The sequence below is a fragment of the Oceanobacillus locisalsi genome (genome assembly GCF_042675985.1).
Taxonomy (GTDB): Bacteria; Bacillota; Bacilli; order Bacillales; family Amphibacillaceae; genus Oceanobacillus; species Oceanobacillus locisalsi.
This window is the reverse complement of sequence record NZ_JBHTKK010000003.1, coordinates 57,672-115,342: the sequence shown is the minus strand read 5'-3', so window position 1 is coordinate 115,342 and position 57,671 is coordinate 57,672. Positions and strand designations below refer to the sequence as shown.

Below are 57,671 nucleotides of genomic sequence, written 5' to 3'. Positions count from 1 at the left end.
CATGGCGCCGCATGTTGTAGGGGAGGCTTTGAAAGGCGCACTTTTTACAGCCAGATATCTGGAACTTGCTGGTTTTCACACTGCTCCTTCGTATTTGGAAAAAAGAACCGACCTGATTCAAACAGTCACCTTTGAGAAAGCGGACGAAATGATAGCTTTTTGCCAGTCTATTCAAGAAAGTTCTCCAATCAATTCTTATGTAAAAGCCTATCCAAGTGATATGCCGGGCTATGAAGACGAGGTTATTATGGCTGCCGGCACATTTATCCAGGGCGCAAGTATCGAACTTTCTGCCGATGGGCCAATACGGGCGCCTTACACCGCATATGTGCAGGGCGGTTTAACTTATACGCACGTTAAAATTGCTGTTACGGAAGCTGTAAAAACGTTAAAACATCAAGGTTTTATTTTCTGAAATCAGGGAATGTATTATAATAAGATAATAATATGTTAAAAAACCTAACATGTGATTGACATTAAACGTAACATCAATTATACTTAGTATATCATCATAGGAAGGGGGTCATTTTTTGAATGATCAAGATCGTCGTTCAATGCCCTTATTCTCTATAGGTATAGTAATGAAATTGACCGAACTTACTGCAAGACAAATTCGTTATTATGAAGCAAATGATTTAATTGCTCCAGAACGGACAAAAGGAAATCAGCGTCTATTTTCATTTAATGATGTAGACAGACTGCTTCAGATTAAAGACCTCCTGGACAGAGGATTAAACATGGCTGGAATTAAGCTTTTGCTGGATGAGGAAAATGGAAAAGAAATTCCGAAAGAAGAAGCACAGAAGCAAGAGAAAAAAGCTCCGGCCGATCTGACTGACAAGGAGCTGAGAGAGATACTCAGAAACGAATTGACCGAAGTTGGAAGATACGGTAAAGCAAGCATGAGACAAGGGGAGCTGGCGCGTTTTTTTACAGGGCGTTAATATAGCGTGAAATGAAGGCGCGCGCTCCAAAACCATGCAAGGAAGACTTTCTTTTACATTTAGACAACCATCGAGGAGGAGAACGTATGGCCGAAAAGTTAACAAAGGAAGAAATTTTACAACAAATTGAAGAGGAAAATGTCCGTTTTATCCGGCTGCAATTTACAGATTTGCTGGGAACGGTTAAAAACGTTGAAATTCCACTAAGTCAATTAGACAAAGCATTGGATAACAAAATGGCTTTTGACGGATCCAGTATTGAAGGTTTTGTGCGTATTGAAGAATCGGATATGCTCTTGTATCCGGATCTGGATACATTCATTGTATTTCCTTGGACTTCCGAAAAAGGGAAAGTGGCGCGCTTTATCTGTGACATCTATAACCCGGATGGCACTCCGTTTGCAGGTTGTCCGCGTTATAATTTAAAACGTAACCTGGAAAATATGAAAGAGGCAGGTTTTGATGCATTTAATATTGGTGCAGAGCCGGAATTCTTCTTGTTCAAACTGGATGAAAACTGGCAACCGACATTGGAATTAAATGACCACGGCGGTTACTTTGATTTAGCACCGACTGATTTAGGCGAAAATTGCCGCCGCGATATTGTACTGGAATTGGAAGAAATGGGATTTGAAATAGAGGCATCCCACCACGAAGTTGCTCCAGGACAGCATGAAATTGACTTTAAATATTCCGATGCACTGAAACACGCAGATGATATCCAAACATTCAAACTGGTTGTAAAGACCATTGCCAGAAAACACAATTTGCACGCAACATTCATGCCAAAACCGCTATTTGGCGTAAATGGTTCCGGAATGCATGTTAACATGTCTTTATTTAAAGGCAAAGAAAACCAATTCTATGATACAAGCAAGGAATTGGAGTTAAGCAAAACAGCTTACCAATTTACTGCCGGTATTCTAGAGCACGCAACCAACTTCACAGCGGTGACAAACCCGACAGTAAATTCGTATAAACGTTTAGTGCCTGGTTATGAAGCTCCCAGCTATGTTGCCTGGTCTGCATCTAACCGCAGTCCGCTGGTCCGTGTTCCGAGCTCCCGCGGTTTAAGCACACGTATTGAAGTCCGCAGTGTGGATCCGGCTGCTAATCCGTACATGGCATTATCCGTTCTGCTTGCTTCCGGTTTAGATGGAGTAAAGAGAGATTTAGATGTTCCTGAGTCTGTCGACCGCAATATTTATGTGATGAACAAAAAAGAGCGTGAAGAAAATGACGTAAGAGATTTACCTTCTACGCTTAAAGAAGCAATGAACTATCTTGAGCAGGATGAAGTAATTAAAGAATCACTGGGCGAGCATCTATTCGAACACTTTATTGAAGCGAAAGATATTGAATGGGATATGTTCCGTACGACCGTGCACCCATGGGAGCGCGAGCAATATCTGACCAATTATTAATATTGCAAAACATGCCTATACAAAGGCTTTTCGAACTTGTACCTCCTCAGTAAAAAGAAGAAAATTCATTTTTGAAAGTCTATAAAAACAACCTCTTAAGCAGCTTTTAAAAGTTAGAGTTGCTTAAAAGGTTGTTTTTTTATCTTATTTTACGTTGCACCAGGATACACTTCGAATTTCAGTTGTTTTATTACGGTAATACGCGGGAGAGAAAGCTTCATTAGTGTCGATGCTGCTTATCGCCAATCCCTCTGAAAAGCAGTTTTTAATGAAATAACGCATATCCCTACTGGACCAACAATAATAAAAAATATGCAAGATATTGCAAATAAGGACGTATTTTGTATTTTTCATGCGCAAACCTTTCAGTTCGTGGTTAGGTATAATACCGTTATAAACAGGATTTATTTCTAAAATATATAACTTGAAATTAATATTTTCCTTCCTGACACTCGCTACGGAAAAACACTACGCTTTCCCATAGGAGTCTCTGTGTTTTTCCTTCGCTAGTTATGGTGCTTAATTCTAAAATAAATGGCTTCATTTTTTAGCACAAAAGACAGGTTTATAAATTCAATTTATATAGTTAATTTGCAGCAGAAAAAAGGGACTTGATACGAAAAAAGCATCGAATGCGCTATTCGATGCTTGTCTATATTATTGCTGTTCTTTTGCTGATACAGCAGAAAACTCTAAATTAGATTCGTCTGTGAAAAATTCTTTATACAGTGACTGAATGGCTTGTTCCAAATCAACAGCATGTATACCGAACATCATGGATACTTCCGAAGATCCCTGGTTAATCATATCGATATTCACACCAGCTTGGGCGAAAGATGCAGTCGCTTTTGCAGCAACGCCAATGGTATTTTCTAAACCTTCACCTACGACCATTACGACTGCCAAATCACGATGAACGCTCACCGTATCCACATTTAATTCATGGCGAATCCGGTCAATAACCACTTTTTCTTTCTCTGGTGTGAATTGGTTATCTCTAAAAATGACAGACATATCATCGATTCCGGAAGGTGTATGCTCAAACGAAATTCCTTCATCTTCGAATATATTTAACAGCTTTCTTCCAAAACCAACTTCTCGGTTCATTAAGAATTTACTTACATATAAACTGCAGAAACCGACATCACTTGCGATGCCGACGACACATTGATCTGTTGCTTTTTTCTCCGAAACAACCATGGTTCCAGGTGCGTCCGGATTGTTTGTATTTTTTATACAGACAGGAATTTGCTCTTTAAATGCCGGGATAAGCGCTTCGTCGTGAAAAACAGAAAAACCGGCATAAGACAGCTCCCGCATTTCTTTATACGTTAAGACTGTAATATCTTTTGGATTTTTTACAAAGTTTGGATTTACCGTAAAAACAGAATCTACATCTGTGAAATTTTCATAAAGGTCTGCTTTGGTTCCGGAAGCCAGAATAGCTCCTGTGATATCCGAACCGCCTCGCGAAAATGTTACTAAATCATCATCTGCTGAATAACCAAAGAAGCCGGGGACAACAGATACACCCTCACGTTCCCGCAGTTTATAGATAAGAGAAAAACTCTCTGGAAGCAATTGTGCATTGCCCGGTTCATTGCTTACAAAAATGCCTGCATCTTTTGGATTGACATAACTTGCATCTAAGCCGATATGTTCTAAATAAGCACTCACAATTTTAGCGGAACTGTCTTCTCCAACAGATTTTAAAGCATCGAGCTGTGCCATTGGAGATATATCAAATTGAAGATATTTTTCAATGGTTTGCTGAATATCTTCTAAAATATAATGGCTTATTCCTAAGTCATCTATAATTTCCTGAAATCTGGTCATGATTTTTTGTAAGCAAGTATCATAATCCTGATCATTTTGTTTGGCATAACAAAGTTCGATTAATAAATCGGTCATCTTCACATCATCTGAGAAACGTTTTCCCGGTGCGGATACAACTACCACTTTTCGCGAAGAATCAGACTTGATAATATCCGCTACCTTTTTGATTTGTGTTGCATTTGCTACAGAACTTCCTCCGAATTTTGCTACTTTCATTTACAAGATACCCCATTTCAAAATTCTCACAATAAACCAGCGATTTAATCTAAAGATTGCAATCACATAGTATATTTTATTTTTACTAATATAACATATTTTCTGTTAAATTAAAGGGGAAAACAGAAAAAAAGAAAGAAAATAACCAAAGTAATGCTTTCATTTCCCGCGCTCGGTAAAGGTTTATCAGCTTGCTGATTCCTTTTCTTGATTGCGCTTTTTTCTGTCCCGGTAAACAATGAAGCCTGCAAGAAATATCAGGCCGCCGAGAAACAGAATCAAACCGGCAATAAATTGAATGCTCCCATAGATAAAAATAGGGTAAAACGTATCAAACAGTGTATCACGCATTAATTTAATACCAAAAGCTGCAATCACACCTGGAATAAAAAGAATGAGTAAAGCAAGGTTTCGTTGCATAAAATGTCTCCTTTATGTAGGTACTTTTATTATATCAAAATCTGTCGAGAAATAGAAATAGAATTCATTTGCTAAATTATGCATGGTAACGTATGATGAAACTGTGCAAATAAATTCAAGGTGGATGAAAAGCATGAAGCAAATTCTGATAGTTGGCGCTGGTAAAGGTGGTACTGCATTATTTCACCTGTTTAAAGAGATAAAAAGCATGCAGATTCATGCAATTGTTGATAGAGATCCGGACGCTCCTGCTATGAAATTGGCAGAAGAAATGAATATTCAGACCAGTACAGATTGGAAAGATTGGGTTCACCATGATATTGATATTATTGTAAACGTAACAGGCGAAGAAGACCTATTTGAAAAAATGATTGCATTATATCCAAGAGAGACAATCATCATTCCTGGGTCTGTAGCGAATATTATTTATCAATTAATTCATGAGAAAACTGCTTTAACGGATGAAGTAAAGGTGCAGGCGAACCGGCTTGAATTAATTTTGAATCATATGAATGACGGAATGATTGTTGTTAACAAAAAAGAACAGGTGCAGCTGTTAAATCGGCGTGCTGAACAAATTCTTGGTAAAAAAGAAAGAGACTACAAAGAAAAGCCGATTAAGGAATTAGTTAAAACAAGCCGCTTATCACATGTTTTAAGAAGCCAGAGAAAAGAATTGAATCAGAAGACGATTTTAGACAATGGAAAAAAAGTAATTGCTTCCCGTATCCCTATCATTAATAAAATCGGCGATTTAGTCGGAGCCTTTGCTGTTTTTAAGGATATAACGGAAGTGGTGCAATTAGCGGAAGAAAACACCGATTTGAATGAAATTAAAACCATGCTGGAAGCCATTATTAATTCTTCTGATGAGGCTATCAGCGTTGTGGATGAACATGGAAATGGTCTGATTATTAATCCCGCTTATACAAGGATAACCGGGTTGACAGAGGAGGAAGTCATCGGCAAACCGGCAACAGTGGATATCTCAGAGGGTGATAGTGTTCATATGCAGGTTTTAAAGACCCGGCGTGCTGTTCGCGGCGTACATATGAAGGTAGGACCATCGAAGAAAGACGTTATTGTGAACGGGGCTCCGGTTATTGTTCAGGGCAAAATGAAAGGCAGTGTCGGTGTGCTCCATGATGTGAGTGAATTGCAATCTGTGACAAAGGAATTAAAACGTGCCAGACAGATTATCCGTAATTTGGAAGCAAAGTATACATTCGATGATATTATCGGTAACTCACCAGAAATGAAACTTGCTTTAGAACAGGCAAAAGTGGGGGCGAAAACACCTGCAACGGTTCTTTTGAGAGGAGAGACAGGATCTGGGAAAGAATTATTTGCTCAGGCTATTCACCATGAAAGCGACCGGAAATTTAATAAATTTATTCGTGTGAACTGCGCTAAATTATCTGAATCTGACCTGGAAAAAGAGCTGTTTGGTACTGTCGAAGAGGGAACAGGACAGGGAACCAAAACAGCAGGAATGTTTGAGCAGGCAGATAAAGGAAGTATCTTTCTTGACGAAATTGGCGAATTATCCTTGCCTATCCAAGAAAAATTACTTGATATTTTAAAGGAAAACAAAGTTACTCCTGTAGGAGCATCAGAACCTGTTTCTGTTGATGTTCGTGTGATTGCTGGCGCAAATATCAATCTAGAAAAAGCTGTCATGCATCATCAGTTCGATGAGAATCTCTACTATCAAATAAATAAATTACCAATATCCATTCCTTCATTAAAAGAAAGGGAAGCGGATATTCCCATGTTAATTGAGCATATTATCTACCAGTTGAATGAAGAATATGGGAAAAATGTTCAAAGAATATCCGATGACGCTTTAAAAAAATTGATGGAATACCATTGGCCCGGTAATGTCAGAGAAATGGCCAATGTCATCAGCCATTCCATGATATTTATCGGTAATATAGAGGAGCAGATTGAAGCGCATCATTTGCCAAAGCTGCAAACAAAAGAAATACCAGAAAAGCAGGATATCATACAGACAGACAAACCGTTAAAATTGCAGGATGCATTAGATCGGTATGAAGAGAAATATATACAGGAAGTCTATTTGCAATGTAATAAAAATAAGACAAAAACAGCTAAAGCTTTACAAATATCTGTCCGCAATCTATATTATAAGCTTGAAAAATATCAAATTGAATAAAATACGATGCTGTTTTTGCGCAACAGTATAAATGCATACAGCTACTGATGACAGATGTATCATGTATAATGATCCAGATGCATTTGTCATTTTTAATAAAAATAGCAGAAGAAGAAATCTTTATTTATTACAGGAGGGGTTAAAATGGAAATCTTTCATTACTTAGAAAAATACGATTATGAACAAGTGCTTTTCTGTCAGGATAAACAATCAGGGTTGAAAGCGATTATTGCAATCCATGATACAACTTTGGGCCCGGCACTGGGTGGAACCAGAATGTGGGAATATCAATCTGAAGAAGATGCTGTCGAGGATGCGCTGCGTCTGGCACGCGGTATGACCTATAAAAACGCAGCTGCCGGCCTCGATTTGGGGGGCGGAAAGACAGTGATTATCGGTAATCCCGAAAAGGATAAGAATCCGGACATGTTTCGTGCTTTCGGCCGTTATGTTCAAAGCTTAAACGGAAGATATATCACGGCTGAAGACGTTGGAACCAATGAAACAGATATGGATAATATTGCACTTGAAACAGAATATGTAACAGGATTATCTGCATATAGCGGTACAGCAGGGAACCCGTCGCCAATTACGGCACTCGGTATATTTCAGGGAATGAAGGCCACCGCAAAGGAAGCTTTTGGTTCGGAATCTTTAGAAGGAAAGACTGTTGCTGTTCAAGGAATTGGAAGTGTTGCCTACAGCTTATGTGAAATGTTACATGAAGATGGTGCAAGTTTAATTGTTACAGATATTAATAAAGAAGCAGTGAAACGCGCACAAGATAATTTTAATGCCAAAGCCGTCGACCCGGATGATGTTTATGAGGTGGATTGTGATATTTATGCTCCCTGTGCATTGGGAGCCACCATTAATGATAACACCATCCCTAAACTGAAGGCGAAAGTAGTAGCAGGGTCTGCGAATAATCAGTTACACCGCCGGGAACACGGTGACATTTTGCATGAAAAAGGCATTTTATATGCTCCTGACTATGTGATCAATGCCGGGGGAGTAATCAATGTTGCAGATGAATTAGTCGGCTACAATCGCGATCGCGCATTACAAAATGTACAGCGCATTTATAAAAATTTGGAGCAGGTCTTTGCGATCTCTAACCGGGATAATATTCCAACACATATTGCGGCTGATCGGCTTGCAGAAGAACGAATTCAGGCAAAATTAAAATCACGTAATCAATTTATTACAAATGAACGCAGTATATTAGATCGCAGACAATAATTTAAAGCAAGAGACAGGAATAGTGACATCATGGAGGTTATTTTGTGAATCAAAGAGCTCGTATATTAGTTATCTATCCTGACTTGTATTTCACCATAATCGGCGTATTTGAAGGAAATCATCTTTTATATCAGCAAAAAGTGACACATAATGAAGAAGAATTGCGTCGTTTTGAACAGCTGATAGATCAAGTGCCGTACAGGAAACAGGCGGTATTTGAACGGCTGGATGTAGATGGGATGAATACCTCCCATTTCGTCAGTGTGTGCGGAAGGGGCGGATTGTTGCGCCCGATTAGTGGTGGAACATATCGCGTGAATGATGCGATGCTGTATGACTTAAAGACGAATGCTTACGGCGAACATGTCTCGAATCTGGGTGCGATACTAGCTTATGAAATAGCGGGTAATTTAAATATCCGTGCTTACATTGTAGATCCGCCGGTAGTAGACGAGATGCAACGTATAGCAAAATATACCGGCGTTCCGGAAATACAGAGAACGAGCATCTTTCACTCTTTGAATCATCGGCATGCCGGCAGAATAGCAGCCAAAAAATTGGATGTAACCTATCATGCTTTAAATCTGATCTCCATCCACATTGCCAGAGGAATCACCATTGCATCCCATTATCGAGGTAAAATAATCGATGTGACAAATGGTGTGGAAGGAGAAGGCCCATTTACTGTGGACCGGTCGGGAAGTGTTCCATTAAAGGGCTTCCTGACCTACCTGTCTCATCACTATGCTCTGGATGAGGGTTTCTTATGGAGTCATGTACAGCAGGACGGCGGAATAAAAGCTTACTTGCATACGGAAGATCCAACCATTATCCGCTCCAGGTTACAGCAGGATGATCAGCAGACACAAGAGGTTATTGAAGCACAAGCATACCAGATTGCTAAAGAAATCGGGGCGATGAGCTCTGTGTTACACGGCGAAGTAGACGGAATTGTTTTTACCGGAAGGATTGATGAAAATGATTTTGTCATAGACGCGATTATTCCAAGAATAAATTGGATTGCCGATGTCATGGTTTTCCCTGGTAAAAATGATTTGGAAGCATTGAATGAAGGGGTTCTGGAAGTGTTAGACCATCCCGAAAAAGCGAAGATATATGTTGCAGAGGAGGCTGAGTAGATGGCAACAGAATATGATTTAGTCATTTTAGGCGGCGGAACAGGCGGATATGTTGCTGCTATCCGTGCAAGTCAATTAGATATGAAAGTAGCAATCGTAGAGAAAGCGGAATTAGGAGGAACCTGCTTACATAGAGGTTGTATTCCTTCCAAAGCATTACTGCGCAGTGCGGAAGTTTACCAGCAAACGATGAAAGCTGATAGTTTCGGAGTTGAAGTGAATCCGCCGACGCTAAATTTTGCAAAGGTGCAGCAGAGAAAAAATGGCATTATTGACCAATTACACAAAGGTGTCCAAGGTTTAATGAAAAAAGGAAAGATCGATGTCTATCAAGGTTTTGGCCGCATTTTAGGACCTAGTATCTTTTCTCCCATGCCCGGAACAGTTTCTGTTGAATATGAAAATGGAAATGAAAATGATATGTTACTTCCAAAAAACGTATTAATTGCAACCGGGTCGCAGCCGAATACGTTATCCGGCTTGGATTTTGACGGGGAATACGTTATCAGTTCAAATGAAGCTTTAGAAATGGAAGAACTTCCAAAATCTATTATCATTGTTGGCGGCGGAGTTATTGGAATCGAATGGGCATCTATGCTCAATGATTTTGGAGTAGACGTAACGGTATTAGAGTACCAGCAGCAAATCTTGCCGACAGAGGATAAAGAGATTGCGAAAGAAATGGAAAAACAGCTGAAAAAAAGAGGCGTAAACATTCTTACCGGAGCTAATGTTCAACCGGATACATTAGCAAAAGATAACGGTGTATCGATTGAAGCGATTGCCGGTGACAAGAAAGAACATTTTCAAGCGGACAGACTGCTTGTATCTGTTGGCCGAAAAGCGAACACCCAAAATATTGGGCTGGAAAATACAGATATTCAACGCTCCAATCATACCATTGATACGAATGATTTTTACCAAACCAAGGAATCACATATTTATGCTATCGGTGATGTTATTGGCGGGATGCAGCTCGCTCATGTGGCTTCGCATGAAGGAATTACTGCTGTAGAACATATGGCAGGTGAATATACACAGAAACTAGACTACCGGTCTATATCAAGCTGTATCTATGCAAGCCCGGAAGCAGCAAGTGTTGGTTTAACAGAAGAACAGGCAAAAGAAGAAGGGTTTGAACTCGTTATTGGGAAGTTTCCTTTTCAAGCGGTTGGGAAAGCGTTAGTGTACGGTGAAACGGATGGGTTTGTCAAAATCGTTACTGATAAAAATACACAGGATGTATTAGGAGTTCACATGATTGGCCCGCAGGTGACAGATATGATATCCGAAGCAGGTTTAGCCAAAGTGCTCGATGCAACTGCGTGGGAAATCAGTCAGACGATTCATCCGCATCCATCTTTATCAGAAGTCATCGGTGAAGCCGCGCTGGCAGTTGACGGCGTGCAAATCCATGGATAAATGAGCATCAAGTCATTATGTGAAATGGCTGAAGGAGGGAAAAATAATGGCACAAACATCTTGGGAAAATGTAAGTAACGAAATGGCTTTAGAAATGTTTGAAATGATGCTGTTAGCAAGAAAAATTGACGAAAGAATGTGGTTGTTAAACCGTTCTGGGAAGATACCTTTTGTCGTTTCCTGTCAAGGACAAGAAGCAGCGCAGGTTGGGGCGGCTTTTGCATTAAATCGTTCAACTGATTATGTAGCGCCTTATTACCGCGATCTGGGTCTCGTTTTAGGTTTTGGAATGACAGCAAAAGATTTAATGCTGTCTGCTTTTGCCAAAGCAGAGGATCCGAATTCAGGCGGACGTCAAATGCCGGGACATTTCGGACAAAAGAAAAATCGAATTTTAACCGGTTCTTCTCCCGTGACCACGCAGCTTCCTCATGCAGTTGGCGTAGCATTAGCGGCTAAAATGGATAAAAAAGATATTGCCTCCTTTGTAACATTAGGCGAAGGATCCTCCAACCAAGGTGATTTCCATGAAGGATTGAACTTTGCTGGTATTCATAACCTACCTGTTATTACCATGGTGGAAAATAATAAATATGCGATTTCTGTACCTTATGACCGTCAAGTTGCCAGCGAAACAGTTTCAGAAAGAGCATCCTCCTATGGCATGCCGGGTGTTACAGTAGATGGAAATGATCCGATTGCTGTTTACCTTGCCGTCCAAGAAGCAAGAGAAAGAGCGGTGCAAGGAGAGGGACCAACGCTGATTGAAGCTGTAACCTATCGTTTCACTGCTCATTCCAGTGATGATGATGATCGTGCTTATCGGGAGCAGGAAGAAGTGAAAGAAGCGAAAAAGAAAGATTCTATTATTACCTTTGCTGAAAAACTGAAAGAAAAGAACATCATGGATGATACAAAAGAAAAAGAAATTCATGATAACATTAATAAACTGGTTAATGAAGCAACAGAATATGCAGAAGAAGCCCCATATGCTGCTCCAGAAGATTCATTGAAGTATGTTTATGAGGAATTGGATAAAGGAGGGGAATAATATGCCAGTAATGTCTTATATACAAGCAATTACAACAGCTTTAAGAGAAGAAATGCAGATAGATGAAAATGTCTTTATTCTTGGGGAAGATGTAGGGAAAAAAGGCGGTGTGTTTAAAGCGACAGATGGATTATATGATATGTTCGGTGAAGAACGCGTATTAGATACTCCTCTGGCGGAATCTGCAATTGCGGGAGTTGCCATAGGAGCTGCCATGTATGGAAAGCGTCCCATTGCCGAAATGCAGTTTGCTGATTTTATTATGCCTGCGGTCAATCAAATTGTTTCGGAAGCGGCCAAAATACGCTATCGCTCTAATAACGATTGGGACTGCCCGATAACAATCCGCGCGCCTTATGGCGGAGGAATACATGGCGCTTTATATCATTCCCAGTCTGTTGAAGCATTATTTGCTAATCAGCCGGGATTAAAAATTGTTATGCCCTCTAATCCGTATGACGCGAAAGGATTATTAAAGGCATCTATCCGAGATAATGACCCTGTTTTATTTTTTGAACATAAACGTGCTTACCGCCTTTTAAAAGAAGAAGTTCCCGAAGACGATTATGTTTTGCCGATTGGTAAAGCAGACGTTAAAAGGGAGGGAGACGATATTACCGTTATTACGTATGGACTCTGTGTTCACTTTGCATTGCAAGCTGCGGAAAAACTGGCGGCGGACGGTATAGAAGCTCATGTTCTTGATTTGCGTACGGTGTATCCATTAGATCAAGAAGCGATTATCGAAGCGGCCAGTAAAACAGGCAAGGTTCTCCTGGTTACAGAGGATAATAAAGAAGGTAGCGTCATGAGTGAAGCAGCAGCAATTATTTCGGAAAACTGCTTATTTGATCTGGATGCACCGATTGAACGTCTTGCTGGACCAGACGTTCCGGCCATGCCTTATGCCCAATCCATGGAAAAATACTTTATGCTAAATCCGGATAAAGTGGAAAAAGCAATGCGTGACCTTGCAGAATATTAATTGGAGGTAGAAATATGACTGTGGAAAAAATGACAATGCCTCAGCTTGGTGAGAGTGTAACAGAAGGAACCATCAGTACTTGGCTCGTGTCTGTCGGTGATCAGGTCAATAAATACGATCCGATTGCAGAAGTAATGACGGATAAAGTAAATGCGGAAGTTCCTTCTTCTTATACAGGAAAGATAACAGAACTGGCAGCAGCTGAAGGGGAGACAATAGAAGTTGGCACCTTGATTTGTTATATTGAAACAGAAGAAAAGGTTGCGGAAGAGACAGAAACTAATTCAGATACAGAAACAAATACAACAGAACATACTGGCGATAAACAAGTGGAGAATACAGACAACGCAATGAAAAAAAGATACTCGCCAGCAGTATTGCGTCTGTCCCAGGAGCATGATATTGACTTAAATAAAATAGAAGGATCAGGCAGGGGCGGAAGAATTACCAGGAAAGATGTGGAGAAATACATTGAGAAGAACGATACACCTCAAGAGCAATCCGCACCGCTGCAAGAAAAGGAAACGGACACTGCTGCTGAGAAAGAAGAAACACCTTCTGCAGCAAAAAAAAGCGTTCAGCGTGAAACGGGAGATATCGAAATTCCTGTTAAAGGCGTTCGAAAAGCAATTGCTGATAATATGGCTCGTTCCACACAAGAAATCCCTCATGCTTGGATGCAGGTAGAGGTTGATGTGACGGACTTAATGAAATACCGTAACAGCGTCAAAGATTCCTTTAAAAATCAGGAAGGCTTTTCCTTAACGCCCTTTGCTTTCTTTGTAAAGGCTGTTGCCCAAGCGTTAAAGGAATTTCCTGAATTAAATAGCATGTGGGCTGGAGATAAAATTATCCAGAAAAAAGATATTCATTTATCTATTGCCGTGGCAAAGGATAATGAATTATTCGTTCCTGTTATCAAACATGCGGATGAAAAAACGGTTAAAGCAATTGCCCGCGATATTACAACGCTAGCGGCAAAAGCGCGTCAGGGGAAACTGTCTCAGGAAGATATGCAGGGCGGTACATTTACAGTCAACAATACGGGGTCGTTTGGTTCAGTCTCTTCGATGGGGGTTATTAATTCTCCTCAGGCTGCGATTTTACAAGTCGAATCCATTGTGAAACGGCCTGTTATTATCAATGATATGTTTGCAGCACGTGATATGGTGAATTTATCCCTTTCCTTAGACCACCGCATTTTAGACGGTCTGATATGCGGAAGATTTTTATCCCGTGTCAAAGAAATCTTGGAAGGGATGAACGCATCGTCCATTACCCTTTATTAAGTACATGCCAATAGATTGAATTTTTAACCATTAGCTGATAAGCTATATATATATTTTAAGTAAAAGGGTGAGATATAATGGATTTTGATTTATTTATGCAGGATGTCGTGAAAGTAGCACGTACAGATATAACAGAATCAGGTTATGAAGAAGCACGTACAGCAGAAGAAGTAGATGAAGCATTAGCACGTGAGGGTACAACACTAGTGATGGTTAATTCAACTTGCGGTTGTGCCGGCGGAGTGGCTCGTCCAGCAGCAGGAAATGCGATTCATTACGATAAGCGTCCAGATCATTTAGTAACAGTCTTTGCCGGACAGGATAAGGAAGCAACGGATCAGGCAAGAACTTATTTTGAAGGTTATGCGCCATCTTCTCCAAGTTTTGCGCTGCTGAAGGATGGAAAAATCCTCGGCATGTTAGAAAGAAATCAAATTGAAGGACACAGCGCGATGGACGTGTCTGTGAAGCTTCAAAACCTGTTTGATCAATATTGTGAAGAAGTTTAATAAATCATAGAGAAAGGCTGTCATCTGACAGCCTTCTTTGTCTTTATAAATATATATCAGGAGGTTCATGGTGAAAATAGGATATCGTACCCTGAAAACTGCTGTAGGTACACCAGTTGCTATCAGTTTGGCACAATGGGCTGGCCTTTCCAATTTTATTTCAGCAGGAATATTAACAATTCTTTGTATACAGCCATCAAGAAAGTCTTCTTTTTTGAGTGCTTGGCAACGGTTTATCGCATGTACAGCAGCCGTTGTTTTTTCGTGTATCATTTTTGAATTGCTTGGCTATCACAGCCTGTCTATATTTTTATTGCTCCTTTTATTTATTCCCGCAATGGTAAGGTTGAAAGCAACTCCGGGGATTGCATCCAGTTCGGTTGTCATGCTGAATTTATATGGATCCGGGAATATAACGCTTCCCTTAATTGGAGAGCAGTTTGTACTGATTACCATCGGACTGGGAGTAGGGCTGATGCTGAATGTTTATATGCCGAGCTTAGATAATAAATTAAAGAAACTGCAAATGCAATTAGAAATGAATTTCAGCCGTATGCTGTATGAATATTCCTTGTATATCCGGGATCAAAATGATAAATGGCAGGGAGAAGAGATTGCAGCTACAGAGGATATTCTGACAGAGGCAAAGCAATTAGTTATCCGGGATAAAAATAATCATTTATTACGCAATGAACATACCTATTATAATTATTTTAAAATGAGAGAAAGACAGTTCGAGCTTTTGAAGCAAATGCTGCCGCTTGTAACGCATTTACCCAAAACAGATTATATTGCCCTTGAGATTGCGGATTTCTTTGAGCGTTTATCTAAAGCTGTCCATCCGGGGAATACAGCCATTACTTTTTTAGAGCAGTTGAAAGCATTAAAAAGAGATTTTCATGCAGAGGATTTACCAGAAACAAGAGAAGCATTTGAAACAAGAGCACATTTATTTCAGTTATTACATGAAATTGAAGAATACCTGATCATTAAAAATAAATTCAAAAAAAGTGATGTGACTCCTTGGAAGAAAAGGAAAATCAAGAAGGAAAAGTAACATAAATGTTCTTGTTACATATACATCAAAAGGCTGTGCAGAAAAGAAGAAAACTCTTCTGCACAGCCTTTATATTGTTAAACAAAAGCTGCCAGTCCAGCTGTAATTGCTGAAATAACCATCAAAGCGACCATAAAATACACAATAATCTTGGTACGGAGTGCGCGTTTGGAACGTTTCTTTTGAACGGATTGCTTGCCTGCCATGACATATCCTCCTTCATCATCCGATATAGTCTACCGTTATTTTAACGTGAAATCTTTTAGCAGACAAGTTAATCGTGTTTTTTTACTGAATTTAATGTATAGAACTTAAAAACAAGCTATTTAAATCATTCTACTGTAAAAAAACGAAAAATTGTAGTAGCCTATACATTAGGAGGTTACGCAAATGAGTGTGAAAGAAGAAAGATTAGTGAATGAATTTATAGAACTGGTTCAAACCGATTCTGAAACAGGTTTTGAAACAGAAATAGCAAACGTTTTAACTAAAAAATTCGAGGCTTTAGGTGTTCAGGTAGAAGAAGATAATGCCAAAGAACAGATTGGCCATGGAGCAGGGAATTTAATTTGTACACTGCCGGCCACAAAAGAAGATGCGGATGCCATTTATTTTACTTCGCATATGGATACCGTCGTTCCCGGAAAGGGTATAAAGCCAATAATAAAAGATGGTTTGATTTCCTCAGAAGGAGATACGATTCTCGGTTCAGACGATAAAGCGGGCTTAGCTGCCATGTTTGAACTGATAAAAGTACTTCAGGAAAATAATATTCCCCACGGACAGATTCAATTTATTATTACTGTTGGTGAAGAATCTGGTTTGGTAGGGGCGAAAGCATTGGACGCTTCCAAATTGGATGCCCAATACGGTTATGCATTAGACAGTAATGGGAACGTTGGTGATATTGTTGTAGCTGCACCGACCCAGGCAAAAATTCACGCAACCATTACTGGTAAAACAGCGCATGCCGGATTGGAGCCTGAAAAAGGTGTTTCTGCGATTACCATTGCGTCTAAAGCTATTTCTAAAATGCCGTTAGGACGTATCGATAAAGAAACAACCGCAAATATCGGACGTTTTGAAGGCGGCAAGCAGACAAATATTGTAGTGGATCACGTAGAAATTTTAGCAGAAGCGCGCTCTCTATCCGAAGAAAAAATGGAAGAACAAGCTGGTAAAATGAAGGCAGCTTTTGAAGAGGCTGCTGAGGAGTTTGGCGGTTCTGCAGATGTCAAGATAACGGTTGCTTATCCCGGTTACCATTTTAAAGAAGGGGACCAAGTGGTCGAAGTGGCCCGAGAAGCCGCAAAAGCTATCGGCAGAGAAAGTGCGTTAGAACAGAGCGGCGGCGGCAGTGATGCTAATGTGATAGCAGGATATGGTATTCCGACGGTCAACTTAGCTGTCGGCTATGAAGGAATTCATACAACCGATGAACGTATTAAAGTAGAAGACCTTGTGAAAGTAACAGAATTTGTAGTAGAGATTGTTAAAATAGCAGCAAAATAAGAGGAAGCTTCCATACTTGGAACGGATTCTGTGAAATAAGGAGAACGCATTCCATAGTGGGATGTGTTCTTCTCATGAAAAGGGGTGTCTTTTTATGACGCAAGCAGCCAATTCTAAAAGACGTATTATTTTTCATATTGATATGAACTGTTTTTATGCTTCCGTAGAAATGGCTCATAATCCAGATTTAAAAGGAAAGCCAATTGCTATCGCTGGAAATCCGGAAGAACGAAAAGGCATTATTGTTACAAGCAGTTATGAAGCCAGAGCAAAAGGCGTGAAAACAACCATGCCGGTTTGGCAGGCAAAAAAATTATGTCCCAATCTATTATTGATGCGTCCTAATTTTGACAGGTACAGGGAAGCATCCCGGGCTATCTTTAAAATGCTTTCAGAGATCACACCGCTTGTGCAGCCTGTTTCGATTGATGAAGGTTATTTAGACATTACAGATACAGAAGGGCTGGGAACGCCCGTTGATATAGCCGAATACTTGCAACAAAGAATATTAAAAGAACTGGATATTCCATGCAGTCTCGGTATTGCACCAAATAAATTTTTGGCAAAGATGGCATCCGATATGAAAAAGCCCCTAGGAATAACGATTCTGCGCAAGCGCGAACTATCTAACATGTTATGGCCGCTTCCAATTGAAGAAATGCATGGAATTGGCGAGAAAACAGCAGAAAAATTGAGGAAAGTATCGATTCAAACAATTGGTGATTTAGCTTTACATGATGTGTATCAGTTAAAACAGTTATTGGGCGTCAATGGAGAGAGAATGAAGAATCTTGCCAACGGGATAGATTATCAGCTGGTTGATCCGGAAGCAGTGCATGACTTTAAAAGTATTGGAAGTTCCCAAACGTTAGCTCATGACTCTGCCGATTGGGATGAGTTGTATCAGCTGTTGGAAGACCTCGTTAATAACGTCGCAAGAAGGGTCAAGCGAAAGAACGCTACCGGAAAAAATGTCCAATTAATGATTCGTTTTCATAATCACCAAACTATTACCCGCAGCAAAACATTACAAGGGTATATCGATGAAAAAGAAGATATTCTTTTTGTGGCAAAAGAGTTGTTAAAAACACACTGGAATGAAGATCCTGTACGGCTGTTGGGTGTCTCTTTACAACACCTGGAGGAGAAGAGTCAAGTTGGAGAGCAGCTTGATTTATTTACTTATCGTGACAATGCAAAAAAGGAAAAGCTGTACGAAACGATGGAAGCATTAACAGATAAATATGGGAAAGATATCTTTTTACCTTTAAACGGGGAAGATAAGAAAGATGATGAACAACAGCCGCGGACAAGTTTTCAAAAAGATTTCTTAGACGACTATAAAAAGCCTTGATTTACTGTCTGATAAAACAGCGTAAAATCAAGGCTTTTGTTCTTTGGTGAAACGCTCGTGCTTTAAGATAAAAATTTCTTTAAAATATTTGAGGTAACCGTACCGCCGGAATAACGGAAAGGTATATCAAATTTGGTTGTCTGTTTTAAGATGCTTTTCTGATGGGAAAAGGTATCGAATCCGGCTTTCCCATGATAGCTTCCCATCCCGCTCTGTCCGACACCGCCAAACGGCAAATACGGATTGGCTAAATGGAAGAAAGTATCATTGATGGAACCGCCGCCGAAAGACACATATTCCATTACTTGTGATTGCATTCTCGGATTTTCTCCAAAGTAATACAAAGCCAGCGGTTTTTCCCTTGATTTAATCAGTGAAAGGGCATCTTCTATATTTTCAAAGTGTAAGACCGGTAAAATCGGACCAAATATCTCTTCTTGCATAATAGGATCTTCCCAATCTATTTTATCAAGAATGGTAGGTTCAATAATTAATTCTTCTTCGTTATATTCCCCGCCGTGCACAATGTGATCCTCATTTAAAAATGCAGTCAAACGCTTAAAGTGCTCATAATTAATAATTCTTGCGTAGTTTTCCCCCTGAAGAAGATTCTTGCTGAATAATGATTTAATTTGTTTTTTCATTGCTTTCAGGAGCTTAAATTTCACAGATTCCTGAACTAATAAATAGTCTGGAGCAACGCAGGTCTGACCAGCATTTGTATATTTTCCCCAAACAATCCGTTTAGCTGCCATCTGGATATTTGCATCTTCATCAACAATTGCCGGACTTTTCCCGCCCAATTCCAAGGTGACCGGTGTTAAATGTTCGCTTGCGGCACGCATGACGATTTTTCCGACAGCACTTCCTCCTGTATAGAAAATATGGTCAAAGCGTTGTTTTAACAGTTCAGTTGTTTCCTCAACAGCTCCCTGAACAACGGTGAAATAAGACGAATCAAAGTTTTCTTCTACCACCCTGGCCAGAAAATCGGATGTGTGCGGCGCATGTTCAGAAGGCTTCAGAACCACTGCATTTCCAGCTGCAATCGCTCCGATAATCGGTACCAGAGATAACTGGAGCGGGTAATTCCAAGGAGCCATAACTAAAACAACTCCCAGCGGTTCTTTTATAATATAGCTTTTCGATCCTTTATGCGTTAATGGAGAAGCTACTTTTTCCGGCTGCATCCAATACCGGAGATTTTTGATGGCAACTTCCAGTTCATTTTGAATAATGCCGATCTCCGTAAGAATAACCTCGTGATCCGGTTTATTTAAATCTTTTTTTAAGACATCATGTATCTCTTTTTCATTATCTTTTAATATTTTTTTCATTTTTTCTAACTGTTGTTTACGAAAAGTATAATCAACCGTGTTTCCCTGCTCAACATATTTTCGCTGATCATCAACGATTTGTTGATAGTTTTCTTGTAAGGTCATCAAATCTGTCTCTCCCTTTCTCACTTCAAGAGGATGCGTAAGCTCATGCTGCACACATACTATAATTGAAACACACTTAAGTCCTTGGCGACAAATGTATTTGAAAATACTTGTTTTGCCTCTTCCAGAAATTGATCCATTTCCTGTAATCGATACCTGGAAGATATATGTGTCAAAATGAGTTGTTTACAATTTGCGTCAAGTGCTAATTGTGCAGCTTGTGTATTTGTTGAATGAAAATAATCTGCTGCAAGTGTTTCTTTATCTGCAGCAAAGGTTGCTTCATGTATAAACAAATCGCTATTGTTAACAAACTCTTTATGTGCTGCCTGATATTTGGTATCACCAAGAATGGAAATGGTTCTTCCTTTCTTAGGGTGACCGATAAAATCATGTCGGTCAATGATGGTACCGTCTTCCAGCGTGACGGAAGGGTTGTCTTTTATTTCTCCATAAATTGGACCGGGTCGTATTCCGTTTGATTTTAATTTTTCAACAAGCAGTTCCCCCGGCTTATCTTTTTCAACAATACGAAAACCATAGCTTGGAACGCCATGTGCCAATTTTTTGGTATATACTTTTATCGCTTCCGTCTCCAGTAATAAACCTTCTTTGATTTCAATAATGGTCAAAGGATAGGTTAAACGGGTATAGCTTAATTTCAAAGCACTCTGAATAAATTCCCTGATTCCTTCAGGTCCATAAATAGTTAAGGGTCTATCTGTCCCTGCCTGGAAAGAACGGCTGCTGAGAAAGCCCGGTAACCCATAAATATGGTCTCCGTGCATATGGGTGATAAAAAGTTTATTTATTTTTCCAGGTTTAATGGTTGTATGAAGAAGCTGGTGCTGCGTTGCTTCTCCGCAATCAAACAGCCAGACCTCATTTAATTCCTGCAGCATACTGAGCGCAATTGCTGTGACGTTCCTTTCTTTAGAAGGAAGACCGGCTCCGGTGCCTAAGAAAGTAATTTCCATGTTTTAATCTCACCTTCATATAGGATGTTCAAAAAGTCATTCATGCTTTTGAACACACATTAATATCTATTTATATTTTAAAATTTTACCCAAATATACAGCATTCATCAATGTATAACTTCGAAAATGTGCATGTTTCCTCTTTATCAGACAAGAAAACGCCGGTAAATATCTTTACGTATTACAAATGCCTGATCAGGTACATTGGTAAAAATGCTGTCCACATTATAGGAAAAGCAGCGATGTAACAAACGGGATGAATTCACCGTATAAACACGGACAGGAATGCCATTTTTCTTCGCTTCTTTTACAAGCCGTTGGCGTAATAATGTGTGCTTAATATGAATAGCAGTTGCACCGATAGACAAAGCGTATGACAATAAATCTCTTCGCTGCCGGCTGGTTAACCAGCCAATATGCGCAATTTCCTGAAATCCAGCAAGACAAGAAACGCTGGCATCTGAAAAAGTTGAGAAATAAGTCTTATCCAACAATTGATGCTGCGCAATAAGGTTATATGTAATTTTTTCTAAGTTCTTATGAGCCATCTTATTATTTTTTAATTCCAAATGCAGGGTAAGTGGTTTATCTTTTACCCAGACCAGAAATTCTTCAAGTGTTACGATGCTTGTCCCTGCAAATTTCTCATGAAATGACTTTCCCATATCTAATTGTTTTAACTCGAGCAATGTATACTGATTGATCCATCCATTTATTCCAAAAATACGCTTTAAACTTTCATCATGAAATAGGACAGGGATATTATCTTTTGTCAGCTGTACATCTGTTTCAATACCATCCGCTTTCATTTCATGGGCGAGTTCAAATGCCGGAATACTGTTCTCAGGTGCATAATGGCTTGCTCCTCGGTGTGCTATAATGGACGTCATCCTGTCACCCCCAAATCTTATTGTGTTGGATTTCGGTTCGTAAGTCAATGTTTAAACTAGTGTACGGTATGAATGTTTCGTTGTACAATATAAACATACAATCTATTCATTTAAATCATTATATGAAGTAAGGGTCGATAAATATGAGAATAAGAAGAAATCGTTCTGTTGATGACAAAAAAATCATTGTAACTGGTGCATCCAAAGGAATTGGAAGAGAAATCGCCAAGGAAATTGCTGCCCAAGGCGGTATACCTATTCTGGTTGCCAGGTCGCAAGCGTTACTGGAAGAATTGGCTGAAGAAATAGAGGCAGACAATGGTATTAGCAAAGTATATCCCATCGATGCATTTTCCAAGGAAGCGATAGAAGAACAAATCGTTCAAATGATGGAAAATGAAGAACGTATCCACGGATTAATAAATAATGCAGGCTTTGGTATATTTGATGCAGTAGAAGATTTAAATATAGAAGACGTAGAAGAGATGTTCCAAGTGAATGTGTTAGCAGGAATGCAATATGCACAAGGGTTTTTACCGCATTTCTTACAGTTTAAAGGGAAGTCGCATATCATCAATATTGTTTCACAATCTGCAAAATTACCAACGCCAAAAACAGCAGGATATGCCGCTTCTAAACAGGCTATGCTGGGATTCACTGATATACTCAGACAAGAAACAAGGGAAAGCAGTCTGACGGTTACTTCTGTGAACCTGGGGCCTGTAAAAACAACTTTTTTTGAAGCAGCTGATAAAAATGGCAAATATCAGCAAAACGTAGAAAAATATATGCTTCAACCCGAAAAGGTTGCGTCCAAAATCGTCCGCTCTTTATTTACAAATAAGAGAGAAATTAATATGCCGTGGTGGATGGAGGCAGGCAGTATCTTTTACCGTCTGTTTCCTGGTTTGATGGAGAGAATATTGAAATCTCAATTTGATAAAAAGTAATAGATTTTATGTTATGTAATGAAAGCAGGTCTGCTTTACAAAAATGTATCATTTCAAACAGACCTGCTCCATCAGTTGTTGCAGCGAATCCTGTATTTTAACGGTGCTGCTGATATTGCGATGCTTTTGTCAGCTGCTGCAGGATCGGATAAGCTGCATCGGTAATTTCATTGATCGTTTGATGAACAGCCATATTCTGTTCCAATTGTTCTAAGGAACTGGCTCCAAATACAGTCGAAGTGATAGCTGGATGATTGGCAACATAATACATTGCCAACTGTTGAAGTGTGTTTTCAGGCAATGCCTGTTCGAGTTCATAGTAAAGTGATTTCAGTTCACTGTAAGTGTAATCGAGATACCCCTCGGTTCCTTTTTTATCAAGAACTTGTGCGGCTTTGTTACTTAGCAGTCCTTTTGCCAGCGGTCCGCGGGCAACAACACTGATTTGATTTTCTTCCGCAAGCGGTAGAAGACTCTCTTCCGGACGTCTGTCCAGCAGGCTGTATTGTGTCATTAATACATCAATTGAAGAACGTTGTGCAAATTCCCGAAAGACATTAGGGCGAATGGACGAAATACCATATGCACGAATCAGACCATCTTTTTTCAGTTCTTCAAAAGCCTCAATGGTTTCATCAATTGGGTCTTCTAATGTACCGCCATGAAGCATACACACATCAAGATAGTCTGTATTTAGCCTCCGCAGACTGGCGCGTGTTGCTTCATGAATATATTTTTTGGAAGGATCCCAGAACCAGCCTTCATCTGGATTTTTTTCATTAAAATGATTTCCCACCTTTGTGGTCACAACAACGTCTGATCTGCGTTGTTTTATAGCTTCTCCCACAATCTTTTCATTTTCTCCAAAGTTATAAAGGTCTGCTGTATCCAGATGGTTGATCCCTTTATCCAATGCATAATCAACCATTTTTCTTCCCTGTTGCACATCCGTTCCCAGGGACATACAGCCAAGGGTTAAATCAGAAATTTCAATATCGCTTCTTCCAAGCTGGCGTTTTTTCATGTTAATCCTCCTTATGAACTCCATATGCATATATTGTAGAGGGTGATAGAACAGAATACAATCAATATACTTTTTTTAACACATATACCCGTAACCATATAATTAAAAACTAAACTTTTGCACCTGAGAATAAACATATCCACCTTGCTGTTCCGGAATGAACATAATCTCTATTATCATGCTTGTTTTTTATTCGATTATCCTTCTATTTTTGAACAGGGTATGGTGTATAGCTACTGCTCCGGCCAAGCCCTCCGCTTTCCGACGAAGCGGCAGCCTTACACCTTACTTTCTAATCCTAGTTGACAGCTCTATGGAAGAAATGCTCTACCTTTGTTCCTATGGAAAGGAAATACTTTTTAAACACGTAAATTGAGTTAAAAACAACAGAAAATAGTTTCTGAAATAGAATAGAAAACGAATCAGAAGAAAAAAAGGTATAGACTTGTTACAATAGAGTCCGGCTAATTAAAATAAAGCAGAAGAACAGATTAATCGAAAAAGGTGGAATGAAAAACATGGATCGTTTTGAAGAAAAAACAGTGACATCCAAAAAAATATTTGAAGGAAACATAATCGATGTTCAACTTGATGAGGTAATGCTTTCAAATGGAGAAACAGCTCAAAGAGAACTGGTAAATCATCCTGGGGCAGTAGCAGTACTTCCGATCACCCCTGATAACAAAATAGTACTGGTGGAACAATACCGCAAACCACTAGAAAGAACATTAATAGAAATTCCGGCAGGGAAATTAGAAAAGAACGAGAACCCTTTAACAGCCGCAGTCCGTGAACTGGAAGAAGAAACGGGTTATACCACAACCAATCTGTCCCAGGTAACGTCATTTTATACTTCTCCCGGGTTTGCAAACGAACTGGTGTATATCTATGTCACGAATGACTTAATTCGAATGGAAAACCCGCCTGCCGGAGATGACGATGAATTTGTTGAAGTAATGGAAGTAACACTCGATGAAGCAAAAGACCTTGTCGAAGAAGGACGTATTCAAGATGCAAAAACAAACTATGCTATACTTTATTTACATGCTTTAAATAAGTAAATAGAAAAGAGGCAGATGATCACCAGCCGGTATGTTATATGCTCTATTAAAAGATAAAAATTAATAGGTATGTTTGGGAGAAGATTCTCATAGTTTGAAGTATAGGAACTTATACGAGGAGGATCGATATGAACCATACATCTCATCACTTATTGATAGGGCATATAAAACGACATACAACAGTTTATTTATTTACAAGCCTTCTTTTTCTGACAGGCATTGTGTTTGGTGCTATCTTGGTAAATAGTATGGATTTTGTGCAGAAACAGAATCTATTCTTTTATTTAGAACGATTTTTTACACAACAAATAAATGACGGAGAAGTGATTGGACGGAAGGATATATTTATTCAAAGTCTCCTCTATCATATCAAGTATCTTTCCGTCATGATTTTGCTGGCATTAAGTATGATTGGACTTCCTGTTATCTGGGTTATGGTATTCATGAAAGGACTCGTTGTCGGCTTTTCAGTCGGTTTTATGGTAAGTCAGCTGGGAGGACAAGGGCTGCTTTTATCTGCTATTTCCATCGCTCCGCAAAATTTATTGATTATCCCGATATATATTGTTGCAGGTAGTGTCGCTATGGTATTTTCAATTGGTTTATGGCAGAAGTTATTATTAAAGCATCATCATCAAGAAGTATTACCTCCTTTTATCAGGCTGCTTATTATTTTCATCATTTTAATTGCAGCTGCAGCACTTGCGGCATTGATGGAGGCTTATTTATCAAATACATTGCTGTTAGAATGGATAGAAAGATTTAATGGATAAATCGTTTGTTCAACTTGTTATCCCGCTTTACATCATTTGCTTATCACTTGATAAAAGGAGCTCTCTATTATATAATAACTTTTATTAATTTATAATTATTATTATTAACAATTGAGAATTCCTTTGACACATGGAAGATAGATGCATATAATAAAGATGTAAAATGAGGGAGGCGACTATCCATGGAACACCGGATTGAAAAAATAAAAAAACAGCTACATTCGCATAGCTACAAATTAACTCCCCAAAGGGAAGCTACGGTTCGAGTGCTTCTGGAAAGAGAAGATGATCATTTAAGCGCAGAAGATGTGTATCTTCTTGTAAAGGAAAAATCACCGGAAATTGGACTGGCAACCGTTTATCGTACATTAGAATTATTATCTGAATTGAAAATAGTAGACAAAATTAATTTTGGCGACGGTGTATCAAGATATGACTTGCGCAAAGAAGGGGCAAAGCATTTCCATCACCATTTAGTTTGTATTGAATGTGGTTCTGTAGAAGAAATTGAGAATGATCTGCTGGGTGAAGTAGAACAGATTGTTGAGAATGATTGGGGCTTCGAAGTGAAGGACCATCGCTTAACCTTTCATGGAGTTTGTCGCCAATGTCAGGAATCTGCCGTAGAAGAAGATGTTCAAAAAGCAACATAGAACATATATATTGTAATTTGAGTAAAACCTTTTTCCAGGAGAGAAAGGTTTTATTTATTGGCTACATACATATTCATGAGACGGGAAGGACACAAGGCCTTCCCGCTGCATTGTTCTTGTCTTATAAAACCTGTTTAAGAAGTATATCGCTTCAAAATACGATCTACACTTCCTCCATAAGCTTCTCCAAACATATTTAAATGGACAAGTAAATAGAACAGCTGATAAACAGGCTTGACTTCTTCATAATAATCTTCTAATGGAAATACATTCTGATATTGAGAATAGAATGTATTTGAGAATCCGCCAAACACTTCTGTAAAGGCCAATTCAAATAAGTGGTCACCATAAAGCACGGAAGGGTCAATCAGATACGGTTTTCCTGCTTGTCCTGCAATCCAATTCCCTCCCCATAAATCACCATGCAGCAGTGACACTTGCGGTTGACGCGGTAGATACTTATCCAAATTATCCATTAAATCCTGTAATTTCATCCGTCTGTTTTGATTCATTCGATTGAATTGCATTGCTAAATCAAATTGCCGCTGCAGACGGCATTCTCGGAAATAATCGACCCAACTGTTGTACCATCCGTTTGGCTGATGCAATTTTCCAACGTACGTTGATTGGTCCAGTCCATATTGATTGAATCCGCCATCTGCATGCATGGCAGCCAGCTGTTCGCCTAATTGGCGATCTGTCGTTGCTGTTTTTTCTCCTTGCACCCATTCCATGATCAGCATCATTTCCTGGTCTTCAGAAGATTGATCAAAGTGATAAACTTCCGGTACAGCAATTGTTTGTGTCGAACGGATTCTCTCTAACCCGTTCACTTCTACTTGAAAAAATCCGTTTTCCGCTTGCTGATTTGCTTTTATAAAGTATGCTTGCTTCTCCGTCTTTACATAGTAAGCCCGATTAATATCACCGCCGGAAACAGGTGTTTTTGTTTGAATCGAAGTGTTATCACCAATTTGTTTTAATTTTTCTTCTATCATTTGTATAACCTCCTTTTCCGTTACCTTTCGTCTGTCATTATACAGAATGATACAAACGCATTAAAGTGTTTACGGTTCCCGGGATATCACAAACTTTCCCTTTATCTCTGATTCCAGCCATTGTATAATATTAACAGGGAAAAGTATTTATTTTTTAGTATCTGCATCTTTTTCTGGTATTTTTGAAATTGTTTTATGCATATTCTAACTGTAAAAGTGTTTGTGTATGATATAACTACAGCACGGGGAGGTTAGAATATGGGGAAGCTAGTGAAGGAAACATGTAAAATATTTATCTGGTTTATGATTGGTGCATGTGTTTTTACAGTATGTCTGCACTTTATTTATAAAGAATTTCAGGAAATACACCGTTATGATTTACCAGAGGGGCCGGCAATTAAAGTAGTAGATGAGGGAATGCCTTGGCTCCCATTCAATTTGCTGAAAGGAGAATAATAGTTATGTTGAAATATGCATTAGAAGATTTTTTCCATTTTCTTCGGGTGGAAAGAGGGTTATCCGATAATACACTTAACTCTTATCAAAGAGATCTAACTGCTTACGAACAGCATTTAACCAAACTTGGATATAATGAATGGAATGATATTACCCGAAATGAAATCATGCGCTTTTTGTATGAGCTGAAAGACAACGGTAAATCAACTGCAACGATGTCCAGGCATATTTCTTCTATCAGGTCCTTTCATCAATTTTTAATACGGGAGCGAATTGCTGAGACGGATCCCAGTCTGCACATTGAAACCCCTAAAAAAGAGCGCAAACTTCCGGACACGCTTTCTCAGGAAGAAGTGGACAAACTATTAAATATTCCTGCGACAACATCGCTTTCCCTGCGGAATAAAGCCATGCTGGAATTATTATATGCTACTGGATTACGTGTTTCGGAGATGATCACCTTAAAATTGGAAGATTTACACTTAACGATGGGTTTTGTGCAATGTATGGGCAAAGGATCAAAAGAAAGAATTGTCCCTTTGGGCGATACAGCAAACCATGTATTAGATAAATATATTGAGACAGCGAGAAAAGAACTGGTGAAGAAAAATAAACAAGAAACTACCTTGTTTTTAAATCAGCATGGACGCCCTTTAAGCAGACAAGGGTTCTGGAAAATCTTAAAAGGGTTGACGATGGAAGCAGGTATTCATAAAACGATTACGCCCCATACATTAAGGCATTCCTTTGCCACCCATTTATTAGAAAATGGTGCGGATTTGCGGATTGTACAGGAAATGCTGGGACATGCAGATATATCAACCACGCAAATTTATACGCACGTGACAAAAGCAAGGTTGAAAGATATTTATCAATCCTATCACCCGAGAGCATAAGCGCCAGGATAAACAGTTCTTTCTTATCCTGGAAAGCTTATCTTACGAAAAATGTTCTTTCTGCTTGTGTGGTCAGACATCTAACATCTATAATGGATGTCATATGGAGCGATTATATCGGGAATATAGTACATAGGAGGTTATTAGAAATGAAACCATTTAAACGCGTATTTTTAATTGTTATGGATTCTGTCGGGATTGGAGAAGCTCCCGACGCTGCGAAGTTTAATGATTTGGGAGCGGATACATTAGGGCATATCGCAGAAAAGATGGACGGGCTGCATATGCCGACCATGGGAAGTTTAGGTTTGAGCAATATTCGTGAAATTAAAGGAATTGCTCCTGCAGACAAACCAAAAGCGCACTACACCAAAATGCAGGAAGCTTCTAATGGGAAAGACACGATGACAGGACATTGGGAGATTATGGGTCTCCGTATTGAACAGCCTTTCCGGACTTTCCCGGAAGGATTTCCAGATGAACTTATTCAAGCTTTGGAAGAAAAGACCGGGAGAAAAGTAATTGGCAATAAACCTGCTTCCGGGACAGAAATATTAGTTGAACTTGGAAATGAGCATATCGAGACAGGCAGCCTGATTGTTTATACATCTGCGGATTCTGTCTTACAGATTGCTGCTCATGAAGATGTGGTTCCAATTGATGAATTATACAAGATTTGTGAAATTGCCAGAGAATTGACATTGGATGAAAAATACATGGTAGGACGTGTCATTGCGCGTCCGTTTGTTGGAGAGCCGGGGGCTTTTGAACGTACATCCAACCGCCATGATTATGCTTTAAAACCTTTTGGCCGCACCGTCATGAATGAATTAAAAGATGCCGGAATTGATGTGATTGCACTTGGCAAAATAGATGATATTTACGATGGAGAAGGGGTCACAGAAGCTATCCGTACGCAGGACAATGACGACGGTATGGTAAAATTAAACGATGCATTGAAGCAGGATTTTACCGGTTTATCCTTCCTTAACTTGGTTGATTTTGATGCGAAGTATGGACACCGCAGAGACCCAATTGGCTACGGAAAAGCTCTGGAAACATATGATAAACAGCTTCCGGAAATACTGAATCAATTACAAGATGATGATTTATTGATTATAACCGCCGATCATGGGAATGACCCGATTCATCATGGAACCGATCATACCCGCGAATACGTACCGCTGCTTGTGTATCACACAAACATTGCAGAAGGAAAAGAGCTGCCGCAGCGGACAACTTTTGCTGATATCGGCGCAACCATCGCTGATAATTTTCAGATTACATTACCGGAGCATGGCACCAGCTTTTTAGACGTTATTAAATAATAAGAGGAGGCTTCATATGAATACAGTTGAGATTATCAATAAGAAAAAATATGGGGAAGTATTATCTTATGAGGAAATCGGATATATTGTTAATGGTTATGTCAACGATACGATTCCTGATTATCAAGTCGCAAGCTGGCTGATGGCTGTTTATTTTCAAGGCCTAAACAGCGATGAAACCTCTGCTCTCACCGATTTGATGGTGAAGTCCGGGGAAACCATCGATTTATCCTTTTTAGATACAACGGTTGTAGACAAACATTCTACCGGCGGAGTAGGGGATAAGGTCAGCCTGGTTGTTGCGCCAATTATTGCATCCCTGGATATTCCTTTTGCCAAAATGAGCGGACGCGGTCTGGGACATACCGGCGGAACAGTGGATAAGCTGGAATCCATTCAAGGATTTCATACAGAATTGCCACTAGATAAGTTTAAAGAGCAGGTCAAGGATTTAGGCATCTCATTAGTCGGCCAGTCAGGGAATTTAGTGCCGGCAGATAAAAAAATCTATGCATTACGAGATGTAACAGGTACAGTAGATTCGACGCCATTGATAGCGAGCTCCATTATGAGTAAGAAAATTGCTTCTGGCGCTGACGCGATTGTGCTGGATATTAAAGTCGGCAACGGGGCGTTTATGAAAACAGAAGAAGAAGCAAAAGAACTTGCAGAAACAATGGTTGCTATCGGGAAGAAATTAAATCGGGAAACAGTAGCGGTTTTAACCAATATGGATCAACCTCTTGGAGCAGAAGTCGGTAACGGAAATGAAGTCTTAGAAGCAGTCAAATTACTGCGCGATCAGGAATATAACCAGGATTTATATGATATCTCCGTTGAAATCGCAGCACAAATGGTTTTCTTAGCAGGAAAAGCAACAACAGAAGAACAGGCTAGAAAACTCGTTAAAGAAGTCATCGAAAATGGCGAGGCCTATGAAAAATTTGTTACCTTTATTGAAGCACAGGATGGAGATATGTCAAGTATCCATGAAATAAAAGCAAAGCATACCATGGAGGTTAAGGCAGACAAAGCTGGATATGTTGCCTCTGTTGAAACACAGCAAATGGGAGAAGCTGCTATGCTGCTTGGCGCCGGACGGAAAACAAAAGATGATCAAATTGATCACCAGGCAGGGATCAGTTTTCATGTCAAATTAGGGAACAAGGTCCAGGCAGGTGATACATTGGCAACGATTCACACCAATATAGAAGACAATAACGCGGTGATACAGAAAATAAAGGATGCTTTTACATTTTCGGACAATCCTGTGGAAGTAAAACCTAGTATTATTGGAATTATTCAATGATAAATAGAATTTCACCATAAAAAGAGCTTTAGAACACAACAAAGGGTTCTAAAGCTCTTTTTTTATCTTTAAAATGGGTTGGTTGCCCACTGAGCGGATTGTTTAATAAAGATACGTTGATTCAATTTTAATTGCGCTGCGATGTATTCTGCAATATCTTCCGGTTGCATGTATTTTTCTTCATTTTGTTCCTCTAATTCATCTCCAAACACCAACTCCGTAGCAACCAAGCTCGGATTCATCGTAAATACCCGGATATTATCTGTGCGAACTTCCTGCATCAAAGCTTCTGACAAACCTTGAACAGCAAATTTAGAGGCGCTGTAAGCAGTAGATCCTGCTGTTGCTTTTAACCCGTTGCTGGAAGAAATATTGAAGATATCTCCTTTTTGCTTACCGGACAAATGCGGCAAGACTTCTTTTAACATATGATACGTTCCAAAAACGTTCACTTCAAAAATATGCTTCCAGGTTTCCTCATCCATCTCCTGGAAATTGCCGTATTCACTGATGCCTGCATTATTAATTAAAATATCTGCCTTGCCTAATTGCTGTTCCAACGTTTGAACGGCCGTTTTTACCTCTTCCTGCTTGGAAATATCTGCACTGCATGTAACCACATTGACATCGTAACCTGCTAACGCTTCTTTTATTTTTGCAAGTTTATCCGGATTTCTGGCAATAATTCCAATATGGATACCTTCTTTTGCAAATTGACGCGCAGTTGCTTTGCCAATTCCGCTGCTACCTCCTGTGATATAAGCAATTTTACCTCGTATGTCTTGTCCCATTTTCTATCACCTTCCTAGTCGCTATTTAATTTTATTATAGAGGAGAACGTTTGAAACAACAAAAAGGATGCTTTTATGGATGAAAAATAGTATGAAATCAATCGCAAATGGAAACCCTAAAAGTATGATTGTAATTTGGAGGGAAGCAGTATGAAGCGACGAAGCTTATTAATAATTGGATTACTGATTGTTTCAATTTTTTTTAACTACAGCACTGTTTTAGCAAATGAGGAGAATTCTAAGAATCAAGACTTAGCAGGGGATGCATTATCTGGTGTATTAATTGAACAGAATACAGGAAAGCTGCTGTTTGACAAAGATGCGCATGAACAATTACCACCAGCCAGCATGACAAAAATCATGACATTGCTGCTGATTATGGAAGCATTGGATACAGAAAAAATAGCGAAAGAGGACATGGTTGTTGTAAGTGAATACGCTGCTTCCATGGGAGGATCTCAAGTTTTTCTAGAAGCGGGAGAAGAAATGACCGTGGATGATTTAATCAAAGGGATTGCAATTGCTTCCGGAAATGATGCCAGTGTTGCTATGGCTGAAATGATTGCGGGAACAGAGGAAGAATTTGTTGCAGAGATGAACAAACGGGCAGAGGAACTTAACCTGGAAAACACCCATTTCGCAAATACCACTGGTCTTCCGGCAGAGAATCATTACAGCAGTGCTTATGATATGGCAGTGATGACAAGAGAATTATTAAAATATGAAGATATTACAAATTATACCTCCATCTATGAAGACTATCTGCGACAGGGCGAGGAAAATGAATTCTGGCTGGTGAATACCAATAAGCTGATCCGTTCTTATCCTGGGGCAGATGGCATGAAAACAGGCTATACCAATGAAGCGATGTATTGTCTGACTGCTACAGCAAAACGAGATGATATGCGGGTGATTGCTGTTGTTATGGGAGCGGAGACGCCAAAAGAACGAAATAAAATGGTTTCCGGTTTACTTGATTATGGTTTCCAGGGTTATCAGACGAAGCAGCTTTTTGCGAAAGAAGAAACAGTGATGGAACTGGATAAAATAAAAGCCAAACCACATTCTTTCAATATTGTAACGGAACAAGCAGTGCACAGCTTGTATAAAAAAGGACAGGAAGAGCCTGCAGTTACGACGGATATTTCTATACAAGAGGATTGGGAATTTCCGATTAAAAAAGGAACGGTGATTGGAGAACTTACTGTCAAAGAAAATAATGAACCCGTACATTCAACACCGCTTATTGTGAAAGAGGATATCGCCGAAGCTTCTGTATTGGAATTGGCTAAAAGAAGCATGCAAAAAATGGTGAAATCCGGCGATTAATACGTATTTCCACTTCTTTTGTCGACTAGCAGGAAATAGGCATTTGCATCGAGAATAAATTAAGCAAAGGCAACTATTTCACAACAAAGAGGAGGAACATTGCACATGAGTTTACAGACTGAATTTGAAGTAAGAGGCGATGTGCTGATTGTACGTATGGAAGGAGAATTGGACCACCATGAAGCAGAAGGTTTAAGGGATGCATGGAAGGACTGGATTTACATGCATTCCATTAAACATATCATCTTAAATCTAAAAGGAATCAGTTTCATGGACAGCTCCGGATTAGGTGTTGTACTGGGACGTTATAAAGAGGTTGTACAATTAGGAGGAGAGATGGTGCTTTGTTCTGTAGCTCCTTCACTGCATCGTCTTTTTGATATGTCAGGCTTTTTTAAGATTATCCGTTTAGAGGAAAATGAAGAACGTGCACTTCAAGGGTTGGGGGTGACATCATGAAAAATGAAATGTCTTTTTCTTTTTCAAGTATCAGCGAAAATGAAGCTTTTGCCAGGGTAGCCGTCGCATCTTTTATCACACAGCTGGATCCTACAATGGAAGAATTAACAGAAATTAAGACCGTTGTCTCCGAAGCAGTAACGAATGCTATTATTCACGGTTATGGCAGCGAACCGCATCATAAAGTTCATATTGACTGTGTGTTATTTGACGGGGAGATAGAATTGACCATCCGTGATGAGGGACAAGGTATTGGAAACATTGATGAAGCAAGGGAACCTTTATTCACATCAAAACCGGAAATGGAACGGTCCGGCATGGGTTTTACGATTATTGAAAATTTCATGGACGCCGTGGAAGTCATTTCTGCTCCTGAAAAAGGGACTTCCGTTTATATGAAAAAACAATTATCCAACTCAAAAAAGGTTTATAATTAGGATTGCTGTCGTGAATATTCACAAAACGGAGGAAAGAGAGCAGCTTTCCAATGAGCAGGTAAAGAAAATGATCCGATTAAGCCAATCAGGGGACATTGAAGCAAGGGAAGAGCTTATCCGCCGAAATGTCCGGCTTGTCTGGTCTGTCGTTCAACGATTTGTCAACCGGGGGTATGATCCGGACGACTTATTTCAAATTGGAAGCATCGGGCTGATCAAAGCAGTAGATAAATTTGATTTGTCCTATAATGTGAAATTTTCTACCTATGCTGTTCCAATGATTATTGGTGAAATCCAACGTTTTATCCGAGATGATGGCAGTGTAAAGGTCAGCAGGTCTTTAAAGGAAATGGGAAATAAAATCCGCCGTAAAAGGGAAGAAATGGCGAAAGATTTAGGTCGTTCACCATCTGTTAATGAACTGGCAGAAGCGTTAGAACTGGAACCAGAAGAAGTTGTGCATGCCCAAGAGGCTGCCAAATCACCTCAATCTATTCATGAAACTGTCTATGAAAGTGACGGAGACTCCATCACTTTGCTGGATCAAATTGCCGAACAGGATTCCCGGTGGTTTGAAAAATTATCTATTCAAGAAGCTGTCCGATCTCTTACTGAACGGGAAAGGTTAATTATTTACTTACGTTATTATAAAGATCAGACACAAACAGAAGTAGCAGAAAGACTTGGAATTTCTCAAGTACAGGTATCCAGACTTGAGAAAAAGATTTTAGAAGATATGAAGAAAAATATGGATGCAGGATAGGATGAGAGCTTATTTGTGTGTATAACACAGATAAGCTTTTTGTTTTGTCTAAAACCATATTTTAACCAGCTGTTTTCTATTTCAGGCTTATAATTTGTTTTCTTTTAACAAATACTATCTAAAGAACTCAACTTTCGTACTTTAACAGTAACTTTCTTGCCATAGGGACAAGGGGTGATCGTTTCTTCCATACAGCTGAAGATGAGAAGGTGAAGTGTAAGGCGACCGCTGCGGCGGACCGTTTTGCTTTCCTAGGGGCACGCTCTTCAGCTAACTTTTGCCAAGAAGAGCACTTAGCAAAAGTGGATCTTCAGATGGTGCTGATCCCTCAGGAGTCAAAACGGTCCGCCTCCGCTAGCAGGATATTCGATACATGAAATAGTTGAACAAATAAAATCATTTAACTTCATTTGGATATTATTTCTTCCATGCGCTGTAGAAGCCTATTAGAGCGCAGGCCAACCACGGAGACTCCTAAGTGGTTTGCAGGCTAAAAGCGTGACTCCTGGGGTTGCGATTACTCGCCCCATCGAAAAGAGTTGTGCATCGCAGGGCGAGCTGAAGATCCACTTGAAAAGCGGTTTTCTTTTCAAGTTAGCTGAAGCCGACCCCATGGAAAGCGTAGGGCTTGACCGGAGCGGAAGCTATATACCATATCCTGTTCATCCTGGAACAGCAAGGTTTATACGCTTATTCTTAAGTGCGAAAGTTGAATAAAGAAGAAAATAAAAGATAAGGGTGTGATGGGTATGACAGAGATGGTTTATTTAAGATTGCGAAAAAAAATCATTCTTGAACAGTGGCAAGAGCTTAAACTGCAAGATATCGCTTATATATCCACGCATGCCAATCAAAAGAAAGCGCTGGAAAAAACACCAATATACCGATTATCCAAAAAAGATAAAAGTATTCTAGTCATCGACAGCTTTTTAGTGATTGATTATCTTACGAAAGAATACCCGAATTTGGAATTTCAATTACTTGGCCCGGAGCAGACCCTGGTACAAATTGAACCGCGAAAAAAACCGCCTCACCCCGTCATAATTACGTTTGTATGGTTACTTCTCTTTGTCGGATCGGCAATGACAATTATGAATTTTCATTATGACGTCAGCATGCAGCCTGTTCAGCAAAAGCTGCATTATATTTTGACCGGTGTAGAAAATGATTATCCGTTGTGGATTCAGATTCCCTATTCTTTAGGGCTTGGCGTAGGAACAATTCTTTTTTTCAACCACTGGTTCAAAAAGCGGTTTAATGAAGAACCAAGTCCGTTAGAAGTTGAAATCTTTAATTACCAACAGGACCTGCAGCACTATATTAATACGATGGAAAATGAACTGAATGATCCTAGAAATTCTTCTTAAAGCCCTGCAAATTTTTATCGGTTTCAGCAGCGGCATTGCGGTTGGTGCAGGTTTTGTTGCATTTATTACGGTATTAGGGATTATTCCGAGGCTGATTCAATTAAGCAAGACGGAGAAGTATATTAAAGCTTATGGTGCTTCTGTGACGATTGGAATGCTGGCTGGCGCATATTTTTCATTCACTCCTGTTGCGACATCGCAATCCATCATTGCGTTAATTCTATGGGGAACATTACACGGTATTTTCAATGGTATGCTTGCCGCTGCTTTAACAGAAGTATTAAATGTGTTTCCTATTCTTACCCGGAGAATAGGAATGAAAGATTACGTTATATTATTTATGATGGCATTGATGCTGGGCAAGGTGTTTGGTTCCTTGTTTCAATGGGTTTATTTTGTCCGTTAAAAAGCACCAGCCATTTCAAAATTTGCGGCACGAAAACAATGACGGAGTACGTCATCTGTTTTTAATATAAGCCAATAAACAGAAGGTGATCACATGCAGACAGATAAGAAAAAGAAAACTTCTATTTCTCAACATATTGAAGATACGCATGCATATATGAAAAAGAAAATAGGTCTAGATAAATCCTGGGATTTAGGATATAGGGAATTAGTGATTTTAGGTCACCGAATCCAGCTTTATTATGTGACCGGTTTATGTGATACATCTGTTATACAAGAAGTTTTAAAAATATTGATTGAAATCAATGATAATGAATCGGAAAGTAAAAAGATTGGAGAAATCATTGAAAATAGACTGGTCCATCAGCAGGTAGAACATGTAAACACCATGGACGAAGCTATTGACGAAATTTTGAGCGGTCTGATTGCTGTATTTATTGACGGGAAAGATTATGCCCAAATTATTGATGTGCGTAATTATCCGGGAAGAACGCCGGAAGAGCCGGATACCGAAAAAGTTATTCGCGGGTCCAGAGATGGCTATACAGAAAATATTGTAGAGAATACAGCGCTCACTAGAAGACGACTGCGTGATGAAAATTTACGTAATGTCATGTTGAAAGTAGGGGAACGCTCCAAAACGGATGTTTGTCTTACTTATGTGGAGGATGTAGCGAACCCGGATTTAGTGAAATATATAAAAGATCTGATAGAAAAAATTGAAATAGACGGCATTTCAATGACAGATAAATCATTGGAAGAATTTTTAATGGTTAAAAAATGGAATATTTACCCTTTGGTACGATATACAGAAAGACCAGATGTGGCTGCCAGTCATTTATTAGAAGGCCATGTCATTATCTTTGTCGATACATCCCCAAGTGCTATTATTATGCCGACAACGTATTTTCATCATATGCAGCATGCGGAAGAATTCCGGCAAGTTCCCGCAATTGGTACATGTATCCGGTTTATCCGGTTCCTGGCGGTATTTGCAGCTTTATTTTTGTTGCCGACATGGTTGTTATTTGCTGTAGAACCGTCGTTATTGCCGGATCAATTGAGTTTTATCGGCCCGAATGATGAGGGGAATGTACCGATTACTGTCCAGATTCTTATTGCGACCATTGGGATTGAATTTTTAAGAATGGCAGCAATACATACCCCGACTCCTTTATCAACAGCAATGGGGTTAATTGCAGCGGTACTGATTGGAGAAATAGCGATTGAAGTCGGTTTGTTTTCCCCAGAGGTTATTTTATATATATCAACGGCATCTATCGGAAACTATGTTACACCGAGTTATGAGCTGAGTGTCGCCAATAAAGTCGTAACCATTCTTCTTGTTCTATCTGTGGGCTTTTTCGGTTTCCCAGGGTATATGATCGGCATTACACTATATATTTTCTTTCTAGTCCAAATCCGGTCTTTAAAAACACCTTATATGTGGCCGCTGCTGCCATTTAATTTTAAAGCAATGACACATATACTGTTGCGTATGCCTACACCGTATGCAAAACACCGTCCGAGTATCGTACACCCGCGCAATAATTATCGCCGTCCTTAATCAGACATTGCCAAAGAGCAATAAAAATGCAAGCATATGATCCCGAACCCAGCAGCGCCTTTTTCGGTGAAAGAGAAGAGGCGTCCACGGAACATTGTATTATGCTTTCATTCTTCGCATTATTATGATAAAGTGTTTTTATTATTTTAGAGTAATGGGGGAAAATGAATGATACTTGACGCACACCCCTTTAACGTGAATACAAAGGGACATTTAGAAATCGGCGGTGTGGACACCATCGAATTAGCAGAAAAATACGGGACACCTTTATATGTCTATGATGTGGAAATGATCCGTAATCGTGCCAGAGCGTTTGTTCAAGCATTTCATGATGCTGGAGTTACTGGAAAGGTTGCCTATGCCAGCAAGGCTTTTTCAACAATTGCTATGCTCCAGGTCGCCAAACAAGAAGGGTTATGCTTGGATGTTATTTCGGAAGGGGAATTATATACTGCGCTTCAGGCAGACTTTCCAACTGAAAAAATCCATATGCATGGGAATAATAAAAATGAAGCGGAAATTGCGATGGCAGTAGAACATGACATTGGCTGTGTCGTGATTGATAATTTTCATGATATGGAATTATTAGATCAGGAACTGTTGAAACAAAATAAAACAATGGACGTGCTATTTAGGGTAACGCCGGGTGTGGAATCAGAAACACACAGATATATTATGACCGGCAATGAAGATTCTAAATTCGGACTCGATTTGCAAAATGGGCAAGCAGAAGCTGCTTTGAAAAAAGTGCTCGGCCATCCCAGAATGCATATGAAAGGTCTGCACTGTCACATTGGTTCTCAAATATTTGAAACAGATGGTTTCCGTGCAGCGACGGATATACTTTTTGCCGTGTTAGAAGAATGGAAACAGAAATATCAATTTGAATCCGATATAATCAATCTGGGCGGAGGCTTCGGTATCCGTTATACAGAAGAAGATAAACCGCTTCCGCCAGGAGAATATGTAAAAGACATGATTCAGGGTGTGAAAGAAAATTGCTATAAATATAACATGCAGTTTCCGGAAATCTGGATTGAGCCGGGACGAACTATTGTAGGTGACGCAGGGGTTACGCTATATACAATTGGGGCGCACAAAAATATCCCTGGTGTCAGAGAGTACTATTCGGTTGATGGCGGAATGACAGATAATATCCGCCCAGCACTATATCAGTCCAAATATGATGCAGTCATTGCCAATCGTCCAGAAGCAAGAACAGAGAAGGAAGTTTCGATAGCCGGAAAATGTTGTGAATCGGGGGATATGCTGATTTGGGACTTACCGGTGCCATATATTGAAGATAAAGATATATTGGCAGTATTCTCCACAGGTGCTTACAATTATTCGATGGCCAGCCACTATAATCGTTTGACCAAACCTGCCGTTGTTTTTATTGAAGATGGACAGGATCATCTTGTTGTTAAAAGAGAAACGTATCAGGATATTGTTAAAAATGACTTATCCTATGACGAAATAAAGAGCTTTACTTGAGCTGAATAAGTGGTAAAATAAAGTATAATTGTTTTTAGAAGGAGATTTTGCCGAAATGAAAAAAGGTTATATCGAAATGGAAAATGGAAATAAACTTGAATTTGAATTATATCCAAATGAAGCACCGGGAACAGTAGCTAACTTTGAAAAATTAGCGAATGACAAGTTTTATGATGGATTGACCTTCCACCGTGTCATTCCCGGCTTTGTCAGCCAAGGAGGCTGTCCGGTCGGTAATGGTACAGGTTCTGCAGGATATACAATCAAATGTGAAACAGAAGGAAACCCGCATAAGCATAAGGAAGGTTCTTTATCAATGGCTCACGCAGGAAAAGATACGGGAAGCTGCCAATTTTTTGTAGTACATGAACCACAGCCTCATTTAGACGGGGTGCACACAGTTTTTGGACAAGTAACATCCGGTGTTGAACATGCCAAAGCAATGTCTAATGGCGATGTCATGAAAGAAATACGCGTAGAAGGCTAATTTTATCCGGAAGCAACTTCTGTAAACATTCCGTGTAAAGACTTTGCTGCTTACTTTTGAATAAAAACGAAACAACATTCTTTGGAGAGGCTTTCTTTTTCTGTCATCATTGTTTTACTTAAATTTTAAAATGATGCTTTTCAGTATATTGGAAATGCGTTATACTTTCAAAGTAAATACTGATTAAAATTTAAGAGGATTACCATACAAGAATTTAATGAGGGGTAATTATGTTAATTCGCTTTAAAAGAAACTTAGAGAAAATTGCTATGGGTTTACTTTCATTTATGCCTGAGGAAAAAGACGTAAAAAAACTGCAGGAAACCATACGGGAATATGAAGAAAACGACCAGTCGCATTTACATTTGTGGAAAGAAGGCGATGATGTTCTCGGAGCAATAGGCGTACAAATTGTGAGTGACAATCAATTGGTTATTAACCACCTTACTGTGAATCCTTCTCATAGAGATCAGGGAATCGGTTCACGAATGATTGCAGAAATACATCGTATTTATTCCAATAAATACGAGATTGTACCTTCTGAAAGAGTTAAAGCCTTTTACGAGAAAGCAAAGGATGATTATAAAAGCCAACCCTGATACGGGTTGGCTTTTCATTCGTTGCTATTATCTATTTATCGCAGCGTGACCGTCTGTATGCCTTCCATAAAATCGTTATCGAAAGGTCAAACATCCAGTAAAACAGCCCGGTTGGTTCAACCGCCATTCAGGAAGGGAATAATCCCCGCTGAATGACCTATTGCTTTATTTGAAATCAATTTTAGAACCAAGCTGCTCCTACAATTACTAATAAAATAAATAGTACAACGATTAAAGCAAATCCACCTGCATAACCACCAGAATAACCACTCATTTTATTTCCTCCTTTTTAGTTCAGTCCATAAATGTTTTGTGCTAACATTTATATTACGTTATAACTTATGTAAGATGAGCAAAGAGTGTATGGGCTCTTGCTAATTTTTTTGAAAGAACCGGCACATTTTTTAGTAAGCTTGAGAGGAATGACAGCGATGATTCAAGGATATGAAGTGAAATTAGAAAAATTTGAAGGTCCGTTGGATTTGTTGCTTCATTTGATAAATCAATATGAAATCGACATTTATGATATTCCGGTGGCTCAAATTACACAACAGTATATGGATTATATTCATACAATGCAACACCTGGAATTAAACATCGCCAGCGAATATTTGGTGATGGCGTCTACCCTGCTGGCGATCAAAAGCCAGATGCTTCTTCCTAAACAGGAGTTGGAAGAGGAAGAGATGGATGAAGCGTATATGGAGGATCCGCGTGAAGAACTGATGCAGCGTTTAATTGAATACCGGAAATATAAAGAAGCAGCAGAAGCGCTAAAAGAAAAAGAAGCGAATGAGCAGCAAGTTTATACACGTTCCCCTGTCGTTTTTGAATTTGAAGATGTACTGCCTGAAGATGCAAATGCAGGAAACGCATCTATTTTCGATATGGTTCACGCTCTAAAAAAGATGATGCAGAGAAATCAATGGAAAGAGCCGCAGGATACCGTTATTCAACGAAAGGACATTCCGATAGAAAAACGGATGGAAGATGTCCTCCAGCAAGTTAAAAGCAGTAAAACCGGCGTTCCTTTCCATGCGCTGTTTCCTGATGCCACAAAATCATATATTGTTTCGACCTTTGTAGCTATTTTGGAGTTAATGAAAAAAAGAGAAGTATACGCAATGCAAGAAAATCATTTTGAAGAATTATATGTTTATAACATGGAGGAGTCATCGTGGAATTAGATTATTTAAAAGGGGTTGCAGAAGGCCTGTTATTTGCTGCCGGAGACGAAGGAATAACGGTAAATGAGCTCGGGAATGTACTTGATATTTCTTTAGATGAAGTCCGTCATATTGTGAACGACCTTCAGACAGATTATAAAGAACAGCATCGTGGATTCATGATTCTCGATGCGAACGGGATGCTCAGTTTAACAACCAAACCGGATCACAATGCATTTTTTAAGAAATGGGTTATCCAGCCAAAACCGAACAGAATGTCACAGGCGGCATTGGAAACACTGGCCATCGTTGCTTATCAGCAGCCGATAACACGGACGGAGATTGATGAAATTCGCGGTGTCCGCAGTGAAAGACCGCTGCAGACATTAGTTTCCCGAATGTTGGTGGAAGAATGCGGCAAAAAAGAAACAGTCGGGCGTCCAACCCTTTTTAGAACAACCAAAGAGTTTCTTACCTTCTTCGGTTTATCCACACTGGAGGAGCTGCCGGAATTAGAAAGTTCCTTCGATACAGAAACAGATACATCCGATGTTGATTTATTTTTCGACCGGTTCCAGGATGAATAAAAAGACCTTATAGATAAGTAATTGCAGCTTATCTATAAGGTCTTTTTTGATGGATAAGATACATAATAGCTTGTTTCACACATATAAATAAATCAGGAAGTATGAAAGCGACTGGCTTACAGAAGTAAAGCTGTAATTTGTGAGAGGAGCCAAGCGGATGCGTTATGTATTACGGGCAGTTATGATTATCTTTATTTTTTTGTCATTTCCGGCACATGGACATGCTGAGGTCGATGTTTCTGCACAGCATGCCATTTTGATGGAGCAGTCTTCCGGCAGAGTATTATTCGAAAAAAATGCGGAGGAAGAAGCGTCGATAGCAAGTATTACAAAAATAATGACAGCAATTATCGCCGTGGAGTCCGAGAAAATGGAGGAAGAAGCGACTATTTCCAGAAATGCGATTTATACAGAAGGTTCGTCGATTTATTTGGAACAAGGAGAAAAAATGACATTAAGTGATTTAGTGTACGGTCTGATGCTGCGGTCGGGGAATGATGCAGCTGTAGCAATTGCCGAGCACGTCGGCGGCAGTGAAGAAGGTTTTGTTTATTTAATGAATCAAAAGGCGGAATGGCTCGGAATGGAACATACACATTTTGATAATCCGCATGGTCTGGATTCGGACACGCACTATTCCAGCGCCCATGATATGGCGATTCTCATGCAATATGCAATGGAAAACCCAATCTTTCAGGAAATAAGCGGATCGGAAAGCTATTTATCTGATAACCGTTCTTATCATTGGCGTAATAAAAATAAGCTTTTGACATATTTTTATGAATACTGTACCGGCGGCAAAACCGGTTATACAAAGCAGACAGGAAGAACACTGATTACGACCGCTGAAAAAGACGGGATGGAATTAATCGCTGTGACTTTGGATGCGCCGGACGATTGGCAGGATCATATTTCCATGTTTGAGTGGGGATTTGAACAGTTTGAAATGACAGAAGTCAATCAGGATGGCAATGCTGTAACCAATAAGGAGACATCTGAAAACACCGTTCGAGTGCCTCTTTATAAAGATAAGCAGGACAATTGGGTAGAAGATGTGTATCTTAAACAAAACCTTCCAGCATTCCAGGCAAGTAAGACAGCCTCAGGTGTACATCATGACGCTGATTTGTTGGATAACGCAGCCCGTGTGTTTCATTCCATTCTAAGGTGGGATACAGATGATTAATTGGATCTGGATTGCTATGGCGCTGATCGGGATTATATATGCCATGTTTTCAGGGAATATGGAAGCAGTAAACGAAGCCATTTTTGAAAGTGCAGCCCAAGCAGTCACCCTGGCTATCGGATTAATCAGCATTTTGGTTTTTTGGCTGGGGATGATGCGCATTGCCGAGGAAGCAGGTATTTTACGGGGGCTCGCCAAGCTTTTTCGTCCAATTATTACGAAAATATTCCCGGAGATACCAAAAGATCATCCGGCCCTCGGGTATATTCTATCTAATTTAACAGCGAATATGTTTGGTCTGGGAAATGCAGCCACCCCCTTAGGAATAAAAGCAATGGAGGAAATGAAAAAGCTTAATAACGATTCTGACAAAGCTTCCCGTTCGATGATCACATTTCTTGTTTTAAATACAACCGGGCTAACCTTGATTCCTACCACCGTCATTGGTATTAGAATGCAATATGAGTCTGTTTCTCCCACAGAAATTGTTGGCGCGACTTTATTGGTTACATGTATAGGTACTATTGCCGGACTGGCTATTGACCGATTTTTTCACTTTAAAAGTACGTGGAGGAAATCATAATGGCGTTTATGAGTGCACTCAGTATCTGGATGATACCTTGTTTTATTTTAATTATTATGATAGCAGCAAGTATCCGGAGATTACCTGCATATGATTTGTTCGTAGAAGGAGGAAAAGAAGGCGTAAAAACAGCTATTTCTTTACTGCCTTTTTTAGTAGGAATGATTACAGCTATTTCGATATTACGCAGTTCCGGTGCTTTAGATGCTTTTGTTAATGTATTAGCGCCTGTGCTGGATTTTATCGGATTTCCGGCAGAAGTTTTACCACTTGCGCTTATCCGGCCAATTTCCGGTACAGCAGCATTAGGAATGACAACGGAAATTATCGCAACTTACGGACCGGACTCTTTTATCGGAACGATTGCTTCCGTCATGCAAGGAAGTACGGATACCACTTTGTATGTCTTAACCATCTATTTCGGCGCAATTGGTGTCAAAAAAATACGCTATGCACTGCAGGCAGGATTATTAGCTGATATAATAGCTATACTTGCAGCTGTATTTCTTGTTACAATAATGTTCGGGTAAAATGGATATAACAGAAAACATTTTCTCTGAAAATATTATCCTTTCCCAACATGCAAAATAAGGCTATGATGTAGATAGATGAAAATCATATCGCATCATAGGCTTTCTTATTGTGCAAAAATGAAATCGTATCAGCGCTTCTTGCAGGTTGAAATGCCGTGCATGAAGGTGACAGTTATTCTAGCCTTTTTAAGGGAAGGAGTTTTACTGCAGAATACACCGTGGTAAAATAAGGTGGGTAAAGGAAAGCAGCGATGAAATAGCAAAATAAATAAAGAACAGGAGATTCATATGTCGAAGCATGAAGAAAGATTACAAAAGGTTATAGCCCAAAGCGGACTGACGTCCAGAAGAAAGGCTGAACAGCTTATTTCGGACGGAAAAGTCAAAGTAAACAATAAGACAGTAACAGAAATGGGAGTAAAAGTTACCTCTGATGATAAAGTGGAAGTGGACGGTGTTCCGATTGAAAAAGAGGCATTTGTATATTATCTGTTATATAAACCCCGCGGAGTGATTTCCAGTGTTAAAGATGATAAAGACAGGAAAGTAGTGACAGATTATCTTCCGGGAGTCAGCGAACGGGTTTTCCCAATCGGCAGACTGGATTACGATACCTCTGGGATACTTCTTTTAACAAATGACGGGGAATTTGCCAACCAACTGATGCATCCCAGTAAAGAAGTTAATAAAGTATATGTTGCGAAAGTGAAAGGTATTCCGCATAGAAAAGAGTTGTCCAAATTCCGAAAAGGCGTCTTGTCTGATGGGGAAAGATTAAAAGCGGATCATGCGCATATCCTTTCCAGTGATAAAAAAAAGAATACATCGATTATTGCATTAACATTGCATGAAGGAAAAAACAGACAAGTGCGCAGAATGTTTGAGGCAATCGATCTCCCTGTCATCAAACTGAAACGGGAACAATACGGCGTATTAACTTTACATGGATTGAATGCGGGGGAATATAGAGCACTTACGCCAAAAGAAGTCAACCAACTTCGAGATATGTCTGCAAAATTGTAAGATAATATTCAAATTTAAACGCTTTAGTCAATGTTATAATGTGTTGGAAAGGGGATGGGGCCATCATGAATAAAGAAGAAAAAGACCTGCAAAAACAAAAAAAGAAACGAAAGCGCCTCATTTTTCGTTCCTCTATTTTAGCTGTTCTGGTCGGCGCAGTCATATTTGTGCTATTTTCAAATTCAAAAGATGAAGATGAGATATATCGCGCGGGTGATACTGCTCCTGACTTTCAACTGCAACAAGTAAACGATGCACACGATGCGGATGTTACACAGCTGAGCGATTTGGAAGGAAAAGGGGTTATGCTTAATTTTTGGGCGACATGGTGCGGACCATGTGAAGAGGAAATGCCATATATGCAGGATTTATACCCGGAGTATAAAGACAAAGGTGTTGAAATTGTAGCGGTCAGTCTGGACAGTACGGAATTAGTAATTGATAATTTTATAGACCAGTATGGATTGACTTTTGCGATTCCTCAGGACATAAATGCGGATGTCAGGGACTTATACAAGATCCGGCCGATGCCGACTACTTATTTTATTAACCCGGACGGAACCATAAATGAAGTTGTCCAAGGAGCTCTAACATTAGATAAATTAGAGGGGCATCTGGATGATATAACACCAAATGCATCATGATGATCCGTAAGAATGGGGGCAGACAATGAGTAAAATAAAGTGTGAATGCGGACACGTTAATCCCGAGGGTACTGTGTTATGTGAAGCTTGTGGAAAACCTGTAGAAGGAAACCAATTTATTGACGGAAATGATAATAAAAAACTGTTAAACATGCGTTATGACGGCAGTGCCCGTCGCTCACAAATTCATCAGAAATCGATAATCGATAAAATCTGGAGTTTCTTCTCCTCTGTGAAAGTAGGCGTATGGCTGATTGTTTTAGCTTTAATCGCCTCTATCTTTGGAACGATTCTCCCGCAGGAACAATTTATACCACAGGATGCCGTATCAAGAGATCCGGCCATCTTTTATGAAGAAACGTATGGTATTTTTGGATTGATGTATTATCAGCTCGGGTTTCACCATATGTATAGCTCTGTTTGGTTTATTACTTTAATTGCTTTAATAGGTATATCGCTGGTGATAGCCAGCCTGGACCGCTTTGTCCCGCTTTATCGGGCACTAAAAAACCAGAAACCTAAAAAACATAAGAAATTTTTATCCAGACAGCGTTTATATAGTGAATCACCAGATGTGACTGACGCAGATGTAGATAAATTGGTTAAAAGTTTAAGAAAGTCAAGGTATAAAATCACGGAAGAAAATGGACATATACTGGCAGAGAAAGGTCGGTTTTCGCGGTGGGGACCTTATGTCAACCACATTGGTCTTATTATTATATTAATTGCTGCTATTTTACGTACTACACCGCTTATGTTTACTGAAGAATACATGTGGGTCCGTGAGGGGGAAACAAGAAGTATTCCCGGTACCGATAACCAGTACTACATAGAAAATCAAGATTTTATCATGGAAACGTATGATGAGGAAGAAGGACAGGAATCTGAAGCAGAAGGTCCATTAGATGAAGAGGAAATTGCAAGTAATTTCCAGACAGATGTTGTTATCTATGAAGCTCAGAACGCCGATGTTGTCGGAGCAGAACCAGATCTGGAGCCAATATTAGAAGAATCGATTCAAATGAACAATCCGGCTAAGTTTGATAGATATACATTATATCAACAAGGATTCCAGCAGGATGAATTCGACAGCATGACTTTTTATATTCATGAAAATGCGGACGAGGATGAGGAATCATTAGGCTCTTTCACCATCGATTTAACCAATCCGGAATCCGTTTATGAACTGGACAATGGTTTTGAGGTAGAGTTAACGAACTATTATCCGGATTATGTGATGACCGAAGAGGGAGAACCTGCTTCGGAAACAAATTTCCCGAGAAATCCAGCCTTTGTTGTAACGGTATACCCTCCAGGTTCGGATGAAGGAGAAGTCAGCTTCCTTGGAATCGGCATGAACATTGATGCGACAGGAGAAAATCAATACAATGTGGCAATTGATGATGTAGAATTCAGAGATGTCAGCGGCATTACTGTAAGTTCTGACCGTACCCTCCCGCTCTTTTTTGCCGGGGCAATGATATTTATGGTCGGTGTCATTCAAGGAATGTACTGGCAGCATCGTCGCATCTGGATTAATAAACAAACTGACGATACGCTCCTTTTAGCATCCCATACAAATAAAAATTGGTATGGCGTCAAACGGGACATCGAAAAAGCTATTGAAGATACCAATGTTACCATGGTTGAAGACCAGCAGGAACTGGATGAATAAACAGAAATATGAAATGGTAAAGAGAGGATTGGAGGTAAGGGAATGGATTTAAATAGTATCAGCAACGGAGCATTGCTCATTGCTTTTCTTTTATATTTAGTTGCCACTTTTTTCTTTGGTGGAGCGATTCGTCAAAATAAGAGTGAGCGGCATCAGAAAACAAAATCCGGAAGTATTGGTTTAGTGATAACAATCATTGGTTTTATTTCCCAATTGGTTTACTTTATTTCAAGGTGGATGATGACTGGTCATGCACCTGTAAGTAACCTTTTTGAGTTTACTACCTTTTTGGGAATGTCGATGATTCTGGCATTTATTATTATTTATGCTTACTATAAGACAGCATTTTTAGGAATATTTGCGTTACCTTTAGCTACGATCATCATTGCGTATGCAAGTATGTTTTCTACAGAAGCAGAGCCGCTGGTTCCTTCTTTACAAAGCAACTGGCTGCATATTCATGTTACAACCGTAGCGCTGGGGCAAGGGATTTTATTTATCAGTTTTGTGGCAGGTATCATGTATCTCATTCGCCAAATAGACCAGAGTGTTATTTCTTTTCGAAATGTTATGCTTGAGATAGTTATTTATTTTATTTTCTTATTTATTGGATTCATTGCCGTCACAACAATCTTTAACTCTCTTTCCTATCAGGCTACTTTTGAAGTGGAAAGCGAGCCGCAGCAGATGACAGCAGAATATCATCTTCCGCCGATTGCAGCTCCCGGCGATAGTACATTATTATCCGAAAATGTCATGTCTCCATGGTTTGAAGCGCCGGATTGGATGCAAGGAGATGAAGCTGGAAGAAAATTAAATACAGTGATCTGGTCATTTATTGGAGGAACCATCATTTATGGTATTGCTCTATTGATTTCCAGAAAGCGGATCGGAAAAAGGTTGCAGCCGCTTCTTAAGGGTGTCAAACCGGATATGCTGGACGAGATTATGTATCGTTCTGTTACAATTGGTTTCCCTGTCTTCACTCTGGGAGGCATCATTTTCGCAGCGATATGGGCTCAGATTGCCTGGGGCAGATTCTGGGGATGGGATCCAAAAGAAGTCTGGGCTTTAATTACCTGGCTCTTTTATGCGGCATTCCTGCATTTACGCCTTTCCAGAGGCTGGCACGGAGAAAAATCCGGCTGGCTGGCAGTGGTTGGATTTGCCATTATCATGTTTAATCTGATTGTAGTAAACTTGATACTTGCCGGATTGCACTCCTATGCTTAAATAGGAATGCCGAAACCCGACAGCTTATAGCTAATGATGAAAAAAGAATTGTTATCAGCCATTTGGTAGCAGTTCTTTTTTCTATGAGAACATTATGGCTGCTGACGTATTTGTTTGTAATATAGGATGTTTTTAATTCCTTAACTTTTCAATCAGGTTCGTTTATAATGCTAATTAGAGTTGAAATGAGGAGTGAAATGTAAATGAGCGACGTACAAAGATTATTAGTAGTAGACGACGAAGAAAGAATACGCCGTTTAATAAAAATGTATCTGGAAAAGGAAGATTTTGAAATTGAAGAAGCGGCAGACGGAAAAACTGCATTAGAAATGGCTTTACAAAATAATTACAGCGCGATTATTTTGGATATTATGATGCCGGAAATGGATGGCATTGAAGTATGTGAAGAGCTGAAAAAAGAAAAGGATACACCTGTTATCATGTTAACAGCCCGCGGAGAAGAGTCAAATCGGGTACAAGGTTTTGAAGTAGGGGCTGATGATTACATTGTAAAACCATTCAGTCCAAGAGAAGCTGTACTGCGGGTGAAGGCAATTCTGCGCAGAGTTTCCAACTTGAATTACCAGGAATCTGATACAACAGCTAAAAATTTATTAGTGTTCCCACATTTAACCATTGATCATGATGGGCACCGGGTAACGGCAGATAATCAAGAAGTAAGCTTAACGCCCAAAGAATATGAGCTGCTTTGCTTTTTAGCAAATGATCCGGATAAAGTGTTCAACCGGGAGCAATTATTAAAAGAAGTCTGGCAATATGAATTCTTTGGCGACCTGCGTACTGTTGATACGCACGTGAAGCGGCTCCGGGAAAAACTAAATTCTGTGTCGCCGGAAGCTGCCAAAATGATTGTAACCGTATGGGGAATCGGCTATAAGTTTGAGGTTGAACAAGACTGATGTTTTGGAAAAGTGTTGTAGGGAAGCTATCATTAACGATTCTCTTATTAGTATCTTTTGTATTATGTGTATTGATGTTCTTTTTAATGCAATTCTTTGAAACCTATCATATTCAAGAGGCAGAAAATGATATGACCCAAATGTCTGAGAAGATCTCTTCGTTGGTTGAATCCGACTATGATACAGGATTTATTGAAGAAGCTACAGAGATGTTAAGAGATCCTGCCAGCCGGGTGGTTGTTTATTATGCTGACGGGGAACAATGGATTTCCGATACAGAAGATACCGATTTAAACTTTATTGATGAAGCTTGGATGCAAAATAATCCCGATGCAGCCGATTTAATGGAACAGGTATCCACACAGAGTTCGCAAGGATTAATCGTAAATGACAATGAAATTATTTCCGTCGGTTCCCCTATGGAAAATGGTGGAGGCGTGTTTGTTTTTAAGTCTCTGGATATGATTAATGAAACGCGAGATCAAACAACCAAGCTGATTTTGTTGAGCGGCGGCATTGCTATTTTATTAACGACATTTTTTGCTGTGTTTTTATCCTCGCGTGTAACAGCGCCATTAATAAAAATGCGGGAAGCAGCATATAATTTAACCCGCGGAGAATTCAACACAAGAGTTCCTGTGCTGACACGGGATGAAATCGGTGATTTGGCCATTGAATTTAATCGGATGGGCAATCAGCTGAATTATCATATTCATGCACTGAGACAAGAAAAAGAACAGTTGTCCAGTATTGTCAGCTCGATGGCAGATGGTGTTTTCACGCTGAACCGAGATGGGGAAATTATTGTCATTAATCCGCCTGCAAAGGCGTATTTAGATAACTGGAATTATGAGCATTATCAGGATCAAGAAAAAGAAAGGCAACTTCCGACAGAACTGAGTTCTGCTCTTAATGAAGTGATTGCAGAAGAACGCGCTGTTTTAAAGGAATCGGTAGTACAAGGAAGAAACTATGTTATGCTTGTCACTCCTTTATATGATGAGTCCCATGTCCGCGGCTGTGTTGCGGTTATCCGTGATATGACAGAAGAACGCCGCCTGGATAAATTGCGGAAGGACTTTATCGCCAATGTTTCGCATGAACTGCGTACACCTATTTCGATGCTTCAAGGATATAGTGAAGCAATTGTTGATGATATTGCAGAAACAAAAGAAGACAAGAATGAATTGGCTCAAATTATTTATGATGAATCGCTTAGGATGGGCAGACTTGTCAATGAATTGCTGGATTTGGCAAGGATGGAAGCAGGACAAATTCAGCTCCATAAAGATTCTGTAGCCGTTCAAGCATTTGTAGAGCGGATTGTTCATAAGTTTCAGGGACTTGCTCAGGAGAATGAAATCGAACTTTCCTTAACGATGGATATGCATGAACAAATTGGTGAAATGGACCCCGATCGGGTAGAACAGGTTTTAACTAATTTAATCGATAATGCCATTCGCCACTCGGAAAAAGGTGGAAAAGTGGAGATTTACGCCTTGAGTAATTCTGATTTCTTTCATGTAGAAGTGAAAGATAACGGCAGCGGCATTCCTGAAGAAGATTTGCCTTTTGTTTTTGAACGTTTCTACAAAGCGGATAAATCCAGAGTGAAGAAAGAAAAACAAGGAACCGGTTTAGGTTTAGCAATTGCAAGAAATATCATTGAAGCACATCAAGGAAAAATCCAGGTAAGAAGTAAGCTGGATATCGGTACAACCTTTAGTTTTGAAATACCTATGAAACATTCCTGAAAAAGGATAAATATGATAATATAATGATATATAACCGAGAGACAGGAAGGGCATAGATAGATGCTAAAAAGGTAATAGTCTGGAAAAAGGCTGTTACCAAAGGCAGGCCCTTTTTTCTCTCTGTTATGATATAACTAAAAGCATCTGGATAGCATGGATGACGAGAGGAGATAAAACATATGAACAAATGGTTGAAGTTTTTAGGTATTATGCTGTTATCTTTTACTTTCCTTGCAGCATGCGGTAACGGAGAAGAGGCAGAAGAAAATGAAGACACGAATACTTCTGTCAGCACAAATGAGTCAAGCGGAGAAGAGCAAGAACTTGCCGAAGACGAAGTGCGTTTAACGATATCCATTGATGACGGCAATGAAAGCGTAGCAGAAGAAGTAGCACAAGTAGAAGAAGGAGATATTCTTTTAAATGTGTTGAAGGATTCTTTCTATGTAGAGGAAGAGGATGGATTTATCACTTCCATTGAACGTGTATCAGATGATGAAGAAGAAGGAAAATACTGGATGTACACAGTAGACGGTGAACCTGCACAGGTAGGAGCCGGGGAATACGAATTGAATGGCGGCGAAGAAGTTATATTTGACCTGCAATCGATGGAATAGAAAATGAACACATACAAGCTGACATTACTTGCACTGCTCGCAGCTCTGGCTGTAGCAGGAAGATATGCATTTCAATTTATCCCTAATGTCCAGCCTGTGACAGCAATTATTATTTTAACAGGTATTTTTCTCGGACCGCTTTCATCTCTTTTACTAGGGATATTAACCGTATTTCTGTCGAATATGTTACTTGGAATGGGGATATGGACAATTTGGCAGATTATTGCATGGTGCTTGATTGGTTTAGCAGCTGGAGCTATGGGCATGATTTGGAAAAGAGTGCCTTTTCTCTTCATGGTTCTTTTCTCGGTTTTTAGCGGTTATCTTTACGGTTTTATTATTTCTTTAACTACCTATCAGGTAACAGGACATTTCTGGCCATATTATCTGGCCGGGCTTCCTTTTGATACAGCACATGCTATTGGTAATGCCGTGTTTACCGCGCTGCTTTATCCATTACTCCGTGTATTGTTTCGAAAGTATGCTAAAAATAGATTTCAAATGAAAGATTCACAATAATAACCACAGAAAAGGCTGCTAATCAGCAGCCTTTTCTGTGATTACTCAACCTGAAACAGCAAGGGTTATATGCTTATTCTTAGGTGCAAAAGTTAAGTGCGGGCCCCTGATTTTCATGAAGAAACTGTATAGAGAGAGGTTTTGTTATGATTTCCAAATATATAAACAACGACGTTTTCGTGGTATACTTTTTATGAAAATAAAGTAGTTCTATATAATTGAAAACAGAAATCCGGCGAATGGAATATGTTTATGGCTATCTTTTCCATTTGGATGTTTTCAGTACGATTGGTGGTGTCAGAATGCTTTTTCAAGGAATTCTTATCGATTGTTTTCAAAAAATAAATCAAGAACGTACATCTTCCAGTGTTTTTAATCTGTTAACCGGGAAAAAAGCCATTCAGACGATACAAGATGCCAGGTTTTATCAAATTGCTGACTATTATGGGATTTATCCGGATTTGAGCAAAGAAGAATATAACCAGCAGCTTCGTCAATTGCTGGATGCAGCATATATGCTGGAGGATGAAACACACAAACTGTACATAACAGATAAAGGACAAGCATGGCTCTCTTCCCGCAAAGCAGATCTTGGCGGTTTTCAAGGATCGAAGTACGCAAATATCGTTGAACCATTTAAGCAGCGCTTTCTGCTTTTTATCCAGACTTTCACAAACACCTCGAAGAACCAATACCGTTTCATCCCAATTACCGATCATTTTGAAATTGAACAGTTTATAAAACAAATTTATAAACAATATAAGCATCGTTCTGCAGAGGTACTGCAACAATTGTATACAGAGCTGACAGAAGCTCTATCTGGAATGTCTGATTTAGAGGCCAGCATGTTTGTCGACCGGATCACCAGCTTTTATTCCTATGGCAGCAGTTTGCAGCAGCTTTCCCAAGATTATCAGCTTTCTATTTCGGATTGCTATCTGATTTTGCAGAAAACATTTTATCATTTGCTGCGCGTGCAGGAATCTAGCACAAATTATCCGATGCTTCATCTTTTAACGAAACATTTGCAAACGTCTCATACAACCTTGAGTCAAACAGCACAGTTTACACGACGGTTATTACAAAAAAACCGCTCTTTTGAAGAGATTATGCAGATCCGCAAGTTAAAAGCGAATACGATACAGGATCATCTCGTGGAGATTGCGATGCAGGAAGAAACTTTTCCTTTTTTTGATTACTTGGATTCTGTTGCTTATGAAGAGATTAAAACAGCTGTACATACCAAACAAACATATCGTTTAAAAGAAATAAAAAATAATGTTCATCCGGATATCACTTACTTTCAGATTCGTTTGGCATTGGTTTTATATAATAAGTAGGGAGTGAAAAAGATGCGTTTAGAAGAAGCATTACGTTATTATTTTGATTATGACAGCTTCCGACAAGGACAAGAAGAAATTATCAGAGATGTCCTGCGCGGGGAGGATGTACTTGGCGTATTGCCGACAGGTTCCGGTAAATCTATCTGTTACCAGCTCCCTGCAAAATTGCTGGACGGCATCACCATTGTCGTTTCTCCATTAATTTCTTTAATGATTGATCAGGTAAAGGAATTAAAAGCGGCATCTTTTAAAGAAGTAATCGCATTAAACAGTTTTATGCCTTTTCCGGAGCAACAGAGAGCACTAAATCAATTACACACATACCGGCTTATTTTTGTATCCCCGGAATGGCTGCAAAAAAGCACACATCAACATTATCTCAAACAGTTGCCAATTAAACTGTTTGTTATTGATGAAGCGCACTGCATCTCACAGTGGGGGCATGAATTCCGACCGGATTATCAGCGGCTTGCGGAAGTGATAGAAACATTAAATCACCCGCCGGTGTTAGCGTTGAGTGCGACGGCAACTCCGGATGTGCAAGCAGATATTATCAAGAGCTTGCGGAAGCCGGCCATGAAAAAACACATCTATCCAATGGATCGAAAAAACATTGCTTTTTGCATAGAAGAAGTAGAAAATGATCAGGAGAAATTAAAGCGTATAACAGAGATAACGGCGTCTTATACCGTTCCTGCATTAATTTATTTTACAAGCAGGCAAACAGCAGAGGAGACGGCCTTATCCTTGTCTATCAAACATCCGAATCGAAACATTGCCTACTATCATGGCGGAATGGAAGCATCTGAACGCCTGCGAATTCAACAGCAGTTTATGAATAATCAAATTGATATAATCTGTTGTACAAGCGCCTTTGGGATGGGGATTAATAAACCGGATATCAGGGTGATTATTCACTATCATCTCCCGCTCCAGATTGAATCGTATATTCAAGAGGTGGGGAGAGCCGGAAGAGACGGAAAATCAAGTTTGGGAGTTATATTTTACCAAAAAGGGGATTTTCGTCTGTCGGCAAGTATGGTTAAAAATGAACTGCCACGGGTGGAAGATATAGACCGTCTGGCTGCAGTGATTCTAAATGGTCAACAGCATCGCGTAGATTTACCATCTCCCGATCAGCTGTATATGTTTCTCGATATTAATGAAGGAGCGGCACGGTTTATTCAAAGACAGCTGCAAAAACACGACCTTATTCGTAATAATGAGTGGTCGATGGATGAAAGGAAATGGAAGCAGGCCAGAGATAGTATCATGCATTATTTAGAGGAAAGAAAACAGTATAAAAACAGCAAATTGAATGAATTATATCAGTGGGTGCAGACAGAAGAATGCCTGCGAAAAACACTTTATCAACCTTTTCAGGATGATTTCGAGGAACCCTTAGAGCAATGTTGCAGCAATTGCGGATTCGATTGGGGCAAGTGGAACCCGGAACCTTCTTTTGAAACTTCGAAAACATTACATCAGGGAAATTGGCGCAAAAAATTGCAGAAAATCTTGCATGTAACTGAGGTTCAAGATGAAACAATCTGAATTAATCAAACAACTGTCTAACAAAGAACTGCGAATACAGTTATTTTTTTCACAAGGACTATTATTATTGGCAGCGGTTGTGCTGAGCTTTTTTCTGTTTGATTCGTTTTTCGATTGGTTTCATCTTTTCAGCTGGAACCCGAGGGAAATGATCATTTTCGGCCTTTTATCCGCTGTGCTGATTGTTCTGGTTGAACTTTCTGTTATGTATATAACACCGAGAAAATGGCGGGATGACGGCGGAATAAATGAACTCATATTTCAAAACCAGCCAATAAGTTTTATTTTTGTATTTACGCTTGCTGTCGCCATTTGTGAAGAGTTGTTATTCAGGGGTGTTATCCAGACAACATTTGGGTATGTATTTGCAAGTATTCTTTTTGCTCTTGTTCATATCCGCTACTTAAAGAAACCCTTACTTTTTCTGGCTGTTTTGTTTCTTAGTTTTTATATCGGATGGGTTTATGAATATACAGCGAATTTAATTGTACCGATTGTCATGCATTTTTTCATTGACTTTCTACTTGGTTTAGTTATACGGTTAAAGAAATGAGGTGGTCGTATTGAGCTCCAAACAAAATGATCAGGCAGAAGCTTTAAGACAAGCCATTGAAGATGTCACTGAACATCAATCAGAACAGCAAATTGAAGAATCGAAACAAACGGAGAAAAACAATAACGAAACAACGGAGCAGACAAAGATGGAAGTCGATATATTGAACTTGCCTCCAAGAAATGAAGTGCATAAAAACAACCGTAAAATGCGTATTAAATTGAGAATGCCGCTATTGCGTTTTCTTTTTGTATTGGTTTTACTTCTTGTGATTGCCGGTGTCATCGTCTGGTTTATTTGATTTGGAACAAGTATTTTCAAATAAGCATAATAGGATTCAACAGACACATAAAATGTTATAATCAGGGTAGAAGTATAGAGAGCTATTTGAATAACATACAATCTATATATTTTATGCACATATAAAAACCCATTTTCAAAACGATACAAGCAGGTTGTGTTCATCATTTGGAGTTCGTGCATATATTAATATTAATACTTGTTGCAAAAGCGAAGAAGATAAGGGGGATGCAGTATGCGGATCGAACGCCTTTCGACAGACCAATTTAAAATTTTTCTTACGTTCGATGATCTTATTGAAAGAGGATTTACCCGTGAGGACTTATGGCATGATGCATCTAATGTCCGTACATTATTCAGCGATATGATGTACGAAGCAAGCAGTGAACTCGGAATGGAGTTTGAAGGAATGTTACTTGTGCAGGTACACCTTATGCAGGCTCAAGGAAT

Annotated in this window: 60 protein-coding genes (2 of these 60 cut by a window edge); 50 read left to right on the top strand and 10 right to left on the bottom strand. The window is 39.5% G+C overall.

Going from position 1 to position 57,671, the window contains the following annotated elements; all coding sequences use genetic code 11:
• From ACFQ19_RS04750 to glnA, 3 genes are all read left to right on the top strand, one after another.
• Positions 1-415, top strand: the final stretch of a protein-coding gene (locus ACFQ19_RS04750; RefSeq protein ID WP_379590935.1) for a methionine gamma-lyase family protein. Its footprint begins 827 nt before the window's first position; 415 of the gene's 1,242 nt are visible here — the last part of the coding sequence; its start codon lies off the left edge, out of view; it ends in the stop codon at positions 413-415.
• Between the two features lie 115 nt (positions 416-530).
• On the top strand, positions 531-944 hold the full coding sequence (locus ACFQ19_RS04745) for a MerR family transcriptional regulator (protein WP_379590934.1): 414 nt from the start codon (positions 531-533) through the stop codon (positions 942-944).
• A gap of 86 nt (positions 945-1,030) precedes the next feature.
• Entirely contained in the window at positions 1,031-2,368 is a 1,338-nt protein-coding gene (glnA, locus tag ACFQ19_RS04740) for a type I glutamate--ammonia ligase (protein ID WP_379590933.1), read from the top strand.
• A 657-nt stretch (positions 2,369-3,025) separates the two neighbouring features.
• Here the strand turns inward: glnA and ACFQ19_RS04735 are convergent.
• Both ACFQ19_RS04735 and ACFQ19_RS04730 read right to left on the bottom strand, forming a co-directional pair.
• Positions 3,026-4,420: an aspartate kinase gene (locus ACFQ19_RS04735; protein ID WP_379590932.1), complete on the bottom strand. Its 1,395-nt coding sequence runs from the start codon at positions 4,418-4,420 to the stop codon at positions 3,026-3,028.
• A 186-nt stretch (positions 4,421-4,606) separates the two neighbouring features.
• Positions 4,607-4,840: a DUF2627 domain-containing protein gene (locus ACFQ19_RS04730; protein ID WP_379590931.1), complete on the bottom strand. Its 234-nt coding sequence runs from the start codon at positions 4,838-4,840 to the stop codon at positions 4,607-4,609.
• Between the two features lie 133 nt (positions 4,841-4,973).
• Between ACFQ19_RS04730 and ACFQ19_RS04725 the strand changes: the two genes are divergently transcribed.
• From ACFQ19_RS04725 to ACFQ19_RS04685, 9 genes are all read left to right on the top strand, one after another.
• On the top strand, positions 4,974-7,016 hold the full coding sequence (locus ACFQ19_RS04725) for a sigma 54-interacting transcriptional regulator (protein WP_379590930.1): 2,043 nt from the start codon (positions 4,974-4,976) through the stop codon (positions 7,014-7,016).
• Between the two features lie 144 nt (positions 7,017-7,160).
• The gene (locus ACFQ19_RS04720) at positions 7,161-8,258 is read left to right on the top strand and encodes a Leu/Phe/Val dehydrogenase (protein ID WP_379590929.1); all 1,098 of its coding nucleotides are present in this window, start codon (positions 7,161-7,163) and stop codon (positions 8,256-8,258) included.
• 44 nt (positions 8,259-8,302) lie between these two features.
• Positions 8,303-9,397 (top strand): butyrate kinase, encoded by a 1,095-nt coding sequence (buk, locus tag ACFQ19_RS04715; protein ID WP_379590928.1) that lies wholly within the window; start codon positions 8,303-8,305, stop codon positions 9,395-9,397.
• Positions 9,398-10,819, top strand: a complete 1,422-nt coding sequence (gene lpdA / locus ACFQ19_RS04710; protein WP_379590927.1) for a dihydrolipoyl dehydrogenase — start codon at positions 9,398-9,400, stop codon at positions 10,817-10,819.
• 46 nt (positions 10,820-10,865) lie between these two features.
• Positions 10,866-11,870, top strand: coding sequence for a thiamine pyrophosphate-dependent dehydrogenase E1 component subunit alpha (locus ACFQ19_RS04705; RefSeq protein WP_379590926.1), 1,005 nt, complete (start codon positions 10,866-10,868; stop codon positions 11,868-11,870).
• A 1-nt stretch (position 11,871) separates the two neighbouring features.
• Positions 11,872-12,855, top strand: a complete 984-nt coding sequence (locus ACFQ19_RS04700) for an alpha-ketoacid dehydrogenase subunit beta (protein ID WP_379590925.1) — start codon at positions 11,872-11,874, stop codon at positions 12,853-12,855.
• 14 nt (positions 12,856-12,869) lie between these two features.
• Entirely contained in the window at positions 12,870-14,144 is a 1,275-nt protein-coding gene (locus ACFQ19_RS04695; RefSeq protein ID WP_379590924.1) for a dihydrolipoamide acetyltransferase family protein, read from the top strand.
• 77 nt (positions 14,145-14,221) lie between these two features.
• Entirely contained in the window at positions 14,222-14,653 is a 432-nt protein-coding gene (locus ACFQ19_RS04690; RefSeq protein WP_379590923.1) for a BrxA/BrxB family bacilliredoxin, read from the top strand.
• Positions 14,654-14,720: 67 nt separating this feature from the next.
• Positions 14,721-15,710 carry an aromatic acid exporter family protein gene (locus tag ACFQ19_RS04685; protein ID WP_379590922.1) on the top strand — a complete coding sequence of 330 codons (990 nt, stop codon included), beginning with the start codon at positions 14,721-14,723 and terminating at the stop codon, positions 15,708-15,710.
• A 77-nt stretch (positions 15,711-15,787) separates the two neighbouring features.
• On the opposite strand, the gene ACFQ19_RS04680 is transcribed toward ACFQ19_RS04685, so the two are convergent.
• On the bottom strand, positions 15,788-15,916 hold the full coding sequence (locus ACFQ19_RS04680; protein WP_379590921.1) for a DUF4044 domain-containing protein: 129 nt from the start codon (positions 15,914-15,916) through the stop codon (positions 15,788-15,790).
• A 184-nt stretch (positions 15,917-16,100) separates the two neighbouring features.
• On the opposite strand from ACFQ19_RS04680, the gene ACFQ19_RS04675 reads away from it, so the two are divergent.
• Both ACFQ19_RS04675 and ACFQ19_RS04670 read left to right on the top strand, forming a co-directional pair.
• The gene (locus ACFQ19_RS04675) at positions 16,101-17,222 is read left to right on the top strand and encodes a M20/M25/M40 family metallo-hydrolase (RefSeq protein WP_379590920.1); all 1,122 of its coding nucleotides are present in this window, start codon (positions 16,101-16,103) and stop codon (positions 17,220-17,222) included.
• Between the two features lie 94 nt (positions 17,223-17,316).
• Entirely contained in the window at positions 17,317-18,576 is a 1,260-nt protein-coding gene (locus ACFQ19_RS04670; protein ID WP_379590918.1) for a DNA polymerase IV, read from the top strand.
• Positions 18,577-18,638: 62 nt separating this feature from the next.
• Here the strand turns inward: ACFQ19_RS04670 and ACFQ19_RS04665 are convergent, their stop codons facing one another.
• The 3 genes from ACFQ19_RS04665 to ACFQ19_RS04655 all read right to left on the bottom strand — a co-directional run bounded on the left by ACFQ19_RS04665 (position 18,639) and on the right by ACFQ19_RS04655 (position 21,885).
• Complete coding sequence (locus tag ACFQ19_RS04665; RefSeq protein ID WP_379590917.1) at positions 18,639-20,018, bottom strand: aldehyde dehydrogenase; 1,380 nt, start codon at positions 20,016-20,018, stop codon at positions 18,639-18,641.
• A 59-nt stretch (positions 20,019-20,077) separates the two neighbouring features.
• Positions 20,078-20,995, bottom strand: a complete 918-nt coding sequence (gene rnz / locus ACFQ19_RS04660) for a ribonuclease Z (protein WP_379590916.1) — start codon at positions 20,993-20,995, stop codon at positions 20,078-20,080.
• A 146-nt stretch (positions 20,996-21,141) separates the two neighbouring features.
• Complete coding sequence (locus ACFQ19_RS04655; protein ID WP_379590915.1) at positions 21,142-21,885, bottom strand: glycerophosphodiester phosphodiesterase; 744 nt, start codon at positions 21,883-21,885, stop codon at positions 21,142-21,144.
• A 143-nt stretch (positions 21,886-22,028) separates the two neighbouring features.
• On the opposite strand from ACFQ19_RS04655, the gene ACFQ19_RS04650 reads away from it, so the two are divergent.
• Positions 22,029-22,835, top strand: coding sequence for an SDR family NAD(P)-dependent oxidoreductase (locus tag ACFQ19_RS04650; RefSeq protein WP_379590914.1), 807 nt, complete (start codon positions 22,029-22,031; stop codon positions 22,833-22,835).
• A gap of 97 nt (positions 22,836-22,932) precedes the next feature.
• Here ACFQ19_RS04650 and ACFQ19_RS04645 read toward each other — a convergent pair whose 3' ends face one another.
• Positions 22,933-23,859 (bottom strand): aldo/keto reductase, encoded by a 927-nt coding sequence (locus ACFQ19_RS04645; RefSeq protein WP_379590913.1) that lies wholly within the window; start codon positions 23,857-23,859, stop codon positions 22,933-22,935.
• A gap of 518 nt (positions 23,860-24,377) precedes the next feature.
• Here ACFQ19_RS04645 and ACFQ19_RS04640 point away from each other — a divergent pair.
• The 3 genes from ACFQ19_RS04640 (at position 24,378) to fur (ending at position 26,346) form a co-directional block, all read left to right on the top strand.
• Entirely contained in the window at positions 24,378-24,920 is a 543-nt protein-coding gene (locus ACFQ19_RS04640) for an NUDIX hydrolase (RefSeq protein WP_379590912.1), read from the top strand.
• Between the two features lie 128 nt (positions 24,921-25,048).
• On the top strand, positions 25,049-25,693 hold the full coding sequence (spoIIM, locus tag ACFQ19_RS04635) for a stage II sporulation protein M (protein ID WP_379590910.1): 645 nt from the start codon (positions 25,049-25,051) through the stop codon (positions 25,691-25,693).
• 182 nt (positions 25,694-25,875) lie between these two features.
• A complete protein-coding gene (gene fur, locus ACFQ19_RS04630) occupies positions 25,876-26,346 on the top strand; it encodes a ferric iron uptake transcriptional regulator (protein ID WP_080874313.1) in 471 nt (156 codons plus the stop codon).
• A gap of 134 nt (positions 26,347-26,480) precedes the next feature.
• On the opposite strand, the gene ACFQ19_RS04625 is transcribed toward fur, so the two are convergent.
• On the bottom strand, positions 26,481-27,344 hold the full coding sequence (locus tag ACFQ19_RS04625) for a fructosamine kinase family protein (RefSeq protein WP_379590909.1): 864 nt from the start codon (positions 27,342-27,344) through the stop codon (positions 26,481-26,483).
• Between the two features lie 258 nt (positions 27,345-27,602).
• Between ACFQ19_RS04625 and ACFQ19_RS04620 the strand changes: the two genes are divergently transcribed.
• From ACFQ19_RS04620 to ACFQ19_RS04605, 4 genes are all read left to right on the top strand, one after another.
• Entirely contained in the window at positions 27,603-27,800 is a 198-nt protein-coding gene (locus ACFQ19_RS04620; RefSeq protein ID WP_379590908.1) for a DUF4227 family protein, read from the top strand.
• A gap of 5 nt (positions 27,801-27,805) precedes the next feature.
• Positions 27,806-28,696 (top strand): site-specific tyrosine recombinase XerD, encoded by an 891-nt coding sequence (gene xerD / locus ACFQ19_RS04615; protein ID WP_379590907.1) that lies wholly within the window; start codon positions 27,806-27,808, stop codon positions 28,694-28,696.
• Between the two features lie 149 nt (positions 28,697-28,845).
• Entirely contained in the window at positions 28,846-30,024 is a 1,179-nt protein-coding gene (gene deoB / locus ACFQ19_RS04610; RefSeq protein ID WP_379590906.1) for a phosphopentomutase, read from the top strand.
• A gap of 16 nt (positions 30,025-30,040) precedes the next feature.
• Complete coding sequence (locus ACFQ19_RS04605) at positions 30,041-31,333, top strand: pyrimidine-nucleoside phosphorylase (RefSeq protein WP_379590904.1); 1,293 nt, start codon at positions 30,041-30,043, stop codon at positions 31,331-31,333.
• A gap of 68 nt (positions 31,334-31,401) precedes the next feature.
• On the opposite strand, the gene ACFQ19_RS04600 is transcribed toward ACFQ19_RS04605, so the two are convergent.
• Positions 31,402-32,124 carry a 3-ketoacyl-ACP reductase gene (locus ACFQ19_RS04600; RefSeq protein ID WP_379590902.1) on the bottom strand — a complete coding sequence of 241 codons (723 nt, stop codon included), beginning with the start codon at positions 32,122-32,124 and terminating at the stop codon, positions 31,402-31,404.
• A gap of 150 nt (positions 32,125-32,274) precedes the next feature.
• Here ACFQ19_RS04600 and ACFQ19_RS04595 point away from each other — a divergent pair, with 150 nt between their 5' ends.
• From ACFQ19_RS04595 to ACFQ19_RS04550, 10 genes are all read left to right on the top strand, one after another.
• Entirely contained in the window at positions 32,275-33,453 is a 1,179-nt protein-coding gene (locus tag ACFQ19_RS04595) for a D-alanyl-D-alanine carboxypeptidase family protein (RefSeq protein WP_379590901.1), read from the top strand.
• Positions 33,454-33,558: 105 nt separating this feature from the next.
• Complete coding sequence (spoIIAA, locus tag ACFQ19_RS04590) at positions 33,559-33,912, top strand: anti-sigma F factor antagonist (protein ID WP_379590900.1); 354 nt, start codon at positions 33,559-33,561, stop codon at positions 33,910-33,912.
• Positions 33,909-34,349 (top strand): anti-sigma F factor, encoded by a 441-nt coding sequence (gene spoIIAB / locus ACFQ19_RS04585; protein WP_379590899.1) that lies wholly within the window; start codon positions 33,909-33,911, stop codon positions 34,347-34,349. Before spoIIAA ends, spoIIAB begins: the two co-directional genes overlap by 4 nt.
• Before the next feature lie 10 nt (positions 34,350-34,359).
• Entirely contained in the window at positions 34,360-35,112 is a 753-nt protein-coding gene (sigF, locus tag ACFQ19_RS04580) for an RNA polymerase sporulation sigma factor SigF (RefSeq protein ID WP_379590898.1), read from the top strand.
• 749 nt (positions 35,113-35,861) lie between these two features.
• The gene (locus tag ACFQ19_RS04575) at positions 35,862-36,479 is read left to right on the top strand and encodes a stage V sporulation protein AA (protein ID WP_379590897.1); all 618 of its coding nucleotides are present in this window, start codon (positions 35,862-35,864) and stop codon (positions 36,477-36,479) included.
• On the top strand, positions 36,457-36,885 hold the full coding sequence (locus ACFQ19_RS04570) for a stage V sporulation protein AB (RefSeq protein ID WP_379590896.1): 429 nt from the start codon (positions 36,457-36,459) through the stop codon (positions 36,883-36,885). The genes ACFQ19_RS04575 and ACFQ19_RS04570 overlap by 23 nt, the downstream gene beginning before the upstream one ends.
• 93 nt (positions 36,886-36,978) lie before the next feature.
• Complete coding sequence (locus ACFQ19_RS04565; protein WP_379590894.1) at positions 36,979-38,451, top strand: spore germination protein; 1,473 nt, start codon at positions 36,979-36,981, stop codon at positions 38,449-38,451.
• A 168-nt stretch (positions 38,452-38,619) separates the two neighbouring features.
• A complete protein-coding gene (lysA, locus tag ACFQ19_RS04560) occupies positions 38,620-39,945 on the top strand; it encodes a diaminopimelate decarboxylase (RefSeq protein ID WP_379590892.1) in 1,326 nt (441 codons plus the stop codon).
• A 55-nt stretch (positions 39,946-40,000) separates the two neighbouring features.
• Positions 40,001-40,432, top strand: a complete 432-nt coding sequence (locus ACFQ19_RS04555; protein ID WP_379590891.1) for a peptidylprolyl isomerase — start codon at positions 40,001-40,003, stop codon at positions 40,430-40,432.
• A 230-nt stretch (positions 40,433-40,662) separates the two neighbouring features.
• On the top strand, positions 40,663-41,031 hold the full coding sequence (locus tag ACFQ19_RS04550) for a GNAT family N-acetyltransferase (RefSeq protein ID WP_379590890.1): 369 nt from the start codon (positions 40,663-40,665) through the stop codon (positions 41,029-41,031).
• Between the two features lie 181 nt (positions 41,032-41,212).
• On the opposite strand, the gene ACFQ19_RS04545 is transcribed toward ACFQ19_RS04550, so the two are convergent.
• Positions 41,213-41,305: a YjcZ family sporulation protein gene (locus ACFQ19_RS04545; protein WP_077603073.1), complete on the bottom strand. Its 93-nt coding sequence runs from the start codon at positions 41,303-41,305 to the stop codon at positions 41,213-41,215.
• A gap of 157 nt (positions 41,306-41,462) precedes the next feature.
• Here ACFQ19_RS04545 and ACFQ19_RS04540 point away from each other — a divergent pair, with 157 nt between their 5' ends.
• The 18 genes from ACFQ19_RS04540 to ACFQ19_RS04455 form a co-directional block, all read left to right on the top strand.
• Complete coding sequence (locus ACFQ19_RS04540; protein WP_379591072.1) at positions 41,463-42,218, top strand: segregation/condensation protein A; 756 nt, start codon at positions 41,463-41,465, stop codon at positions 42,216-42,218.
• Complete coding sequence (scpB, locus tag ACFQ19_RS04535; RefSeq protein WP_379590889.1) at positions 42,209-42,784, top strand: SMC-Scp complex subunit ScpB; 576 nt, start codon at positions 42,209-42,211, stop codon at positions 42,782-42,784. Before ACFQ19_RS04540 ends, scpB begins: the two co-directional genes overlap by 10 nt.
• A gap of 157 nt (positions 42,785-42,941) precedes the next feature.
• Positions 42,942-43,970: a D-alanyl-D-alanine carboxypeptidase family protein gene (locus ACFQ19_RS04530; protein WP_379590887.1), complete on the top strand. Its 1,029-nt coding sequence runs from the start codon at positions 42,942-42,944 to the stop codon at positions 43,968-43,970.
• Positions 43,963-44,553: a nucleoside recognition domain-containing protein gene (locus tag ACFQ19_RS04525; protein ID WP_379590886.1), complete on the top strand. Its 591-nt coding sequence runs from the start codon at positions 43,963-43,965 to the stop codon at positions 44,551-44,553. The genes ACFQ19_RS04530 and ACFQ19_RS04525 overlap by 8 nt, the downstream gene beginning before the upstream one ends.
• Positions 44,553-45,083: a spore maturation protein gene (locus tag ACFQ19_RS04520; protein WP_379590884.1), complete on the top strand. Its 531-nt coding sequence runs from the start codon at positions 44,553-44,555 to the stop codon at positions 45,081-45,083. Before ACFQ19_RS04525 ends, ACFQ19_RS04520 begins: the two co-directional genes overlap by 1 nt.
• A 291-nt stretch (positions 45,084-45,374) precedes the next feature.
• A complete protein-coding gene (locus ACFQ19_RS04515; RefSeq protein WP_379590883.1) occupies positions 45,375-46,109 on the top strand; it encodes a pseudouridine synthase in 735 nt (244 codons plus the stop codon).
• Between the two features lie 65 nt (positions 46,110-46,174).
• Positions 46,175-46,753: a thiol-disulfide oxidoreductase ResA gene (gene resA, locus ACFQ19_RS04510; RefSeq protein ID WP_379590882.1), complete on the top strand. Its 579-nt coding sequence runs from the start codon at positions 46,175-46,177 to the stop codon at positions 46,751-46,753.
• Positions 46,754-46,778: 25 nt separating this feature from the next.
• Entirely contained in the window at positions 46,779-48,428 is a 1,650-nt protein-coding gene (locus ACFQ19_RS04505; RefSeq protein WP_379590880.1) for a cytochrome c biogenesis protein ResB, read from the top strand.
• A gap of 42 nt (positions 48,429-48,470) precedes the next feature.
• Positions 48,471-49,661 carry a c-type cytochrome biogenesis protein CcsB gene (ccsB, locus tag ACFQ19_RS04500; RefSeq protein WP_379590879.1) on the top strand — a complete coding sequence of 397 codons (1,191 nt, stop codon included), beginning with the start codon at positions 48,471-48,473 and terminating at the stop codon, positions 49,659-49,661.
• Between the two features lie 203 nt (positions 49,662-49,864).
• Positions 49,865-50,581 (top strand): response regulator transcription factor, encoded by a 717-nt coding sequence (locus ACFQ19_RS04495; RefSeq protein ID WP_379590878.1) that lies wholly within the window; start codon positions 49,865-49,867, stop codon positions 50,579-50,581.
• Positions 50,581-52,335 carry an ATP-binding protein gene (locus tag ACFQ19_RS04490; RefSeq protein WP_379590877.1) on the top strand — a complete coding sequence of 585 codons (1,755 nt, stop codon included), beginning with the start codon at positions 50,581-50,583 and terminating at the stop codon, positions 52,333-52,335. Before ACFQ19_RS04495 ends, ACFQ19_RS04490 begins: the two co-directional genes overlap by 1 nt.
• 179 nt (positions 52,336-52,514) lie before the next feature.
• Positions 52,515-52,952, top strand: a complete 438-nt coding sequence (locus ACFQ19_RS04485; protein ID WP_379590876.1) for a DUF4430 domain-containing protein — start codon at positions 52,515-52,517, stop codon at positions 52,950-52,952.
• A 3-nt stretch (positions 52,953-52,955) separates the two neighbouring features.
• Positions 52,956-53,471, top strand: a complete 516-nt coding sequence (locus ACFQ19_RS04480) for an ECF transporter S component (protein ID WP_379590875.1) — start codon at positions 52,956-52,958, stop codon at positions 53,469-53,471.
• 218 nt (positions 53,472-53,689) lie between these two features.
• Positions 53,690-54,811 (top strand): helix-turn-helix domain-containing protein, encoded by a 1,122-nt coding sequence (locus tag ACFQ19_RS04475; protein WP_379590874.1) that lies wholly within the window; start codon positions 53,690-53,692, stop codon positions 54,809-54,811.
• A gap of 12 nt (positions 54,812-54,823) precedes the next feature.
• Positions 54,824-56,368 (top strand): RecQ family ATP-dependent DNA helicase, encoded by a 1,545-nt coding sequence (locus ACFQ19_RS04470; protein ID WP_379590873.1) that lies wholly within the window; start codon positions 54,824-54,826, stop codon positions 56,366-56,368.
• The gene (locus ACFQ19_RS04465; RefSeq protein WP_379590872.1) at positions 56,355-56,921 is read left to right on the top strand and encodes a CPBP family intramembrane glutamic endopeptidase; all 567 of its coding nucleotides are present in this window, start codon (positions 56,355-56,357) and stop codon (positions 56,919-56,921) included. Before ACFQ19_RS04470 ends, ACFQ19_RS04465 begins: the two co-directional genes overlap by 14 nt.
• A 10-nt stretch (positions 56,922-56,931) precedes the next feature.
• On the top strand, positions 56,932-57,222 hold the full coding sequence (locus tag ACFQ19_RS04460) for a hypothetical protein (RefSeq protein WP_379590871.1): 291 nt from the start codon (positions 56,932-56,934) through the stop codon (positions 57,220-57,222).
• A 234-nt stretch (positions 57,223-57,456) separates the two neighbouring features.
• Positions 57,457-57,671, top strand: partial view of a genetic competence negative regulator gene (locus tag ACFQ19_RS04455; protein WP_379590870.1) — the 5' end (the start) only. The gene runs 373 nt beyond the window's last position; 215 of the gene's 588 nt are visible here — the first part of the coding sequence; its start codon is at positions 57,457-57,459; the stop codon falls past the right edge of the window.

Bases quoted from the DNA above. Each gene is read 5' to 3' on its own strand.
- ACFQ19_RS04605 (WP_379590904.1), top strand. From the start codon at position 30,041: ATGAATACAGTTGAGATTATCAATAAGAAAAAATATGGGGAAGTATTA.
- ACFQ19_RS04675 (WP_379590920.1), top strand. From the start codon at position 16,101: ATGAGTGTGAAAGAAGAAAGATTAGTGAATGAATTTATAGAACTGGTT.
- ACFQ19_RS04570 (WP_379590896.1), top strand. From the start codon at position 36,457: ATGATCCTAGAAATTCTTCTTAAAGCCCTGCAAATTTTTATCGGTTTC.
- ACFQ19_RS04505 (WP_379590880.1), top strand. From the start codon at position 46,779: ATGAGTAAAATAAAGTGTGAATGCGGACACGTTAATCCCGAGGGTACT.
- ACFQ19_RS04470 (WP_379590873.1), top strand. From the start codon at position 54,824: ATGCGTTTAGAAGAAGCATTACGTTATTATTTTGATTATGACAGCTTC.
- ACFQ19_RS04485 (WP_379590876.1), top strand. From the start codon at position 52,515: ATGAACAAATGGTTGAAGTTTTTAGGTATTATGCTGTTATCTTTTACT.
- ACFQ19_RS04545 (WP_077603073.1), bottom strand. From the start codon at position 41,305: ATGAGTGGTTATTCTGGTGGTTATGCAGGTGGATTTGCTTTAATCGTT.
- ACFQ19_RS04685 (WP_379590922.1), top strand. From the start codon at position 14,721: ATGGTGAAAATAGGATATCGTACCCTGAAAACTGCTGTAGGTACACCA.
- fur (WP_080874313.1), top strand. From the start codon at position 25,876: ATGGAACACCGGATTGAAAAAATAAAAAAACAGCTACATTCGCATAGC.
- ccsB (WP_379590879.1), top strand. From the start codon at position 48,471: ATGGATTTAAATAGTATCAGCAACGGAGCATTGCTCATTGCTTTTCTT.
- ACFQ19_RS04735 (WP_379590932.1), bottom strand. From the start codon at position 4,420: ATGAAAGTAGCAAAATTCGGAGGAAGTTCTGTAGCAAATGCAACACAA.
- ACFQ19_RS04595 (WP_379590901.1), top strand. From the start codon at position 32,275: ATGAAGCGACGAAGCTTATTAATAATTGGATTACTGATTGTTTCAATT.
- lpdA (WP_379590927.1), top strand. From the start codon at position 9,398: ATGGCAACAGAATATGATTTAGTCATTTTAGGCGGCGGAACAGGCGGA.
- ACFQ19_RS04525 (WP_379590886.1), top strand. From the start codon at position 43,963: ATGATTAATTGGATCTGGATTGCTATGGCGCTGATCGGGATTATATAT.
- resA (WP_379590882.1), top strand. From the start codon at position 46,175: ATGAATAAAGAAGAAAAAGACCTGCAAAAACAAAAAAAGAAACGAAAG.
- ACFQ19_RS04540 (WP_379591072.1), top strand. From the start codon at position 41,463: ATGATTCAAGGATATGAAGTGAAATTAGAAAAATTTGAAGGTCCGTTG.
- ACFQ19_RS04695 (WP_379590924.1), top strand. From the start codon at position 12,870: ATGACTGTGGAAAAAATGACAATGCCTCAGCTTGGTGAGAGTGTAACA.
- ACFQ19_RS04705 (WP_379590926.1), top strand. From the start codon at position 10,866: ATGGCACAAACATCTTGGGAAAATGTAAGTAACGAAATGGCTTTAGAA.
- ACFQ19_RS04665 (WP_379590917.1), bottom strand. From the start codon at position 20,018: ATGACCTTACAAGAAAACTATCAACAAATCGTTGATGATCAGCGAAAA.
- ACFQ19_RS04555 (WP_379590891.1), top strand. From the start codon at position 40,001: ATGAAAAAAGGTTATATCGAAATGGAAAATGGAAATAAACTTGAATTT.
- ACFQ19_RS04720 (WP_379590929.1), top strand. From the start codon at position 7,161: ATGGAAATCTTTCATTACTTAGAAAAATACGATTATGAACAAGTGCTT.
- ACFQ19_RS04645 (WP_379590913.1), bottom strand. From the start codon at position 23,859: ATGAAAAAACGCCAGCTTGGAAGAAGCGATATTGAAATTTCTGATTTA.
- ACFQ19_RS04600 (WP_379590902.1), bottom strand. From the start codon at position 32,124: ATGGGACAAGACATACGAGGTAAAATTGCTTATATCACAGGAGGTAGC.
- ACFQ19_RS04725 (WP_379590930.1), top strand. From the start codon at position 4,974: ATGAAGCAAATTCTGATAGTTGGCGCTGGTAAAGGTGGTACTGCATTA.
- ACFQ19_RS04670 (WP_379590918.1), top strand. From the start codon at position 17,317: ATGACGCAAGCAGCCAATTCTAAAAGACGTATTATTTTTCATATTGAT.
- ACFQ19_RS04680 (WP_379590921.1), bottom strand. From the start codon at position 15,916: ATGGCAGGCAAGCAATCCGTTCAAAAGAAACGTTCCAAACGCGCACTC.
- ACFQ19_RS04700 (WP_379590925.1), top strand. From the start codon at position 11,872: ATGCCAGTAATGTCTTATATACAAGCAATTACAACAGCTTTAAGAGAA.
- ACFQ19_RS04480 (WP_379590875.1), top strand. From the start codon at position 52,956: ATGAACACATACAAGCTGACATTACTTGCACTGCTCGCAGCTCTGGCT.
- spoIIM (WP_379590910.1), top strand. From the start codon at position 25,049: ATGAACCATACATCTCATCACTTATTGATAGGGCATATAAAACGACAT.
- ACFQ19_RS04620 (WP_379590908.1), top strand. From the start codon at position 27,603: ATGGGGAAGCTAGTGAAGGAAACATGTAAAATATTTATCTGGTTTATG.
- ACFQ19_RS04515 (WP_379590883.1), top strand. From the start codon at position 45,375: ATGTCGAAGCATGAAGAAAGATTACAAAAGGTTATAGCCCAAAGCGGA.
- ACFQ19_RS04655 (WP_379590915.1), bottom strand. From the start codon at position 21,885: ATGACGTCCATTATAGCACACCGAGGAGCAAGCCATTATGCACCTGAG.
- ACFQ19_RS04625 (WP_379590909.1), bottom strand. From the start codon at position 27,344: ATGATAGAAGAAAAATTAAAACAAATTGGTGATAACACTTCGATTCAA.
- xerD (WP_379590907.1), top strand. From the start codon at position 27,806: ATGTTGAAATATGCATTAGAAGATTTTTTCCATTTTCTTCGGGTGGAA.
- deoB (WP_379590906.1), top strand. From the start codon at position 28,846: ATGAAACCATTTAAACGCGTATTTTTAATTGTTATGGATTCTGTCGGG.
- ACFQ19_RS04490 (WP_379590877.1), top strand. From the start codon at position 50,581: ATGTTTTGGAAAAGTGTTGTAGGGAAGCTATCATTAACGATTCTCTTA.
- ACFQ19_RS04640 (WP_379590912.1), top strand. From the start codon at position 24,378: ATGGATCGTTTTGAAGAAAAAACAGTGACATCCAAAAAAATATTTGAA.
- ACFQ19_RS04550 (WP_379590890.1), top strand. From the start codon at position 40,663: ATGTTAATTCGCTTTAAAAGAAACTTAGAGAAAATTGCTATGGGTTTA.
- rnz (WP_379590916.1), bottom strand. From the start codon at position 20,995: ATGGAAATTACTTTCTTAGGCACCGGAGCCGGTCTTCCTTCTAAAGAA.
- lysA (WP_379590892.1), top strand. From the start codon at position 38,620: ATGATACTTGACGCACACCCCTTTAACGTGAATACAAAGGGACATTTA.
- ACFQ19_RS04650 (WP_379590914.1), top strand. From the start codon at position 22,029: ATGAGAATAAGAAGAAATCGTTCTGTTGATGACAAAAAAATCATTGTA.
- ACFQ19_RS04565 (WP_379590894.1), top strand. From the start codon at position 36,979: ATGCAGACAGATAAGAAAAAGAAAACTTCTATTTCTCAACATATTGAA.
- glnA (WP_379590933.1), top strand. From the start codon at position 1,031: ATGGCCGAAAAGTTAACAAAGGAAGAAATTTTACAACAAATTGAAGAG.
- spoIIAB (WP_379590899.1), top strand. From the start codon at position 33,909: ATGAAAAATGAAATGTCTTTTTCTTTTTCAAGTATCAGCGAAAATGAA.
- ACFQ19_RS04530 (WP_379590887.1), top strand. From the start codon at position 42,942: ATGCGTTATGTATTACGGGCAGTTATGATTATCTTTATTTTTTTGTCA.
- spoIIAA (WP_379590900.1), top strand. From the start codon at position 33,559: ATGAGTTTACAGACTGAATTTGAAGTAAGAGGCGATGTGCTGATTGTA.
- ACFQ19_RS04465 (WP_379590872.1), top strand. From the start codon at position 56,355: ATGAAACAATCTGAATTAATCAAACAACTGTCTAACAAAGAACTGCGA.
- ACFQ19_RS04730 (WP_379590931.1), bottom strand. From the start codon at position 4,840: ATGCAACGAAACCTTGCTTTACTCATTCTTTTTATTCCAGGTGTGATT.
- ACFQ19_RS04495 (WP_379590878.1), top strand. From the start codon at position 49,865: ATGAGCGACGTACAAAGATTATTAGTAGTAGACGACGAAGAAAGAATA.
- ACFQ19_RS04690 (WP_379590923.1), top strand. From the start codon at position 14,222: ATGGATTTTGATTTATTTATGCAGGATGTCGTGAAAGTAGCACGTACA.
- ACFQ19_RS04520 (WP_379590884.1), top strand. From the start codon at position 44,553: ATGGCGTTTATGAGTGCACTCAGTATCTGGATGATACCTTGTTTTATT.
- ACFQ19_RS04575 (WP_379590897.1), top strand. From the start codon at position 35,862: ATGACAGAGATGGTTTATTTAAGATTGCGAAAAAAAATCATTCTTGAA.